Annotated in this window: 48 protein-coding genes (2 of these 48 cut by a window edge); 25 read left to right on the forward strand and 23 right to left on the reverse strand. The window is 48.9% G+C overall.

All coding sequences use genetic code 11. The features are described from left to right. From B2X65_RS03370 to sdhC, 5 genes are all read right to left on the reverse strand, one after another. Nucleotides 1-1,285, reverse strand: the beginning of a protein-coding gene (locus B2X65_RS03370) for a 2-oxoglutarate dehydrogenase E1 component (protein ID WP_290610671.1). Its footprint begins 1,526 nt before the window's first position; the window shows 1,285 of its 2,811 coding nt (coding positions 1-1,285); it begins with the start codon at nucleotides 1,283-1,285; its stop codon lies off the left edge, out of view. A gap of 104 nt (nucleotides 1,286-1,389) precedes the next feature. Beyond that, complete coding sequence (locus B2X65_RS03375) at nucleotides 1,390-2,112, reverse strand: succinate dehydrogenase iron-sulfur subunit (protein WP_290610672.1); 723 nt, start codon at nucleotides 2,110-2,112, stop codon at nucleotides 1,390-1,392. 14 nt (nucleotides 2,113-2,126) lie between these two features. Beyond that, nucleotides 2,127-3,899 (reverse strand): succinate dehydrogenase flavoprotein subunit, encoded by a 1,773-nt coding sequence (gene sdhA, locus B2X65_RS03380; protein WP_290610673.1) that lies wholly within the window; start codon nucleotides 3,897-3,899, stop codon nucleotides 2,127-2,129. After that, nucleotides 3,900-4,247, reverse strand: a complete 348-nt coding sequence (gene sdhD, locus B2X65_RS03385) for a succinate dehydrogenase, hydrophobic membrane anchor protein (protein ID WP_290610674.1) — start codon at nucleotides 4,245-4,247, stop codon at nucleotides 3,900-3,902. Then, nucleotides 4,238-4,615, reverse strand: a complete 378-nt coding sequence (gene sdhC, locus B2X65_RS03390; protein WP_290610675.1) for a succinate dehydrogenase, cytochrome b556 subunit — start codon at nucleotides 4,613-4,615, stop codon at nucleotides 4,238-4,240. Before sdhC ends, sdhD begins: the two co-directional genes overlap by 10 nt. A 368-nt stretch (nucleotides 4,616-4,983) precedes the next feature. Between sdhC and B2X65_RS03395 the strand changes: the two genes are divergently transcribed. The 3 genes from B2X65_RS03395 to B2X65_RS03405 all read left to right on the forward strand — a co-directional run bounded on the left by B2X65_RS03395 (nucleotide 4,984) and on the right by B2X65_RS03405 (nucleotide 8,062). Further along, entirely contained in the window at nucleotides 4,984-6,267 is a 1,284-nt protein-coding gene (locus B2X65_RS03395; RefSeq protein WP_290610676.1) for a citrate synthase, read from the forward strand. Nucleotides 6,268-6,404: 137 nt separating this feature from the next. Next, nucleotides 6,405-7,622: an aminotransferase class V-fold PLP-dependent enzyme gene (locus tag B2X65_RS03400; protein ID WP_290610677.1), complete on the forward strand. Its 1,218-nt coding sequence runs from the start codon at nucleotides 6,405-6,407 to the stop codon at nucleotides 7,620-7,622. After that, nucleotides 7,619-8,062 carry a SufE family protein gene (locus B2X65_RS03405; RefSeq protein ID WP_290610679.1) on the forward strand — a complete coding sequence of 148 codons (444 nt, stop codon included), beginning with the start codon at nucleotides 7,619-7,621 and terminating at the stop codon, nucleotides 8,060-8,062. Before B2X65_RS03400 ends, B2X65_RS03405 begins: the two co-directional genes overlap by 4 nt. On the opposite strand, the gene tcdA is transcribed toward B2X65_RS03405, so the two are convergent. The 7 genes from tcdA to B2X65_RS03440 are packed head-to-tail and all read right to left on the reverse strand — an operon-like array spanning nucleotide 8,059 to nucleotide 15,536. Beyond that, on the reverse strand, nucleotides 8,059-8,874 hold the full coding sequence (gene tcdA, locus B2X65_RS03410; RefSeq protein WP_290610680.1) for a tRNA cyclic N6-threonylcarbamoyladenosine(37) synthase TcdA: 816 nt from the start codon (nucleotides 8,872-8,874) through the stop codon (nucleotides 8,059-8,061). The two genes, B2X65_RS03405 and tcdA, sit on opposite strands and share 4 nt — an antisense overlap. Then, the gene (locus B2X65_RS03415; protein ID WP_290610681.1) at nucleotides 8,867-9,580 is read right to left on the reverse strand and encodes a pseudouridine synthase; all 714 of its coding nucleotides are present in this window, start codon (nucleotides 9,578-9,580) and stop codon (nucleotides 8,867-8,869) included. The genes tcdA and B2X65_RS03415 overlap by 8 nt, the downstream gene beginning before the upstream one ends. A 38-nt stretch (nucleotides 9,581-9,618) precedes the next feature. Beyond that, nucleotides 9,619-10,374, reverse strand: a complete 756-nt coding sequence (kdsB, locus tag B2X65_RS03420; protein WP_290610682.1) for a 3-deoxy-manno-octulosonate cytidylyltransferase — start codon at nucleotides 10,372-10,374, stop codon at nucleotides 9,619-9,621. Beyond that, nucleotides 10,362-10,553, reverse strand: coding sequence for a Trm112 family protein (locus tag B2X65_RS03425; RefSeq protein WP_290610753.1), 192 nt, complete (start codon nucleotides 10,551-10,553; stop codon nucleotides 10,362-10,364). The genes kdsB and B2X65_RS03425 overlap by 13 nt, the downstream gene beginning before the upstream one ends. Nucleotides 10,554-10,558: 5 nt before the next feature. Then, complete coding sequence (gene lpxK / locus B2X65_RS03430) at nucleotides 10,559-11,527, reverse strand: tetraacyldisaccharide 4'-kinase (protein WP_290610683.1); 969 nt, start codon at nucleotides 11,525-11,527, stop codon at nucleotides 10,559-10,561. Then, a complete protein-coding gene (msbA, locus tag B2X65_RS03435; protein ID WP_290610755.1) occupies nucleotides 11,524-13,269 on the reverse strand; it encodes a lipid A export permease/ATP-binding protein MsbA in 1,746 nt (581 codons plus the stop codon). The genes lpxK and msbA overlap by 4 nt, the downstream gene beginning before the upstream one ends. Nucleotides 13,270-13,307: 38 nt before the next feature. Then, nucleotides 13,308-15,536, reverse strand: a complete 2,229-nt coding sequence (locus B2X65_RS03440) for a DNA internalization-related competence protein ComEC/Rec2 (protein WP_290610684.1) — start codon at nucleotides 15,534-15,536, stop codon at nucleotides 13,308-13,310. A 23-nt stretch (nucleotides 15,537-15,559) separates the two neighbouring features. On the opposite strand from B2X65_RS03440, the gene B2X65_RS03445 reads away from it, so the two are divergent. Continuing rightward, nucleotides 15,560-16,081: a DUF2062 domain-containing protein gene (locus B2X65_RS03445; protein WP_290610685.1), complete on the forward strand. Its 522-nt coding sequence runs from the start codon at nucleotides 15,560-15,562 to the stop codon at nucleotides 16,079-16,081. A gap of 6 nt (nucleotides 16,082-16,087) precedes the next feature. Here B2X65_RS03445 and B2X65_RS03450 read toward each other — a convergent pair whose 3' ends face one another. Genes B2X65_RS03450 through B2X65_RS03460 form a run of 3 tightly spaced genes read right to left on the reverse strand, consistent with a single transcriptional unit; the run spans nucleotide 16,088 to nucleotide 19,194 of the window. Then, nucleotides 16,088-17,326 carry a lipoprotein-releasing ABC transporter permease subunit gene (locus B2X65_RS03450; protein ID WP_290610686.1) on the reverse strand — a complete coding sequence of 413 codons (1,239 nt, stop codon included), beginning with the start codon at nucleotides 17,324-17,326 and terminating at the stop codon, nucleotides 16,088-16,090. Continuing rightward, nucleotides 17,319-18,002, reverse strand: a complete 684-nt coding sequence (gene lolD / locus B2X65_RS03455) for a lipoprotein-releasing ABC transporter ATP-binding protein LolD (RefSeq protein ID WP_290610687.1) — start codon at nucleotides 18,000-18,002, stop codon at nucleotides 17,319-17,321. The genes B2X65_RS03450 and lolD overlap by 8 nt, the downstream gene beginning before the upstream one ends. Beyond that, complete coding sequence (locus B2X65_RS03460) at nucleotides 17,995-19,194, reverse strand: lipoprotein-releasing ABC transporter permease subunit (protein ID WP_290610688.1); 1,200 nt, start codon at nucleotides 19,192-19,194, stop codon at nucleotides 17,995-17,997. Before B2X65_RS03460 ends, lolD begins: the two co-directional genes overlap by 8 nt. 110 nt (nucleotides 19,195-19,304) lie before the next feature. On the opposite strand from B2X65_RS03460, the gene B2X65_RS03465 reads away from it, so the two are divergent. The 5 genes from B2X65_RS03465 (at nucleotide 19,305) to ylqF (ending at nucleotide 26,057) form a co-directional block, all read left to right on the forward strand. Next, nucleotides 19,305-19,895, forward strand: a complete 591-nt coding sequence (locus tag B2X65_RS03465; RefSeq protein WP_290610689.1) for a PilZ domain-containing protein — start codon at nucleotides 19,305-19,307, stop codon at nucleotides 19,893-19,895. Nucleotides 19,896-19,970: 75 nt separating this feature from the next. After that, nucleotides 19,971-23,450, forward strand: a complete 3,480-nt coding sequence (mfd, locus tag B2X65_RS03470) for a transcription-repair coupling factor (RefSeq protein ID WP_290610691.1) — start codon at nucleotides 19,971-19,973, stop codon at nucleotides 23,448-23,450. Then, nucleotides 23,447-24,613: a CsiV family protein gene (locus tag B2X65_RS03475; RefSeq protein ID WP_290610692.1), complete on the forward strand. Its 1,167-nt coding sequence runs from the start codon at nucleotides 23,447-23,449 to the stop codon at nucleotides 24,611-24,613. Before mfd ends, B2X65_RS03475 begins: the two co-directional genes overlap by 4 nt. A gap of 176 nt (nucleotides 24,614-24,789) precedes the next feature. After that, nucleotides 24,790-25,068, forward strand: a complete 279-nt coding sequence (locus B2X65_RS03480; protein WP_290610693.1) for a hypothetical protein — start codon at nucleotides 24,790-24,792, stop codon at nucleotides 25,066-25,068. A gap of 53 nt (nucleotides 25,069-25,121) precedes the next feature. Further along, nucleotides 25,122-26,057, forward strand: a complete 936-nt coding sequence (gene ylqF, locus B2X65_RS03485; RefSeq protein ID WP_290610694.1) for a ribosome biogenesis GTPase YlqF — start codon at nucleotides 25,122-25,124, stop codon at nucleotides 26,055-26,057. Nucleotides 26,058-26,063: 6 nt separating this feature from the next. On the opposite strand, the gene B2X65_RS03490 is transcribed toward ylqF, so the two are convergent. Beyond that, a complete protein-coding gene (locus B2X65_RS03490) occupies nucleotides 26,064-26,990 on the reverse strand; it encodes a cation diffusion facilitator family transporter (protein ID WP_290610695.1) in 927 nt (308 codons plus the stop codon). Nucleotides 26,991-27,160: 170 nt separating this feature from the next. Between B2X65_RS03490 and B2X65_RS03495 the strand changes: the two genes are divergently transcribed. From B2X65_RS03495 to B2X65_RS03510, 4 genes are read left to right on the forward strand one after another with little or no spacing between them, the layout of a single operon-like run. After that, complete coding sequence (locus B2X65_RS03495) at nucleotides 27,161-27,415, forward strand: hypothetical protein (RefSeq protein WP_290610697.1); 255 nt, start codon at nucleotides 27,161-27,163, stop codon at nucleotides 27,413-27,415. A 50-nt stretch (nucleotides 27,416-27,465) separates the two neighbouring features. Next, entirely contained in the window at nucleotides 27,466-28,752 is a 1,287-nt protein-coding gene (locus B2X65_RS03500; RefSeq protein ID WP_290610698.1) for a TolC family protein, read from the forward strand. Next, nucleotides 28,745-29,986, forward strand: a complete 1,242-nt coding sequence (locus B2X65_RS03505; RefSeq protein ID WP_290610699.1) for an efflux RND transporter periplasmic adaptor subunit — start codon at nucleotides 28,745-28,747, stop codon at nucleotides 29,984-29,986. Before B2X65_RS03500 ends, B2X65_RS03505 begins: the two co-directional genes overlap by 8 nt. A 9-nt stretch (nucleotides 29,987-29,995) precedes the next feature. After that, complete coding sequence (locus B2X65_RS03510) at nucleotides 29,996-33,124, forward strand: efflux RND transporter permease subunit (protein ID WP_290610700.1); 3,129 nt, start codon at nucleotides 29,996-29,998, stop codon at nucleotides 33,122-33,124. Between the two features lie 57 nt (nucleotides 33,125-33,181). Here the strand turns inward: B2X65_RS03510 and B2X65_RS03515 are convergent, their stop codons facing one another. Next, a complete protein-coding gene (locus B2X65_RS03515) occupies nucleotides 33,182-34,819 on the reverse strand; it encodes a response regulator (protein ID WP_290610701.1) in 1,638 nt (545 codons plus the stop codon). Between the two features lie 129 nt (nucleotides 34,820-34,948). Between B2X65_RS03515 and B2X65_RS03520 the strand changes: the two genes are divergently transcribed. Continuing rightward, nucleotides 34,949-35,524: a DUF1993 domain-containing protein gene (locus B2X65_RS03520; RefSeq protein ID WP_290610702.1), complete on the forward strand. Its 576-nt coding sequence runs from the start codon at nucleotides 34,949-34,951 to the stop codon at nucleotides 35,522-35,524. 58 nt (nucleotides 35,525-35,582) lie between these two features. Here the strand turns inward: B2X65_RS03520 and ahr are convergent, their stop codons facing one another. Then, the gene (gene ahr / locus B2X65_RS03525; protein WP_290610703.1) at nucleotides 35,583-36,584 is read right to left on the reverse strand and encodes an NADPH-dependent aldehyde reductase Ahr; all 1,002 of its coding nucleotides are present in this window, start codon (nucleotides 36,582-36,584) and stop codon (nucleotides 35,583-35,585) included. 189 nt (nucleotides 36,585-36,773) lie between these two features. Here ahr and rimO point away from each other — a divergent pair, with 189 nt between their 5' ends. Next, nucleotides 36,774-38,177 carry a 30S ribosomal protein S12 methylthiotransferase RimO gene (rimO, locus tag B2X65_RS03530; protein ID WP_290610705.1) on the forward strand — a complete coding sequence of 468 codons (1,404 nt, stop codon included), beginning with the start codon at nucleotides 36,774-36,776 and terminating at the stop codon, nucleotides 38,175-38,177. Between the two features lie 76 nt (nucleotides 38,178-38,253). On the opposite strand, the gene B2X65_RS03535 is transcribed toward rimO, so the two are convergent. Continuing rightward, nucleotides 38,254-40,287: a winged helix-turn-helix domain-containing protein gene (locus tag B2X65_RS03535; RefSeq protein WP_290610706.1), complete on the reverse strand. Its 2,034-nt coding sequence runs from the start codon at nucleotides 40,285-40,287 to the stop codon at nucleotides 38,254-38,256. Between the two features lie 132 nt (nucleotides 40,288-40,419). Here B2X65_RS03535 and B2X65_RS03540 point away from each other — a divergent pair, with 132 nt between their 5' ends. Further along, nucleotides 40,420-42,279 carry a serine hydrolase domain-containing protein gene (locus tag B2X65_RS03540; RefSeq protein WP_290610707.1) on the forward strand — a complete coding sequence of 620 codons (1,860 nt, stop codon included), beginning with the start codon at nucleotides 40,420-40,422 and terminating at the stop codon, nucleotides 42,277-42,279. A gap of 92 nt (nucleotides 42,280-42,371) precedes the next feature. On the opposite strand, the gene B2X65_RS03545 is transcribed toward B2X65_RS03540, so the two are convergent. Beyond that, on the reverse strand, nucleotides 42,372-42,773 hold the full coding sequence (locus B2X65_RS03545) for a hypothetical protein (RefSeq protein WP_290610708.1): 402 nt from the start codon (nucleotides 42,771-42,773) through the stop codon (nucleotides 42,372-42,374). Nucleotides 42,774-42,998: 225 nt separating this feature from the next. On the opposite strand from B2X65_RS03545, the gene B2X65_RS03550 reads away from it, so the two are divergent. The 4 genes from B2X65_RS03550 to B2X65_RS03565 all read left to right on the forward strand — a co-directional run bounded on the left by B2X65_RS03550 (nucleotide 42,999) and on the right by B2X65_RS03565 (nucleotide 47,546). Then, on the forward strand, nucleotides 42,999-43,460 hold the full coding sequence (locus B2X65_RS03550; RefSeq protein WP_290610709.1) for an MgtC/SapB family protein: 462 nt from the start codon (nucleotides 42,999-43,001) through the stop codon (nucleotides 43,458-43,460). 249 nt (nucleotides 43,461-43,709) lie between these two features. After that, on the forward strand, nucleotides 43,710-45,974 hold the full coding sequence (locus tag B2X65_RS03555) for a CHRD domain-containing protein (RefSeq protein WP_290610710.1): 2,265 nt from the start codon (nucleotides 43,710-43,712) through the stop codon (nucleotides 45,972-45,974). A 317-nt stretch (nucleotides 45,975-46,291) separates the two neighbouring features. Beyond that, nucleotides 46,292-46,822, forward strand: a complete 531-nt coding sequence (locus B2X65_RS03560) for a DUF305 domain-containing protein (RefSeq protein WP_290610711.1) — start codon at nucleotides 46,292-46,294, stop codon at nucleotides 46,820-46,822. Then, the gene (locus B2X65_RS03565; RefSeq protein ID WP_290610712.1) at nucleotides 46,815-47,546 is read left to right on the forward strand and encodes a MauE/DoxX family redox-associated membrane protein; all 732 of its coding nucleotides are present in this window, start codon (nucleotides 46,815-46,817) and stop codon (nucleotides 47,544-47,546) included. The genes B2X65_RS03560 and B2X65_RS03565 overlap by 8 nt, the downstream gene beginning before the upstream one ends. Before the next feature lie 67 nt (nucleotides 47,547-47,613). Here the strand turns inward: B2X65_RS03565 and B2X65_RS03570 are convergent, their stop codons facing one another. Continuing rightward, nucleotides 47,614-48,324: an SIMPL domain-containing protein gene (locus B2X65_RS03570; protein ID WP_290610713.1), complete on the reverse strand. Its 711-nt coding sequence runs from the start codon at nucleotides 48,322-48,324 to the stop codon at nucleotides 47,614-47,616. Nucleotides 48,325-48,502: 178 nt separating this feature from the next. Here B2X65_RS03570 and fusA point away from each other — a divergent pair, with 178 nt between their 5' ends. The 5 genes from fusA to B2X65_RS03595 all read left to right on the forward strand — a co-directional run bounded on the left by fusA (nucleotide 48,503) and on the right by B2X65_RS03595 (nucleotide 56,614). Beyond that, nucleotides 48,503-50,608, forward strand: coding sequence for an elongation factor G (gene fusA / locus B2X65_RS03575; RefSeq protein ID WP_414631408.1), 2,106 nt, complete (start codon nucleotides 48,503-48,505; stop codon nucleotides 50,606-50,608). A 174-nt stretch (nucleotides 50,609-50,782) separates the two neighbouring features. Continuing rightward, on the forward strand, nucleotides 50,783-52,240 hold the full coding sequence (locus B2X65_RS03580) for a circularly permuted type 2 ATP-grasp protein (RefSeq protein WP_290610715.1): 1,458 nt from the start codon (nucleotides 50,783-50,785) through the stop codon (nucleotides 52,238-52,240). Nucleotides 52,241-52,243: 3 nt separating this feature from the next. Then, complete coding sequence (locus B2X65_RS03585; protein ID WP_290610716.1) at nucleotides 52,244-53,212, forward strand: alpha-E domain-containing protein; 969 nt, start codon at nucleotides 52,244-52,246, stop codon at nucleotides 53,210-53,212. Nucleotides 53,213-53,274: 62 nt separating this feature from the next. Continuing rightward, the gene (locus tag B2X65_RS03590; RefSeq protein ID WP_290610718.1) at nucleotides 53,275-55,734 is read left to right on the forward strand and encodes a circularly permuted type 2 ATP-grasp protein; all 2,460 of its coding nucleotides are present in this window, start codon (nucleotides 53,275-53,277) and stop codon (nucleotides 55,732-55,734) included. Nucleotide 55,735: 1 nt separating this feature from the next. Further along, nucleotides 55,736-56,614 carry a transglutaminase family protein gene (locus B2X65_RS03595; protein WP_290610719.1) on the forward strand — a complete coding sequence of 293 codons (879 nt, stop codon included), beginning with the start codon at nucleotides 55,736-55,738 and terminating at the stop codon, nucleotides 56,612-56,614. 20 nt (nucleotides 56,615-56,634) lie between these two features. On the opposite strand, the gene B2X65_RS03600 is transcribed toward B2X65_RS03595, so the two are convergent. Together B2X65_RS03600 and B2X65_RS03605 are read right to left on the reverse strand one after the other, a co-directional pair. Further along, nucleotides 56,635-57,456, reverse strand: coding sequence for a cytochrome c oxidase assembly protein (locus tag B2X65_RS03600; RefSeq protein ID WP_290610720.1), 822 nt, complete (start codon nucleotides 57,454-57,456; stop codon nucleotides 56,635-56,637). Beyond that, nucleotides 57,447-57,671, reverse strand: partial view of a hypothetical protein gene (locus tag B2X65_RS03605; RefSeq protein WP_290610721.1) — the 3' portion only. 147 nt of this gene lie beyond the right edge of the window; only the last 225 of its 372 coding nucleotides appear in the window; its start codon lies off the right edge, out of view — the gene reads right to left on this strand; the stop codon is at nucleotides 57,447-57,449. Before B2X65_RS03605 ends, B2X65_RS03600 begins: the two co-directional genes overlap by 10 nt.

Consider the following 57,671-nt stretch of genomic DNA (forward strand, 5'->3'; position numbering starts at 1 on the left):
CATCACCGTTAACATGAAAAATAGGCGCCAGCACCATCTTGGCAATATCAGTACAATATGGTGTAGAGCGGGTATCTTCCGGGTTAGAGGTGGTAAAGCCCACCTGGTTATTAATGACCACCCGCACCGTGCCACCCACTTTGAAAGCTCGGGTTTGCGAAATATTAAAGGTTTCAGCCACTACACCCTGACCGGCAAAAGCAGAATCACCGTGAATGGTAATAGGTAATGCCAGAGAACCGTCAGTACAACCCCGACGATCCAGTCTGGCGCGCACTGAACCAATCACCACCGGATTAACGATTTCCAGATGTGAAGGATTAAACGCTAAGGCCAAATGGACATTGCCGCCTTTGGTCGCAAAATCGGATGAAAAACCCATATGGTATTTAACATCACCGGCGCCAACCACTTCATATTTACCGGCAAATTCGTCGAACAAGGTAGACGGGTTTTTACCCAGGACGTTAATTAAGGTATTCAGGCGGCCACGGTGGGCCATACCAATAACAGAATCTTTCGCTCCCTGCTCACCAGCACGATGTATCATGGCTTTTAGCATCGGGATCATGGCGTCGCCACCTTCCAGGCCAAAACGTTTGGCTCCCGGGAACTTAGAGCCTAAATATTTTTCCAGGCCATCTGCTGCCACCAGGCCTTTTAAAATGCCGAGTCGGGTTTCTTTATCAAATACCGAAGTAGATTGGGTGCCTTCAAGTCGTTGCTGGATCCAGCGTTTCTCGTCGGTCGAGACGATATGCATATACTCAGCGCCGATAGAACCGCAGTAGGTTTTTTCCAGTGCTTTATGCAAATCGCCTAATTTCATGGTTTCCTGACCACTGGCGAATGATCCAACATTGAACTCGGTATCGTAATCAGCTTCAGACAAATCATGAAACGACAGTTCAAGGTCACGAACTCTTGGTTGTTTCCATAAATTTAACGGGTCAAGGTTTGCATGCTGATGACCGCGGAAACGATAAGAATTGATAAGTTGCAGCACTTTGACCTGACGGGTGTCAGTAGCGCTACCACTGTTAACAACCACCACTTCACGGTGCTTGTTACGGGCTAAATCGGCAAACTGCTGACGTACGTCAGCGTGTCGAGTTTCAAGATCGACCCCATCGATTTTTGGCAAACCGGCGAAAAACTCACGCCATTCGTCACCAACACTGGTGGGCTCTGCTAGGTAGGATTCATAGAGTTCATCCACATAGGCCATGTTACCACCGCCAAGATGTGAAGACTCTAACCACGCCTTCATTACACCTTCGTGCATTTAGTTTCCCTTATTTCTGAGCACCTGGAAAAAAGTAGCAAAAAAACCGTCACTTCGCTGGCGAAATGGCCGGTTTTTCAAATATTAACTAAAATAAGGGCGCATTACAGCGCCCGGTTTAACAACATCGATTTTATCTGGCCAATGGCTTTAGTTGGGTTTAAGCCCTTCGGACAAACGTTTACACAATTCATAATGCCATGACAGCGGAATACACTAAAGGCATCGTCTAAGTCATTTAATCGCTGCTCAGTAGCCGTGTCACGACTGTCTGCCAAGAAACGATAAGCGTGTAACAAACCTGCCGGGCCAATGAATTTATCTGGATTCCACCAGAACGACGGGCAAGAACTGGAACAACACGCACACAAAATACATTCGTATAAGCCATCAAGCTTAGCGCGCTCTTCCGGACTTTGCAAAAACTCACCGGCGGGCGGTAACTTATCATCGTTGATCAAGTAAGGTTTTACTTTCTCGTACTGGGTGTAGAACTGACTCATGTCAACCACCAAATCCCGTACTACCGGTAAACCCGGCAAAGGGCGAACGACAATTTTGCCGCCCTTACCTTTACCTACCTCAGACAAGGGTGTAATACAGGCCAGACCGTTTTTGCCGTTCATATTCAAGCCGTCAGAACCACAAACCCCTTCCCGGCAACTGCGCCGGAAAGACAACGTCGGATCCTGTTCTTTCAGCTTAATCAGCGCATCCAGCACCATCATGTCACGGCCTTCCGGATTTTCCAGGGTGTAATCCTGCATCCGGGGCGCGGTATCAACGTCAGGGTTGTACCGATAAATTGAAAAGGTCAATGTAGTCATTTTTACTGCGCCTCTTAATACGTACGTGCTTTTGGCGGAAAGGATTCCCGGAACTTAGGTTCCAGATTAACCTTGCGCTTGAACATCGACTCAGTGTCAGGGGTATAAACACTGTGACACAACCAGTTTTCATCGTCGCGATCCGGGAAGTCGAAGCGGGCATGCGCGCCGCGGCTTTCGGTGCGGAAGTTGGCCGCAACGGCAGTTGAATATGCCGTTTCCATCAGGTTGTCCAGCTCTAAGCACTCAATACGCATGGTGTTAAAGTCAGAGCTTTTATCATCCAGACGGGCAAATTGTAAGCGTTCACGGATCTCTTTCAGCTCTGCAAGACCCTCTGCCATTGCTTCACCTTCACGAAACACAGAGAAGTTAAGCTGCATGCATTTTTGCAAATCTTTCTTAATTTGCACCGGGTCTTCACCCTGACCCGCTTTACTGCTTTCCCAGCGCTGGGTCCGGCTTAACGCGGCATCTAAGTCAGACTGTGATGCTGAGCGCGCTTCTGCGGTCGCCGCAAGTGCTTCGCCAAGGTGTAAACCGGTTGCACGGCCAAACACCACTAAGTCCAGCAACGAGTTACCACCTAAACGGTTGGCACCATGCACTGACACACACGCAATTTCACCACAGGCAAATAAGCCTGCTACTACGGATTCAGAACCATCGGCTTTAGGGCTGATGACCTGGCCATTCACATTAGTCGGGATACCGCCCATCATGTAGTGGCAGGTAGGAATAACCGGAATCGGTTCTTTTACCGGATCAACGTGCGCAAAAGTACGTGATAATTCGCAGATACCAGGTAAGCGACTTTCCAGTACTTCTTCACCCAGGTGGTCCAATTTTAATTTAAGGTGAACACCCCATGGACCGTCGCAGCCACGACCTTCCCGAATTTCAGTCATCATTGAGCGGGCAACGACATCGCGACCGGCCAAATCTTTGGCATTTGGCGCATAACGTTCCATAAAGCGCTCACCGTCTTTATTCAGCAGGTAACCACCTTCACCACGACAGCCTTCAGTAACCAAGGTGCCTGCGCCGGCAATACCCGTCGGGTGGAACTGCCACATTTCCATATCCTGTAATGGAACACCGGCCCGCAGCGCCATACCCACACCGTCACCGGTATTAATATGCGCATTGGTGGTAGAGGCATAGATGCGCCCTGCACCACCGGTTGCTAAAACTGTGGCCTTGGCTTTAAAGTAAACGACTTCGCCGCTCTCGATATCGATGGCGGTACAGCCGACAATGGCACCGTCCTGATTTTTTACTAAATCAAGTGCATACCATTCAGAAAACACCTGAGTTTTGTTTTTTACGTTTTGCTGATACAGCAAATGCAACAAGGCATGGCCTGTACGGTCTGCGGCTGCTGCCGTACGGGCAGCTTGCTCGCCGCCGAAGTTTTTAGACTGACCACCGAAAGGACGCTGATATACCCGGCCATTCTCAAAGCGTGAGAAGGGCAAGCCCATATTTTCAAGCTCGGTAATCGCTTCCGGGCCCGTTTTACACATGTATTCGATTGCGTCCTGGTCGCCGATATAATCAGAACCTTTAACGGTGTCAAACATATGCCATTCCCAGTTATCTTCATGGGAATTACCAAGCGCTACGGTAATACCGCCCTGGGCAGATACCGTATGCGAACGGGTTGGAAAAACCTTTGATAATAATGCGCAGGTTAACCCTGACTGGGTGATCTGCAGCGCCGCGCGCATACCTGCACCACCGGCACCAATTACTATGGCATCAAACTCTCTTACTGGAATATTCACTTAAGCACCCCACAACACAAATAAGCCGACCGCGACATAACCAAAGGCCAGTGCGTAAAGGAAGAATTGCAAAATTGCACGTAACCGGGCTGATTTTACATAATCAGTCAGTACCTGCCACAAGCCTATACGGGTATGCACGGCAATCGAGATCAGCGCCAGCAAGGTAAAGACTTTCATCGCCATATTGGCAAATAAGCCCTGCCACACTTCAAAAGTAATTTGTGGAGTCACTAAGAAGAAACCAAGAATAAAAAAGGTATACAACGCCAGCACGACGGCGGTAGCACGTAATGACACGTAATCCTGAATACCATTACGTTTTAAGCTTGCCTGATTCAGAACCATAACCATACTCCTGCCAGAACTGACAACACAATCCATAAACCCATAACGACATTAGCGCTTAAGGTGCCTGATTTAAGCTCTTCCCAATGCCCCATATCCATGACCAGGTGTCTTAACCCTGCCAACAGGTGGTAAATAAGCACTGAAATAGTACCCAGGGCGATAAACTTCGCCAGATGCGAGGTCATCAGAGACTGCACATAATCAAAGCCGGCCTGGCTTTGCAATGAATAAGCCCATGCCCAGATAACGAACACAAGTGCGAAGAACATTGCTACACCGGTAACACGATGCAAAATCGACGCTTTGGCTGCAGCAGGTAGAGAGATCGTTGATAAATCTAGATTTACTGGTCTTTGCTTTTTCACAGTTTCTTGCCTATCGATGCTCGTACAGAGCCTTAGTTGTTGTTTTAGGTGCTGTAGAAACAGCCACCCGCCCTTACCGATATACTTATTTTTGTTCAAGCTGGTTCAACAAAAACTATCTGACTGGTGAACTGTTTTTACGCCGGCAATAGTATATATTTCATAGCCGCTCATTACAATTTTTGTTTGATTTTAGTCGGAAAATTCCGCATACGAAACATTACACACTTGGGGGGTGGTTACAATACTACTAGAGTCGAATACTTATTAAGCAAATACGCATTAAAATTGACTTATAGGGGCAGTTTGCGAGTAGAATAGCGGCAATACCCTTAGAATCCGAAACTACAACAATTAGGAGAAATCCAATGGCAGATAAAAAGGCCGTCGTGCAGATTGATGGTAAGTCATTTGAATTACCGATTTATTCTGGCACGGCTGGTACTGACGTAATTGACGTTCGTACGCTCGGGCAGCAAGGTTATTTCACATTTGATCCGGGCTTTATGGCAACAGGCTCCTGCGAATCTAAAATCACCTATATTGACGGCGATAACGGCGTATTACTGCACCGTGGTTACCCTATAGAGCAACTTGCTGAACATTCAGACTATCTTGAATTATGTTATTTGTTACTTGAAGGCGAATTGCCGAAAAAAGAACAATATACAGATTTCGTCACCACTATTACCCGCCATACCATGGTACATGAGAAAATTGCGTCATTTTTTCAAGGTTTCCGGGTAGATGCGCATCCTATGGCCATGCTGTGTGGCGTCGTCGGCGCGCTGTCGTCTTTCTATCATTCAGATTTAGATATCAATGACCCAGAGCAGCGCAAACGCAGTGCGCACCGCTTAATTGCCAAGTTACCGACTATCTCAGCAATGGCTTACAAATATACCGTTGGCCAGCCGTTTGTGCATCCGCGCAACGACCTTAGCTACTCTGAAAACTTCCTGCACATGATGTTTTCTGTGCCTGCCGAAGAGTATAAGGTTAGCCCTATCCTGGCTAAAGCCATGGACCGGATTTTTATGCTGCATGCGGACCATGAACAAAACGCTTCAACATCAACAGTAAGGTTGGCGGGTTCTTCAGGTGCCAATCCTTATGCCTGTATTGCTGCTGGTGTTGCATCGCTGTGGGGCCCAGCGCATGGCGGCGCTAACGAAGCCTGCCTGAAGATGTTACAGCAAATCGGCTCAGTAGATCGCATTCCGGAATTTGTTGCCCGGGCGAAAGATAAAAACGACAGCTTCCGCCTGATGGGCTTTGGCCACCGGGTTTACAAGAACTTTGACCCACGGGCAAGAGTTATGCGCGATACCTGTCATGAAGTATTGAAAGAGCTTAATATTAAAGATCCATTATTAGATGTTGCCATGGAACTTGAACGTATTGCTCTGGAAGATTCTTACTTTATCGAGAAAAAACTGTACCCTAATGTCGACTTCTATAGCGGTATTATTTTAAAAGCTATTGGTATTCCTACCAGTATGTTTACGGTGATTTTTGCGATGTCACGAACCGTAGGCTGGATTTCTCACTGGGATGAGATGCTGGGTGAAAAAGGCCATAAAATCGGTCGTCCACGCCAGCTTTACACCGGTTATGCCAGCCGTGATTTTAAAAAGCTGGATAAGCGTTAAGCCTTTAAATAACGCTTAGCAATAAAAAAGCGGCGATTATCGCCGCTTTTTTTATCCGCAATAACAGCGCAGGACAGCTTGCTATCCAGTGCTTAACCATCGACAATCTTGCTATCGTCCAGGCTAACCGAGACACTATGCTCCCTTTTGATCCTGTAAACTTTCGCGGCCAGTTTGAGTTTTTTCAGCACAACCCTGATTGGGTATATCTGGATAACGCGGCCACCATGCATAAACCAAATGCTGTAATCGACGCGATAACCGCGTTCTATCAGCGCAATAACAGTAACGTGCACCGCGGAGCCCATAGCTTAAGCCAGAACGCGACCCGGGCATTTGAGCAAGCACGTGATGACATTGCTACGTTTGTGAATGCCCGCGAGAGACAACAAATTGTCTTTTGCAGTGGCGCTACCGCAGCGTTAAACCAGATTGCTTTTGGCCTGATGCATACCGTGCTTAAAGCAGGAGACCGCGTGCTGATCACGGCACTTGAGCACCATGCCAATATCGTTCCCTGGCAGATGCACTGTGCCCGCTTCGGGGTGACACTGGATGTGGTTCCCCTCGATAACCAGCATCAGGTCGATCAACAGGCGTTTAGCGAAATGTTGCAGCGTAAACCGAAAGTGGTGAGTTTAAGCCATATTTCCAATGTGCTGGGTCATATTCAGCCGGTAGTGCAAATGATCAACCAGGCAAAAGCTGCTGGGGCTCTTACGGTAGTTGATGGCGCTCAGGGTATCGTGCACGACAGTATTGATATGCAGGCACTGGATGCTGATTTTTATGTCTGGTCCGGGCATAAGCTGTTCGGTCCCACAGGCATAGGGGTGTTGTATGGAAAAACAGCAGCTCTGGAACTACTTACGCCAATTTTTGGCGGTGGTGAAATGATTAGTGAAGTTCAATTTAGTCACAGCTTATTCAACATTCTGCCATTCCGGCTGGAAGCCGGCACCCCAGATATCGCGGGGGCTATCGGCCTGGCAGCCGCCACCAACTGGTTACAAAAAGTTAACCGAAATGAAATTAAAAATTATAAGGCAATGTTATTAAACCAGTTTTTTGAAGGCCTTAAGAGGATTGACGGGCTGGATATTTTATCATCGCCTGTGCATAATGCAGGGATCGTAGCGCTAAATGTACAAGGTGAACATCCTGCCGATGTAGCAGAGTTACTGAACCAGCAAAAGGTAGCGGTCAGAGGCGGCCAGCACTGTGCCATGCCTTTTTTCAGCCAACTGGGATTAGCTGGTGCGGTCAGATTTTCATTTGCGCCCTATAATAACGAAGCAGATGTGACAACCAGCCTGCAAGCATTAACGCAGGCCGTGGAGATATTAACGGCATGACCTTAGACCAATTACTGACAGACACTAAACCTGCGCTGAGTCATATCTATAACGAAGACTTGCCTGAGCTGAGCCAGGCCAAAGACTGGCAAAGCAAATATCGGATTCTGATGCATCTGGGCCGTAAACTTCCTCCAATTCCGGAAAAAATGAAACAACCCTCGTTGCTAGTCAAGGGCTGTGAAAGTCGTGCCTGGTTAATGCATTATTATAATAAACATCAGGATCAGCACTTTTTTGTATTAGATAGTGAAGCGCGGATTGTCAAAGGACTGATGGCAATAATGTTATGTCTGGTCAATGGCATGAGTAACACCGAGCTGAAAAAATTTGATCTGGCCCATGCTTTTGACAAACTAAATTTAAAGCCCTATCTCAGTCAGTCGCGTGGCAGTGGTCTCAATGCCATGATGGTACGAATTAAAGATTGCTGTCATTAACTTTTGGCCGCGTCATTGGCTTTAGCTGCTATTTTCAGTAATACCCTCGACACTGCTGCTAAACCAAAACTGGCGGTCACTACGGTGGTCGCACCAAAACCTGCACTGCAATCTAAACGCATACTGCTGGTGCCACCGTCTGGCGCTAGCTGAGACGCCTTTTGCTGACAGACAGTACCATCTGGCTGCGGATATTTTAACTGTTCTGTTGAATACACACAGTCTATGCCAAAACGGCGTTGCGGATTGCGACTGTAATTGTAGTCACGGCGCAAGGTGTTGCGCACTTTTGCCAGCAGCGGGTCATTAATGGTCTGGGTTAAGTCGCTTATCTGAATTTGGGTCGGATCCGTCTGCCCTCCGGCACCACCTGTGCTGATCACCTTAATTTTGTTACGTTTACAATGCGCCAGTAAGGCGACTTTTGCTTTAATAGAATCAATCGCGTCAATGACATAATCCAGTTCTGACGTAATCAGCTGCTGCAGGTTATCAACGCTGATAAAGTCTTCAATCTGATGAACAATACACTCAGGATTAATCGCTTTAATACGCTGCGCCATCACAGCGACTTTATCCTGACCGATGGTGTCCGATATGGCATGAAGCTGGCGATTAATATTGCTGATACACACATCATCCAGATCGATCAGGGTAATTTCACTAATCCCCGAACGCGCCAGCGCTTCCGCTGCCCAGCTACCAACTCCTCCTATACCGATAACACAAACATGGGCCTTAGAAAACGCCTGCAGCGCGTCGGCACCATACAGCCGGCCGATACCGGCAAAACGAAGTAAATAATCAGACATCTTGGTTGGTGATCCGTTGCGGTTGTTTATAATCCGGCCAGTTTAGCTGCCAAGGCTCAGCCCAGTCTTGCCATAAGCGCTGCTCGTTGCCCTGCAAAAAAAACTGGCCCGTGGTCGGGGCCTGAACATACTGATAGCAGGTGCCTGCTAAACTGAACATCAGTGCGTAAGCGTGCAGATAAACCCGATCCGCAGCCGCGCCCTGGTACAGGGTATCGCCGGCAATGGCCGCACTGACGCTTTTTAACGCTACCCGAATTTGGTGGGTCTTACCACTAAATGGTTTAATCAGAAATGCCCGCCACGGCAGCCCGGCAAACCCCTGGCTGATAAAGTAACTTACCGCCGGATTGTGCTGGGTGTTCAGTAGTTTCCAGGCTCCCCGGCGTGCAGGAACCATATCTCCTTTAACCCAGCCCTGTTTTTTGGCCGGTTTAGCCAGGCTTATTGCCAGGTAGTACTTTTGTACCTGATGCCTGGTAAACTGTGAAGTCAGTTCGGCTGCGGTTTCACTGCTTCGGGCCAATAAAATTAGCCCAGAAGTGACTTTATCCAAACGATGAACCGGGTACAGCTTAACACCAAGCGCTTGCTCGGCCTGTACCACCAGACCTGGGCCCTGCTCAGAGTGAAAACTCACCCCGGGCGCTTTGTTCAGGACCACAAACTCTGCAGTTTGCGCCACCAGCTCAAACGGCCAATTCATTGACAATAACTCATCGACAATAGCTCATTGCTGCCAGCTCACTTGCGCAAACTAAGCGCATACTGGCGCGCATGTTCCAGATCGGATGGCGTATCAACCCCTACCGCCGGGGTTTCCAGCGCGGTGTCAACATGAATGGCCTCACCGTGCCATAACACCCGCAACTGCTCCAGGCTTTCAATCTGCTCCAGGGCAGACGCCGGCCAGTCAACATAACGTTGAATAAAACTGGCGCGATAGGCGTAAATACCAATATGCCGGCGGTAATGGCGAGCTAAATCGTCAGCGATAATGCCATCACGGTCATAGGGAATGGGGCTGCGGCTAAAATACAGGGCATAGCCTTGTTTATCACTGACCACCTTTACAATATTCGGGTTACGAATTTCTGCGCTATGGCTTAGCGGCACCGCTAAAGTTGCCATCCGTGCCTTTTGCTGGCCGGCCAGATTCTCAGCAACCTGACGGATAATCAGTGGCGGGATAAAGGGTTCATCGCCCTGTACATTGACGACAATGGTATCTGCTGGCAGTTGCAGTTTACTGATCACCTCCGCCAGCCGCTCGGTACCCGAATGGTGGTCGGCCCGGGTCATACAAACTTCCCCGCTAAAGGCATCGACAACATCCGCTACCCGCCGGTCATCCGTAGCGACCACAACCCGGCTGGCACCGCTTTGCAGCGCCTGCTGATACACCCATTCGATCATTGGCTTACCCGCAATATCGGCCAGTGGTTTACCGGGTAAACGACTGCTGGCGTAGCGCGCCGGGATAACCACTACGAACGCCATTGTTTAACCTCATCGCTGTCAAGCTGCCCTGCTTCGTCAGCAATCAGCACCGGAATATTGTTTCGTACCGGATACGCCAGCGCATCAGCCAGACAAATTAAGCGTTGGCCTGTTTTATCGTATTTTAATTTCCCTTTGCATAACGGGCAGGCAAGTATTTCGGTCAGAGCAACATTAATGGCCATTATTTTTCCAGTAATCGTGTAATGTGATTAATAATTTCATTGTTTTGATCGCCACAAAAACTGGCGTCTACCGGCAAAGAATACCAGTTGTCCCGTGCAAAGCGCTGACATTTGACCGCATCTTTCTCGGTCATCAGCACCGGGCCGGTAATACCGCTGAAATCTGCTGCGCAAAACTGATGATGATCGGCAAAAAATCGCTGGTCGACAATGGTAAAGCCCGCTTGCTGAGCGGTGATCAGAAACCGTTGTGGGTTACCAATCCCCGCCACCAACGTCACCTCACAGGGTGATAGCACTGTGTCAGCCAACAGGCTTTTCGCATTGCCACTGCTAAGCTGCATCTGGTAATTCGCCTCTGCAATGTTACCTGAATTAGCAATAATCAGGTCAACGCTGCTTAACCTCGAGCGCGGTTCACGCAGTGGCCCGGCAGGCAACAATAAGCCATTACCAAAACCGCGTCGTCCGTCTATCAGTACTATTTCAAACTGGCGTGCCAGTCGGTAATGCTGTAAACCATCATCACAAATTATTATATCAACAGGGTGCCGGGCTAACAGCGCCCTGCCAGCCGCTACCCGGTCAGGACATACCACCACCGGACAATGGCTACGTCTTGCCAGCAACAAAGGCTCATCACCCACCTCACTGGCGGTACTTGTTACCGTGACGGTTAATGGCTTGCTGACATTCGCGCCATAACCCCGGCTGATAATGCCAGGCTTAATGCCTTTGGCCAGTAACTGCTGACACAGCCATAGCGTAAAAGGTGTTTTGCCGGTACCACCAACACTGATATTGCCGACGATAACCACCGGTACGGCCAGTTGATGCTGAGATTTCATACCGAGCCGGAATAAGCCGCGTCTGGCGCTGCTAAGCAGCCAATAAAGGGCAGCCAGGGGCAACAGTAACAGCGATAACCAATGGCCTTTCTGATACCAGCTTTGTTCCAGCAGATTCATTGCTCTGCGCCAAACTGTAACTTATATAACTGCGCATAGGTTCCATTGGCCTGAAGTAGCTCAGAATGAGAGCCTTGCTCAATAATCCGGCCCTGCTCCATTACAATAATTTTATCCGCTTTTTCAATAGTCGACAGGCGATGCGCAATCACGATATTAGTACGCCCTATCAGTAATTCATCCAGTGCAGCCTGAATTTTCCGCTCGGATTCTGTATCCAGCGCCGAGGTAGCCTCATCCAGCACCAGGATCGGCGCTTGGCGCAATAACGCCCGGGCAATAGCAATTCGCTGGCGCTGACCACCCGATAAACTCACGCCGTTTTCACCTATAACCGTATCCAGGCCATCAGGTAATTGCTTGGCAAACTCCAGGACATGTGCTTTTTCAGCAACATCAAGTAACGTTGCCCGCGCTACCGGTTCACTGAGGCCGTAGCAAATATTGTTGGCAATAGTGTCATTAAATAGGGTGACATGTTGCGACACTATCGCCATTTTGCTGCGAAGCGAAGGGAGGGTGCATTGCCGGATATTCTGACCATCAATGCTAATTGCACCACTGCTCAGCTCATAAAACCGGGGCAATAGGCTGGAAATAGTGGTTTTACCGCTGCCTGAACGTCCCACCAGTGCGATAGTCTGCCCTGCTTTGGCGCTAAAACTAATATCGAATAACACCTGCTTGTCATGGCCGGGGTACGTGAAGTTTACCTGCTCAAATGTTATATCGCCTTTAACATCGTTTAGTTGCATTGTACCGGTGTCTTGCTCTACCGGCTGATCCAATACTTCAAATACACTTTTCGCCGCGGCCAGACCGCGCTGGAATTCACTGTTTACCGTAGTTAATTGCTTTAAGGGCCGCAGCATTATCATCATCGAAGCGACTATGGTGGTAAAGGTACCGGCGGACAGGCTTTCCAGCATTTCAGGAAAACTGGCCATATACACCACAAACGCCAGGGCAAAAGAAGCAATTACCTGAATGGTCGAGACACTGATCGCCCGGGTGGCTTCTAATTTGACGTCTTGCTGGCGAGTCAAATTATTAATTTTGAAAAAACGATGCTTCTCTACCTGCTGACCACCAAAAGATAATATCACTTTATGGCCATTCAGCATTTGCTCTGAGCAAGTAGTGACATTGCCCATGGCATTTTGAATATTGCGGCTGAGCAGCCGGAAACGTTTGGATACAAAACTGACTACAATGGCAATGATTGGTGCGATCAGTAAAAAGATGGCTGACAATTGCCAGCTCATCATAAACATCATCACCAGCAAACCAATGACAAAAACCCCTTCGCGCAACACTACTGATAACGAGCGTGAGGTGGTTTGCTTAATTTGTTCGGTGTTGTAAGTCACTTTCGAAATAAGCTCGCCGGTGGAATGTTGATCATGAAAGCTAACCGGCAAACGCATGTAATGTTCAAACAATTGCTGGCGCAGCGTTTTAACAACATGAGTGCCAACCCAGTTCAGGCAGTAACTGGCAACAAAATTGAATGCACCGCGTACAATAAATATTAATACAATAAATACCGGTGCATAGCGCAGGTAATCGGTATTTTTGTCGTTAATGCCTTTATCAATAAACTGTGGCAGCTTTGAGATAAAATAGACATCAATCAGAGCATAACCGAGCATACCGATCGCAGCTGCCAGGAAGCCGAACTTATAAGGAATCACATATCGCAGTAACCGCCGGGCGGTTCCAGCTTGTTTTATTTCAGACACTGACAATGGATAATCCTGCCATTTAAATTTTGCTTATTCTAGCGCGTTGTTGCCAAGGTTTCAGCAATTGCGGCTGGCTTTTCCAGCCAAAAAGGTAATCTTTGCTGCCGCCAGCTGGTTAATCGCAGTTTTTGGTCGCTAAATTCAACGGTAATGGCACCATACTCTGCGGTATTAAGCAAAGGGACTTGCAGTAACGCCAGTCGCTGTTGCACCGCTGCAGCAGGATGCTGATAACCATTCATAAAGGCAGCGGCATTCAACGCAACGGCCGGGCGCACCTGTTGCAACATTGCCAGGCTGTTAACTGCACCACTACCATTATTGGCAAGAATAATGATATCAGCAGCCAAATTCTCATTGTTATCAACCAACGCCTGCTCTGTAATCTGGTCTAGTTTACCGGGAATAAGTATCCGCCACGCACCTATCGTGATACGAACAATACAGCTGTCGCCTGCTTCGGCGCTCAGTATTTCAAGCCGGATATCCTGATATGTAGCAGGTAATTCAGCACAGGAACCTGCGCCAGGCTGCTGACTCAAACCAGTGAGGTTATGCTGGTCTACCTGGTAGTTGTGCTGCAACGCCCAGAACCGGCTACGTTCGGTGCGCAGCTGTCGAAAAAGGACATAATCGAGCTGTTGCACCCCAAGCTGCCGCAACACAGGTGCTAACTGACTGGCAGCAATGTCCTGAGTGGCCAGCGCGGGTGCCATGTCATACAACAAAGCTTGACGCCCCTTTTGCAGCAATACTGATTGTCGCTGACCGCTATCGAGTAAATGTAATTGCCAGGGCGGCGACTGCAGCGTGCTGCCGGTAAGCAACAACAGGCTAAGGGGCAATAGCAGCACGGCGGCTTTTCTGGCAAAAATCAGCGAAATAAGCAAAATTATCGCCGAGAGTGCCACAGCCGTGCCCGAAACCTCTGTCACCGACCACCATACGGGCAACTGAGCGCTGTACTCTAACCACCACAATAACGGCAATAAAGCACTGTCGGCTAGCAGCCATAAGCCACTGGCATTGATACCCACAGCAGTGAGCACTAAACTGAGCAGCAATAATGGAATTGCAACCAGGCTGCACCAGGGCACAAATAGCAGATTGGAGAGCAGCATTAAAGGGCTGAAGCCTCCAAACAGGATGACGCCAAGCAGGGTCATTGCCAGGGTTAATATCAGGTGGAAGGTCAGAAACCAGCGCAACCGGCACCGCCAGTGATAGTGGGTTAGCGGATAACGCCACATCACAAGAAATATGATAGCGACCGCCAGCACCGACAGCCAGAAACTGACACTAAGCCCCCAGAACGGCCAGATCAGCAGTAATAAGGCGACTAAGAGCAACCAGAAGCGACTTAAGGATACTTTTAGCAACTGACTTCGGCACATAACCAGAATGGCAAGACCAATGCTCGCCCGCAAGGTGGGAATAGCAAAACTGGCAAGCCAGGCATAAAGTAGCGCTACGGCCAACGCCAGTATTAAGGCCAGTTGCTGCTGTCGCGTCACCGCAAGCAAGCCTTTGCTCCAGCTGCCAAGCCACAGCATCCAGCCAAATACCAGCCCGATATGTAAACCAGAAATAGCCAGTAAGTGGCCTAAGCCTGCCTGCTGAGCGCCCTGCCATAGCCAGGGTGGAAAATCACGCTCACCCACTGCCAGTGCTCTGAGTAAGGGTGCGGTACGATACGGCGCAATAGCCTGCTCTACCCGGGCAACAATACGCTGGCGTAAAGAGTATTGTTGCTTAAGCAGAATGTGCCGGCCAGCGACAACGTGGCCGCTTGCGACCACGCTTTCTACCAGCGCATAGGTTTCGGTGTTAAAGCCACCCGGGTTAGCATAGCCCTGGACCGGTTTAAGTTGCAGCCTCAAGCGCCATTGCTGGCCAACGCTGAGCGTTGGTGGCTGTTGCCAGCGTAATGATAGTTTAAATCCCGATGCTGGCCCACTTAGCACAGTTGCGCTAAGCTGGGTGTAGTCTGGATATACTTTAGGTGGCGTATCGATAATCACTAACACCGCATCGTCTGTGGTACTTAGCACGGCATCGCGGGCCATCTGATGCTGCTGATACTGCCAGCTCAGGCTGGCCAAAAAGCAGCCAGCGCCTAACATAAACGTTATTAACAGTGGCCGGCGCCAGACAAAAACCAGCAAAAGCAGTATTCCAAAAAAAATACTGAAAAAAGGTGGCACTATCGGCAAAAATAATGACAATAGGCTGGCTGTAATAACTCCGATGCAAAATCCTAACATGGCCTCTTTCTATACAGGTTGGAATGCCCAAAAAACTATTTAAGAAATATCTACCATCAGCTGAAAAAATCAAGCAACAAAAACTTATAAATTTATTTGGAAGTTTGCTACACGATGGTAACCTTTGGCATTTAAACCGACGCTCGGCGCGCGGTGCTTTTGCTGTGGGGCTGTTTTGGGCTTGGATCCCCATGCCATTTCAGATGCTGGCAGCCGCCGCTACGGCAATTCCATTGCGAGTAAATATGCCGTTAACGATGGCATTAGTATGGACATCAAACCCGCTTACCATGCCGATTATGTTTTATTTAAGTTATCTGATTGGCGCTGTGGTGCTGGCGCAACCGCTGGAGCCATTTGCATTTGAGGCGAGTCTGGAATGGCTTAGTCATAGCTTACATACTATTGGTAAGCCGTTTTTACTGGGATCGGTATTAATGGCGATAACCGCCAGTATCAGCGGTTATTTTATGATTGACTGGCTATGGCGATTGTCTGTTAAGAAAGCCCAGCTTGCTAAATTGCTGAAAAACCGTAAGCGTTAACCGGGCTTAGTGCTGGCCAAGAATGGTCGCAGGTTCAACTTTACTGGCGCGCCAGGCGGGGTATAGCGTCGCCAGCAAACTGAGTAACAACGCTATGCTCAGGGTCAGTAGCACATCCTGCCAGCGCAGCACTGAAGGCACAAAGTCGATAAAATAAATGCTTGGATCCAGTAAGGTGCTGCCCACCACCCGGGTTATGGTGGCAAAAACTGATTCAATTGTACTGGCGAGCAGCACACCAAACGCTACCCCCAGCAGCGAACCAATAAGTCCGTTTAGCCAACCAAGCAATACAAAGGTTTTAATCAGCTGGCCGGGCGCCATCCCCATGGTCAGCAAGATCGCAATGTCCGCTTCTTTCTCACGTACCGCCATAACCAGGGTTGCCACAATATTAAAACAGGCCACAGTAATAACCAGGGTTAGTACCAGATACAAAATAGCCCTTACCATCTGAATATCGTTGTAAACATGCCCCTGACTACGATACCAATCCAGCGTGTAGACGTACTCGTCAGATAGCCGGCCGAGCACCCGCGCCAACTGCGGCGCCGCGAATACGTCATCTACCCTAAACGCCAACCCATGTACCTCACCCTCTGACATTCCTAACCAGAGTGCTAATGCCGGCATATCAACCCATACCTGGCTGTAGTCAAGCTGGCCACCGAGCGCCACAATGCCGCTGACCGTTAAACTGACGGTGCGATGACTGGCCAGACTGCCATCGGCAGCAAACCGGGGCAGCATCAGTTGCAAACTTTGCCCCACCGTAATGTCTAAGGCATCAGCAATACCCTGGCCCAGGATAATTTGCGTGTCATCCAGCATAGCCATACTACCTTGGGTAACAAACTCAGTAACCGCACTGATCTGCTGCTCGTGTTGCAGGCTTACGCCCCGCACCTGAGCCGCTTTTACCGCACTGCCATGGCGCAGCATGCCGTTGGCTTTAATAAAAGGCGCGCCGGCACTCACACCATCCACCCCAGACATGGTTGCAAGCTGGCGTGGCCAGTCGGTCAGCGAATAATCTACCGCTTCAAGCTCAATATGGGGGATCACTGCCAGCAAGCGATCTTTTAACGCTTGCTCAAAGCCGTTCATTACCGACAGCGCCAGAATAAGAATAGCGACGCCAAGGGCAATACCCGAGGTAGAGGACGCCGAGATAAAACGGATAAAGCCACTGGTGTGACGGGTGGATCGGTAGCGCTTTGCCAGTTGCCAGGCCAGACTAGCCATGCATCACCTCAAGCTTTCCTTCACGCATCAGATACTGGGTATCCAGCCTTCCTGCCAGTTCTGTATCGTGGGTTACAACTACAAAACTGGTCGCCATACTGGTATTTAACTCGCGCAATAACTGGTAGATAGACTCGGCAGTATGCTGATCCAGATTACCGGTCGGCTCATCAGCGAGCACCAGAGCAGGTTGGGTAACCAGGGCTCTGGCAATGGCTACCCGTTGCCGCTCGCCGCCACTCAGTTCTGAGGGCTTGTGATGGCCCCGGTGGCTCAGGCCTACCCGGGTAAGCAGCGCCGCTGCTTTTTCCAGAGCATTCTGCTTATTGTCGCCCCGGATTAACAGCGGCATTGCCACATTTTCCAGCGCAGTAAAATCCATTAACAAATGATGAAACTGGTAAATAAAACCCAGCTGCTGATTACGTAACCTGGCCTTTTTAGCTGAACTTAACCCTGCAAGAGATTCGCCGGCAATGTCGACCGAGCCGCTGTCAGCCAGATCCAGCGCACCTAAAATATGCAGCAAGGTACTTTTACCCGAACCGGAACTTCCGACTATTGCCACCATTTCCCCGGCGGCGACACTCAGGCTCACGTTATCTAATACCTGAGTAACCGCGCTGCCATCGCGGTAGCTTTTACTGATCTGGTGAGCTTCTAATACTTTATTCATCGCGCAAAATTTCCGCCGGATTAACTTTAACAGCCCGCCAGGCTGGATACAGCACTGCCAGCAGGGTTAACCCTACTGCACAGGCGAAGATAGTGATAATTTGTAATGGGTTAATGTCGATGGGTAAGGCAATGCCGCTGGCCAGCTGCAAGCCGAATACATTCAGTACTTCGTTAAGCTGCAAGCTTAATACTACCCCGCCGAACACCCCGAGCAGCGCGCCAACCATGCCGTTGACGACGCCCTGAAACGCAAACACCATAAACAATTGACTATCCGTCATGCCCAGTGTCTTTAAAATTGCCACTTCCGCTTGTTTTTCCGTCACCATCATCACCAACGCCGAGACAATGTTAAAGGCGGCCACGGCGACAATCAGGAGTAACATCAACCACATCATGGCCTTTTCCATCGCCACCGCAGCAAACAATTTACCCTGACTCTGGCGCCAGTCTGTGACACTGCGTAATTGGGCATTTTTGCTTAAGCGCTCTGCCAGCAATGGGGCACTGAACGGTTCTGCCAGGCTTAAGCGCCACGCGGGTTCGCGACTGGAAACAGGCAGCAACCGGGCCAGATCATCCAGCCGGGTGACCGCAAGTAAACCATCAACTTCAGAGCCGGTGTCGACAATGCCCACAACTTCAAACAGCCGCTGTCGGGGTAGCCAGCCTACCGGAGTATAACTGCCCCCCTGCGCCAGCATAAAACGTAATTGCTGGCCACGGCTAACCTCCAACTGCTCTGCCAGGCCTCGACCTAACACTACACCATAACGGGTATCGGCGAAGTTTTGCCAGCTACCGACCACCAGCGCCTGCTCTAGAAATTGCGGTAACTGCTGCGGATTAATGCCCTGCAACATCACCGCATTCAGTTGCCTGGGTGCCTGAACCAGGGCTTCGGTTTGTAAAAATGGGCTGATATCCTGCACACCATCGTGCTCGGTTAACGCCGCTTGCCAGGCATTGTCAGCAGTTAAGGGCTGCACCACAACGTGGGGAATTACTCCCAGGATGCGTTTTTTAAGTTCAGCTTCAAAGCCATTCATTACCGAGCTAACCAGTGTTAAGGCCATTACACCCAGCAAAATACCTGCTACTGAAAAAAAAGTAATAAATGAGATAAAGGCATTGCCCTTGCGGCTTTGGCTATAACGTAAACCAAGCAAAATGCTGACAGGTAATTGCATGTTAATATTCAGGACTTCGCCTCGGTTAGATGGTAAATTAGCTGCAAAAATCGCTGCTGATAATAGTGATTATTAGCCATAATGACAAGCAACCTTACTCGAGGCCTGCTATGGACCCAATATTACAGTCGTTAACCGACGCGTATAACGACTACTTTAATGTCGAGCACGACATTACTGTCAATTGCAAAGAGATTAACGGCAGTTTGCCTTCTGAGCAGGAATTTTTAGCCAGTATTCCGGAACCGTTTTTACTGGCTGGTGAAATGGGTGGCTTAAACATGTCGGCCTTGCGCTCACTTAACCGGATTGGCGAACTGGCTGATGAGTTAGCTAATTATCTGCAGCAGCAAGCACGCAAGATCGACTTGTTGCTGCATTACGTACTTCGACAGCAAGACAGCTCAGAGCATCGTCAGTATACGTTAAGTTATGGTGGTGCAGGATTATGCTTGCAAAGCAGCCAACCGGTTGCGCTGCTGGCACTGGTTGAATTAAAAGTTTTTCTGGCTGAAAACGAAGGGGCGGTATATTGCCTGGGCCAGGTAATCAGTTCTGAGCAGACAAGCGATGGCTGGCAAATAAAAGTTGTGTTCAGGCGGATTAGAGATCAAGATCGCGAACTTATTGTTCGGGCCAGTTTGCATCAGCAATCGCGCCAGTTAAAACAAAAAGCCGCGCAGCGCCAGTTACCAGATTAACCATCTGCAGTAAAAGTTGGCGCTGCTGCCAGCATTAATAACAGTGACATTATTTGTATAGGGCTTCAGGTTTTAATGAGTTTTATTAAGTTTTTACCACGGATTAAACGTCAGCAGGATCAGATTAGCTGGGGCCAGCTGCATGGCGCCGCCTTACCTTATGCTATTGCGCAACTGGTACAGGCCGAACCCGGGGTATATTTACTGATCGTGCCCGACACCCCCAGTGCGCTCAGGCTGGAACAGGAACTGGCAGTTTTTTTTAATGACAGCAGCTGCCCCGTGCTCACCCTGCCCGATTGGGAAACGCTGCCTTATGACGTATTTTCGCCGCATCAGGATATTATTTCCCAACGTCTGAAGACGCTTTATCAGTTGCCAAGGCTAACGCAGGGACTGGTTATTGTGCCGGTCAGTACCTTGCTGCTTAAAATCAGCCAGCGTAATTATCTGGAACAGTCCAGTTTTCTGATTGAGCAGGGCCAGCAGGTTGATTTAACCGAGCTGAAGTTGCAACTGACTGCGGTCGGTTACCGGGCAGTGGACCAGGTAATGGAGCATGGCGAGTTTTCAGCCCGTGGCTCGTTACTCGATCTATTTCCAATGGGTTGCAGCTCGCCTTTTCGCATCGACTTTTTTGATAATGAAGTGGATGGCATTCGTACTTTTGATCCCGATAATCAGCGCAGTTTAAGCCAGGTCAAGGCCATTGAGTTATTGCCTGCCCATGAGTTTCCGACTGATAAAGCCGCGATCGAGCGGTTCCGGCTGCGCTATCGTGAGCGTTTTGCGGCCCGTAATGAAAAAGAGTCATTATATCAGCAAGTCACACAAGGCATTTTCCCGGCGGGTATTGAATACTACTTGCCCTTGTTTGCTGAGCACACAGCCAGCTTGTTCAGTTTTTTACCGCCAGGCTGTATTGCCTTAAGTTATGGTGACATTGAACACAATGCCAATCAGTTCTGGCTTGAGCTAAAGCGCCGCTATCATGATCGCGCTATCGACACCATGCGGCCGATTTTGCCACCGCAGGAACTCTACCTGCAAACCGATGAGCTGTTCAGTGAACTTAATAATTTCAGCCGGTTAAAACTAAGCCGTGCCACCTTACCAGCCAAAGCTGGCCAGGAAAATGCACCGGTTACCGAGTTACCAGATCTGAATATCCAGCATCAGTTAAAGCAGCCACTTAGCTTGCTTAGCCAGTTTTTAGTAAGCTTAAAGCAGCAAAATGGCCGGGCAATTTTCTTTGTGGAAAGTGAAGGCCGGCGGGAAAGCCTGCATCAGCTGTTTAACAAAGCCGGGATCCGGGCACCTGAAATTACCCGGCTGGCTGATTTTGCCAACAGCGACGCTGATTTAGTCATACTGGTAGGCGCCCTGGAGCAAGGTGCCTTTATTACCAGCAGCCCGCCACTGGCCCTTATCAGTGAAAACGAGCTGTTTGGTCAGAAAATAAGCCAGCGCCGGCGCCGAAAAAAAAGTCAGCAGGTTTCCTCCGATACGATTATCCGCAATCTGGCCGAGCTGACCGAAGGTCAGCCCGTGGTTCATTTACAGCATGGCGTTGGCCGCTACCAGGGGCTACAGGTGCTGGATGCGGCAGGGATCAGCGCAGAATTTGTTACCATTGAATATGCCGGTAGCAGTAAGTTATACGTGCCGGTTTCTTCGTTACACCTGCTAAGCCGCTATTCCGGTAGCGATCAGGAACATGCACCGTTACATAAATTGGGCAACGACACCTGGGAAAAAGCCCGGCGTAAAGCCGCTGAAAAAATTCGTGATGTTGCCGCAGAGCTACTGGATGTCTATGCCCAGCGTGCCGCCCACCAGGGTTATGCCTTTAAAGTCGATCTGGAGCAATATGCGGCGTTTGCCGATAGCTTCCCGTTTGAGGAAACTGCCGATCAACAAGACGCTATTACTGCTGTTTTAAATGATATGCAAACCCCGCAACCCATGGATCGGCTGGTCTGCGGTGATGTTGGCTTTGGTAAAACCGAAGTGGCAATGCGTGCAGCCTTTATTGCGGTTAATGATGGCAAACAAGTGGCGATTCTGGTGCCCACCACCCTGTTGGCACAACAACACTTTGAGAACTTTAAAGACCGTTTCGCTAACTGGCCGGTACGGGTTGAAGTGTTATCCCGCTTTGTCAGCCAGAAGCAGCAAAAAGCGGTATTAGAAGATGTTGCCAACGGCAAAGTCGATATTTTAATTGGTACCCATAAATTATTGCAGGACGATATTAAACTGCACGATTTGGGTCTGCTGATTGTTGACGAGGAACACCGCTTCGGGGTGCGCCAGAAAGAAAAAATTAAAGCACTGCGGGCCAATATTGATATTTTAACCATGACCGCCACGCCGATTCCGCGTACTTTAAATATGTCTATGTCCGGCATGCGGGATCTCTCCATTATCGCTACGCCGCCGGCTCGCAGGCTGGCAGTGAAAACCTTTGTCAGGGAATTTGAGGCCGGCTTATTGCGTGAAGCCGTCATGCGGGAAATCCTGCGCGGTGGCCAGGTCTATTTTTTACATAACGACGTGGCGACCATTGAAAAAATGGCGAGTGATCTGACCGAGCTGGTACCAGAAGCCAATATTGCTATTGCCCATGGTCAGCTGCGTGAGCGTGACTTAGAACGGATCATGGCAGATTTCTATCATCAGCGTTTTAACCTGCTATTGTGCTCTACCATTATCGAAACGGGTATTGATGTACCCACCGCCAACACCATTATCATTAACCGGGCTGATAACTTTGGTCTCGCACAGCTGCATCAGCTGCGGGGTCGGGTTGGCCGTTCTCATCATCAGGCTTACGCTTATTTGCTGACACCGCCACCCAAACGGCTTAGCAAAGATGCTGAAAAACGGTTGGAAGCCATTTCGTCACTGGAAGACTTAGGTGCCGGTTTTGCGCTGGCAACGCATGATTTAGAAATCCGCGGAGCCGGTGAACTGTTAGGCGATGAGCAAAGCGGCCAGATTGAAACTATCGGTTTCACCCTGTACATGGACATGCTGGATGAAGCCGTTACCGCACTGAAAGAAGGCCGTCAGCCCAGCCTGGATATGATGCTAAGCCAGCAAAGCGAAATTGATTTAAAACTGCCAGCGCTGCTACCCGACAGCTATATCCCTGATGTAAACTTACGGCTATCTTTCTATAAAAAGCTGGCCAGTGCCAAAGATGACAGCGAGTTGGATGATGTGCAAGTGGAGTTGATTGACCGGTTCGGCCTGCTACCTGATGCGGCAAAAAATCTGGTTAAGCTTACTGAATTTAAGCAGCAAGCCCAGCAGCTTGGCATTAAACGAATTGAAGCTAATGCCAAAGGCGGATTAATTGAGTTTGCAGAAAAAACTCGGGTTGCCCCTGCCTATATTATTGGGCTTATCCAGCAACAAAGCCGGATATTTAAACTGGAAAGCGGTCAGAAACTACGGTTTACTATCGCCAGCCCTGATGCCAAAGACCGGTTAAACCTGGTAGCCAATATGCTGGCTGATTTCAGTCAGCATCAGCTGGAGAAAGCATGAAAGTATCTGTTGTAAAAACTATCGCTGTTGCTGCTACTGCCCTTATCGGTGGCGTGCTGCTTTTTATCAGTCACGATGCCAGCGCGTCAGGCCTCCCGGCAGAGCGCTGGTTTGAAATTGAGCTTATTGTGTTCAGCCCTGGCCAGAGCACTGAGCTGAAAGAGCAATTTGACCGCGAGGTTAAACCCATTCGCCTGGGCACAAGTGTTGACCTGGTGTCAGCCAAATATCAGCCTGAAATCAGGTCTTTGCTGCTGGCACTATCACACTGCGATGCGAACGCTGACGCCGGGCGTGGTTTTTTACCCGCCACGTTGCGTAACTGGCAACAATGGCAGCCGCCTTATGCTGCTCTATTTTGTATCAGTGAGACTGAGCCAGCAGCCTGGCAGCGTACAACGCTTTTTCCGGAAAAATTAGTAAATACAGCGCTGCCTATGCCAGATAGTCTGCCGGTTGTATTGGCTGGCGAGTCTGAACAACATCAACCCGTGCCTTATCTGGCACCTAAAAACGCTTTTGCATTAACAGAGCTTGCCAGCAAAATAAACCGTCAGTCAAATCAGAGTCTGTTATTACATACGGTGTGGCGCCAGGCACCGGTTACTGAGAAATTAGCCGTGCCAAGCCGCTGGTTTGCCGGTACAAATTACTCAGAAAAGATCGATTACTGGGGCCAGATCCGGCAACAGAGCGTGACAGAGTACGACGCTGCTCTACCGGGGATACCAGTTAACAGCGAGCCACAGGATAATTTGTTCAATGCCATCGATACCGTGCTGGGCCAGCTTCAGGCTGCCGGCAAACTGGAGGACATGGCCAGCCCCGACCAACAGCTGCCAAAGATTAGCGACAGTCTGTCTAATCTGCCGGATCACGTCTGGCAACTTGATGGTTTATTTAAACTGCATTTAGATCACTATCTGTTTATTAATACTGAGTTTAACCTGCGCCGCCCTTTGCCTGAAGGCGCTATGCAAAGTATTAATGTTACGCAAAGCCGGCGGGTAATAAGCGGCGAGCTGCATTATCTTGATCACCCCTATCTTGGCATAATTGTTCAGATCAGGCGGTTTGAACCACCCCAGCCGGAGCCGGTTAATGAAGCAACCAGTCCTGACATCGCTTCACCTGAGCCAGTCCCCCGCACACCCAACAGATGATCTAAATTTGTTGCTTATATAACAGCTTAAATAGTAAAGGCTGCTGATTGAGGCTTGCTTTATTTAAAAAAGGTACTAAACTAGCGCCCTCGTTACATATTTATACAAATAACAACGGGTAAGTAACATGGTTTTTTCTTACAGTAGTCTTACCCATTAACCACAGCCAGAGATCAATGGACGATTTTAATTTAAATCCCGAATTTACTCCCGCGCATTATGTGCTGTTGCTGTTGTTGCTGGTTTTTGCCAGTGCAGGCAGTAGCCTGTTAGCCTGGCTGATGCCACATGCCGCTCACAGCCTTTGGTTGGATGTATTGCCGCCGCTGTTGGGATTGTATAGCTTGCTGTTACTGTTTAAAGGTCTGGGTATTATCCGTTTGCCCTCTGCCGCCGTTTACTCCGCCATACTTACCCCGATCACCCTGATTAGCTTTTATCAATTTTTGCTGTAGCCCTTTATCACAATAGAGTATGATGCGGCCCTGATCGCTATTGAGGATAACTGATGTCAATTAACTGGTTTCCGGGCCATATGCACAAGGCCCGTAAAGAAATTGCTGAGGTAATGCCCCAGGTTGATATCATTATCGAAATGCTTGATGCCCGTATCCCCTTTTCCAGCGAAAATCCCTTAGTGCCGCAGCTTCGTGGTAATACACCCTGCATTAAGGTACTCAATAAAGCCGATTTAGCCGATCCTGCGCTTACTGCAGTGTGGGTAGCCCATTTTGAGCAGCAAACTGGCGTGCGGGCGATTCCGATCAGTCAGCAACACCCGGAGCAAATAAAAGCCCTGTTAAAACTGTGTAATGACATGCTGCCAGAGCGCAACCTGGAAATTCGTCCCGCCCGCGCCATGATCATGGGCATTCCTAACGTAGGCAAGTCGACCTTAATTAACACCCTGGCCGGCCGTACCATTGCTAAAACCGGTAACGAAGCCGGGGTGACCAAGGCGCAGCAACGAATTAAGCTGGAAAATAACGTTATATTGACCGACACCCCGGGGTTTTTATGGCCCAAGCTAAGTCCGCCAACCTGTGGTTATCGCCTTGCGGTAACGGGTGCCATTAAAGATACCGTATTTGAATATGCCGACATCGCGATGTTTGCCGCAGATTACTTACTGCAAGTGTATCCACAGGAAGTGATGCAGCGCTTTGATTTAACCGAGCAACCAGAAAACGATCTGGCGCTGCTTGATGCCATTGGCGTGCGCCGCGGTTGTATGCGCAAAGGTGGTATTGTTGATTTGGAAAAGGCAGGCACAATTCTGATAACAGAACTACGTGCCGGCAACCTGGGCCCGATTACCCTGGAAACCCCGGACATGGTCAGTCAGGAGCAAATTGATGCCAAGGCCGAAGAAGCGGCCAAATCAAAAGATAAAGCCGAGCGCGAGGCAGAGCGTAAGCGCCGTGCCCAGCGTAAATATCGCTAATAATAATTACTCCTCTTGGTTTTCATATAACTGGCGTTCGTCACGACAATTTTCTTGGGTTAATTCCAGTTCTATTGTGGTGTGCGCTAAATCAAATGGCGCCAAAGCATTGGCAATGCGTTGTTTAATCCCTGCATAAACAGTGGCATTAAAATCACTGCCAACGTCTGTTACCAGATGCGCTGTCAGCACATGATGTTCGCCATCCAGTGACCACAAATGCAGATGATGGATGCTTTGCAGTGCATCGATATCCAGTAAGGTGCGTTCGATTTTTTGCTGTAGTGCCTTATCCGGGACAGCCTGCAGAAACAAACGCGCAGTTGCCGTTAAGTTTCGCAGTACATTAATCAGAATAAATAAAGTAAAGCCAATTGACAGTAGCGGGTCGAGAATAGGCCAGTCGACAAACTGTAAGATTATGGCGACGATAAGCACCGCTACCCAGCCCAGCACATCTTCCAGTAAATGCCAGTTCAATACTTTCTCGTTAAGGCTTTTACCTTTACTGAGTCGATAAGCAGCAAAACCATTCACTGCCACACCTAAGACTGCCAGCACCAGCATTCCTTCAGTAAGCGGCATCACAGGGTTTGCCAACCTCGGGATCGCTTCAGATAATACCCATAGCGAGCCACCTACCAGCACCAGACTGTTAATTAAAGCACCAAATAACGATAAGCGGCGATAGCCATAAGTGAATTCATGGTTAGCTGACTTACGGCCTAGTCTGTTTAATAACCAGGCACTGCCAATTGACAGGCTATCACCCAAATCATGCACCGCATCAGCCATAATAGCCGTACTATTGGTTAACCAGCCGCCGATAAATTCAATGATTGTAAAACTGACATTCAGAAAAAACGCCAAAGCAAGGCGATTGTCGCTGTCATCCTGATGGAGAGACGGATGATGGTGCTGATGATGATGCATTTAATGCTCCTGCAGATGCACTGCTAGTGATGATGACTTCAGCAATGCGACTTGTCGTATAGCTGCAATAACGCTAACATGGCACAGTGTTAACGAGGGCTTTATGACAGGTCGAACTACAGGCTTATTACTATTATTACTGATAATGCTCAATCATGCTGTGATGGCATGTGATGGCATGTGATGCATTAGTGGTACATATGCCTGAACATGACCATTCCTTAACCAGCCTGATCGATAGCCACAGTGAAAGCAGTGTCACAGATAACGCTGAGTACCACAATGAGCATGCACATGTTACCTGCCATATCGCATTTTTTTACGGCATTGAACTGCTGAACTTTGGCGAGACCGCCATAGCCAACAGCCCCTGCCAATTTAACGTTATCAGCTACAGCCCGCCCGTACCGCCTCCCAACACCTGATCCTGCTTGTTTATCACTTTTACTACTGATTAACTAACAGGAGCATACCTATGCGTATGACATTTGTGCTGCCGGCTTTGCTGGCGGCAACAAGCTATTCGGTTGCGCTTGCAGCAGAACAACCGCAAACACTAGCGCTGCCTCAGGCCTTACAACGCACTTTGCAGCATGACGCCACGCTGCAAGCGTTTCCGTATCAATTACGAATGGCTGAAGCTCAGCAATTGCAAGCCACCATTAAACCTAACCCTGAGTTGGATATCTCGCTTGAAAATGTGCTGGGCACCGGTGATAACCGGGGCCTGAACGCTGCAGAGCTTACCCTGAGCCTGAGTCAGCATATTGAGCTGGGAGAAAAACGCGAGCGCCGGGTAGAACTGGCACAACGGCAAAGCCAGCTGCAACGTGATAATTATGAACTGGCCAGACTGGATGCGCTGGCAGCGACAACGTTGCAATATGTAGAGTTATTACGTCTGCAACATTTGCAGCAATGGGCCGTTGAAAAACTTAGCCGTGAACAAGCGCTGCTGGCCACGGCAGAATTGCGCAGTCAAGCTGGTAACCTGCTGGATGCCGATATCAGTCGGATTAAACTGCGGCTGCTGCGCAGCCAGATTAACCTTGCAGATATCCAGCAAACCATGGAGAGCCGTCGATATCGCCTGGCAGCAAGATGGAATGCCGAACCTGATTTTTCTGTGGTAACTGGCGATCTGGCCATATTGCCGCAACTGCCCGCGTTATCATCATTGCAGCAACAACTGCAGCAAAGCGCTGCCTTGCAGCGTTATATTACTCTGCACCAAGTTGCAGATAGTCAGCTGCGTTTAACCGAGGCCAACAGTCAGGCCGATATCCGTATTTCTGCCGGGTTAAGACGTAACCAGGCTAATAACGACAATGCCCTGGTGTTTGGCTTTAGTATACCGCTAACGCTTACTGATCCAAACGAAGGGCGTCGCCTCGCCCAAGCCGAAGATCAAGTACTGCTGGCCAGGCAGCAGCAACTCGCCGCCAGCGAACTCGCCCTGCTGGTGAAGCAGCAGTGGTTAAATTTGCAGCACCTGCGTGACACAATCCAAGCGATCAATACTCTGCTTTTGCCAGAAGCAAAAAAACTGCGGCAAACCAGTTTGAACAGTTATCAGCAAGGTCAGCTTGACTTGTTAAGCCTGTTATCAGCAGAAGAAGAGTTGGCACAGGCAGAACATGACCTAATCCAAAGCCAAAGCCGCTTTCATTTGACTCTGCTGGAGTTGGAGCGCCTTACCGGCCTACCTATGACATTGACTACCACAGTGCCTGGCGCTGCATTGGAGCAAAGCTATGAATAAGACACCGACCATACTGACCAGCTTGCTGGCAGCGCTATTACTGTTTTTTATCGCCACGGCACAAGCCGCAGGCGGACATGACGATCATAGCGACGCACATGCAAGCGAACAGGCTGAGGGCCCGCATGGCGGCAGATTGTTAACTGATGCTGATTTTGCGGTGGAAGTAACCATTTTCGAAACAGGCATACCGCCGGAAATGCGTTTGTATGCCTATGCCAATGGTGAGCCGGTTTCAGCCACTGCGCTGGAAGCTAAAGTGACACTGCACCGGCTGGATGGCCAGCAGGATGACATCCGGTTTAGCCCGGAGCAGCAGTACCTGGTCGGCGATATCAGCATCAGTGAGCCTCACTCGTATCGCGTTGATATTAGCGTCAGCTATCAGGGCCAGCAATACCACTGGCATTACGATAGCTTTGAAGGAAGGGTTGAACTGAATGACAGAATTTTTGCCTTAGCGGGTATTGGCACTGATATCGCCCAAGCGCAGGTACTGACCCAGAAAACCCATTTATTTGGCGTGATCAGTAGCCCGCCTACCGCCCGTTATAGCGTAAAAGCGCCCTATTCCGGCACGCTGACAGAGGTATTGGTACAACAAGGCGATACGGTCACTAAGGGCCAGCGAATAGCCCGTATTAGTAACGCCGCAACCTTAAATATCTACGATATTGTATCGCCGGCAAACGGCATCATTACCGACCGTTTCTTTAACAACAATGAGCTGATCCGCGACGAGGTGCTGTTTAACATCGTTGATTTCAGCAGCGTCTATGTCGAGCTATCTGCTTTTCCTAACGATATCGACCAATTGCGTGTCGGTATGCCGGTGTCCGTATTCAGCTTGCATCACGGTGAAAGCGCTGACAGCAACATAAGTTACATTGCCCCGCAGATGACTGAAGGCCATATAGCGCGGGCACGCGCCGTGATGGACAACAGTAATGGTTACTGGCGGCCAGGTATGCATATCAAAGCTGAGGTACTGACGGCAACCATACCGGTTGCGTTGGCCGTGCAGAAACGCGCTATTCAGCGCTTTCGGGATATGCCGGTGGTATTTGCCCGCTACGGCAATACCTTTGAAGTGCGGATGCTGCAGTTTGGCCGTGAAGACGATAACTATATAGAAGTCACCTCAGGCCTTAAACCCGGTACTGAATACGCCACTGACAACAGCTTTGTGCTTAAAGCCGACATATTGAAATCAGGCGCTAGCCATGATCATTAGGAGTGCGCCATGATTGACATGCTATTAAAGTTTGCCCTTAGCCGCCGTTATCTGGTGCTGGGGCTAACCCTGCTGCTTATTGTCGCTGGCATATACAATGCTCAGCGCCTGCCCATGGATGCTGTGCCTGATATTACCAACGTCCAAGTACAAATTAACACGGAGGCGTCTGGCTATTCGCCACTTGAAGCAGAACAAAGGCTTACGGTGATCATTGAAAATGCCATGGCCGGTTTGCCAAAGCTGCAATACAGCCGATCACTGTCGCGCTATGGTATGTCACAGGTAACCGTTGTTTTTAATGACGGTACCGATATTTACTGGGCACGACAGCAGGTCGCTGAACGCTTACAGGCCGTTCGGGCCAAATTGCCTGCAGAGACAAATCCAACACTGGGACCTGTTGCCACCGGGCTGGGTGAGATTTTTATGTATACCGTCAGCGCTGCCCCTGACGCACTAAAAGACGATGGTACAGCTTATAGCGCAGAAGATTTACGCACCCTGCAGGACTGGGTGATAAAACCGCAGCTGGTTAACGTCAAAGGGGTGACAGAGGTAAACACCATTGGTGGCTATCAACGTCAGTACCAGGTGGCGCCCGATCCGGCAAGGCTGTTAGCGTTTAAACTGACCCTGGATGATATCGCCAACGCGCTTGAGCGCAACAACAGCAATGTTGGCGCCGGTTATATAGAGCAACGAGGCGAGCAATGGCTGGTGCGCTCACCGGGTCAACTGCGTAACCTTGATGACATCAGCTCGCTGATTATCGCAAAACGTGATGATGAGCCGGTGCGGCTGCGCGATGTGGCCGACGTCTATTTCGGTAAGGAGCTGCGCACCGGTGCGGCCAGCCTTAATGGCGAAGAAACGGTATTGGGCACCGTGTTTATGCTGATGGGTGAAAACAGTCGCACCGTTTCTCAGGCAGTGGCAGAAAAACTTATAGGAGTTAACCGCTCATTGCCCGACGGCGTCAGCGCCAATGCGGTTTACAACCGCACGACCCTGGTAGACAAAACCATTGCTACGGTACAGAAAAACCTGTTTGAAGGGGCGGTACTGGTTATCGTGGTGCTGTTTGTCTTTCTGGGCAATATTCGCGCCGCGCTGATTACCGCCCTGGTTATTCCGCTAAGCATGCTATTTGCCATTAGCGGTATGGCCATCAATAAGGTCAGTGGCAATCTGATGAGTTTAGGCGCTATCGACTTTGGTTTAATGGTCGATGGTGCAGTGATCGTGGTGGAAAATTGTCTGCGAAGACTGGGGCTGGCCCAACACAGAACAGGACGGCTGTTAACGCTTGAAGAGCGCTTAAGCGAAGTGTATCAGGCTACCCGTGAGGTGTTTACCCCGGCCGTATTTGGTGTACTGATTATTATGTTGGTATTCCTGCCTATTTTTGCGCTAAGCGGGGTCGAGGGCAAAATGTTTCATCCGATGGCCTTTACCGTTATTGCCGCATTGGCCGGTGCTGTGCTACTGGCGATTACCTTTGTTCCGGCAGCGGTGGCCATTTTTGTCCGTGGCAAAGTGAAAGAGCAGGACTCGGCGCTAATGCACACCTTAAAACGTGGTTACTCGGTATTACTCAGGCAGAGCTTGCGCCATTCAGTACTGTTTATCGGCGGCGCCGTACTTGTTATGGTGGCAATATTCTGGCAAGGCAGCAAACTCGGTAGCGAGTTTATGCCACAGCTGGATGAAGGCGATATTGCCTTGCATGCGCTGCGTATACCTGGAACCGGCTTAAACCAGTCGCTTCAAATGCAACTGTTACTGGAGCGTGAAATAGCCGCCCTGCCTCAGGTAGAGCGGGTATTTAGTAAACTGGGTACCGCAGAAATTGCCACTGACCCCATGCCGCCGAATGTGGCTGATACCTTTGTCATACTGAAGCCAAAAACACAGTGGCCAGATCCCAGCATGAGCAAAGCTGATTTCGTGGCGTTACTACGCCAAATCGTTGAAGCCGTGCCGGGTAATAACTACGAGTTTACCCAGCCTATTGAAATGCGCTTTAATGAGCTGATTGCCGGGGTTCGCAGCGATGTTGCACTGCGCATTTACGGTGATGACTTAACCGAGCTCGCCAGACTGGCTGAACAGGCGTCTGCGTTACTAGCCACAATACCGGGTGCTGTTGATGTCAGAATGGAGCAGACAACCGGCTTACCAATGTTATCAATTGAGGCTGATCGGGAACATCTGGCATTACTGGGTATTGATGTGGCAACTGTGCAACAGACAATAAAGACTATGATTGGCGGTACGCAGGCCGGCCTGATTTACCAGGGTGATAAAACTTTTGAGCTTATCATCAGAGCAGATGAAAGCTTAAGAGTTGATCCACAGCAATTAATGCGTCTGCCGGTAGCATTGTCTGGCATGTCGGATAACCACACTGAGTTAACCTATGTACCACTTGGCGAAGTCGCCCATTTTAATGAGATTAGTGCCCCTAATCAGATAAATCGGGAAAGCGCTAAGCGCAATATCGTGGTCAGCGCCAATGTGTCCGGGCGTGATCTTGGCAGTTTTATTAGTAAAACTAAGCAGTTAATGGTTGATCAGCTTGCCCTGCCACCCGGTTACTGGCTGGGTTATGGCGGTACCTTTGAGCAACTGCAGTCGGCGTCTAATCGTTTAATGTGGGTGGTACCGCTAACGTTGCTAATGATTTTTGGACTGCTGTTTAGCGCGCTTAATTCAGCAAAGGATGCCTTAGTGGTATTTAGTGGTGTGCCGCTGGCATTAACCGGTGGTTTTGCCGCCTTGATGCTACGCGATATGCCACTGTCAATTTCTGCTGCGGTAGGCTTTATTGCCTTGTCAGGTATTGCGGTACTTAACGGCGTGGTGATGTTGGCAATGATAAAACAACTTCGACAGCAGGGCCTTAATTTGCGCGAAGCGATTGAGCAAGGCGCGGTACAACGGTTAAGGCCGGTATTAATGACCGCACTGGTCGCCAGTCTGGGGTTTGTGCCGATGGCGTTTAACAGTGGTACCGGCGCCGAAGTACAACGTCCACTGGCAACCGTGGTCATTGGCGGTATTATTTCCGCTACACTGCTGACCCTGTTATTGCTGCCCGCGCTTTATAAGTGGGTACATAAGCAAGAAAAGTAGTACCGGTTTTTCCCGGACATGTTTGTGCGTATTGCTGCCAGCATAAATGCTGGCAGCTTAGGTTAAAACAGATTGCAGTTGCTGTTGATAGTGCTCAAATAGGGTGTGTTGCTCACTCTGCAGCTCAGCATACGACAACTGTTGCCTGATGTTTTTTGCCAAAGCAGTGCAGCCTTCATCTAAAGGCGCCTGACTTTGCATCGCCACCAGCACTTTGAGGATATTCAACGCCACGTTCATATTATTCGGGGTAAGTGAGTAGGCTTGCTCTAATGAATTTAATGCGGCCTTAAATTTATTACGCTTAAAAAATTCTACTGCCATCCTGTTTAACTGCTGCGGGGTAAAATGCACTGCGGTGCGCTCGGCGGCTTCCTGCTCAATATATTTGCCGACTACCTGATTGGTCAGGCCGGTACCAGCGATTTGCCGCTTAATGGCATCAATCAGGGTGACCGCTTCTTCCCGCCGGCCCAGCTCGTGCAGCGCTTTAACCTTATCCAGATTATCTTCCACCGAGGTAGTCGGTCGCAAACTCAAATGATTATCAACGATGCCCTCGGCTTTAGGCCGCTCTTCTCTGGCAGTATGTAACCGCGCCCTTACCACCAGCAACTGCTCTTTCAGCTGAGCTGCCAGCGGTAACTGTTTTTCCAGCTCAGTTAACAATAATTCTGCCTGATTCAGTACTTTTAACGAATCGGCTTTATCCAGAGTAGTGGCATAATCGATGGCTGAGCGCACCACATTCAGGCGCAGTAATGGCGAATCATGGATAGAATTTTTGGCAAACTTCGCCATAGCAATAGTGGCATGATACTGACCGGCATGATCATGATTCAGCCTGGCTAAATCGAGTACGCGTTTGTTGCGTTCGATATTGCGCGGCGCCAGCCGGCTGGCTTTTTTTATCTCAGTGTACGCTTGCTGATAGTCTTCTTTACCAATGTAGTAATGCGCCAGCATGTCATAAGTGGCAAAACGGGTGTCGGTTTTATCAGTAAGTTGCTGTAACAGTTCCTGAATATCAGCAAGCTTATCTTGTTGCAGCAAGGCTTTAATGTAACCCAGATACACCCAAGAGACCTTGTGCTGCGCTTTTAGCAAATTGTCGTAGTACCTAGCAGCCTCGGCAAACTCACGTAAATTAAGTAAACACTCGCCTTTTAACCGCTTCATTTGCAGATGATATTTTGTTAAACCCGTGTTCAGTAAATGACGCTCGGCAAAGTAAATGGCTTTACTGTAATCCTGGCGGTCTATCGCCTGGTACACATTAAACAAGGTGCGTTTAACTTCCAGGGTTACTGGCAGGCGGTTTTGGACATGTTTACTGCTTAGCGGTTTTACCCAGAAATCGTCGGGCTGAAGTTCAACAATGCTGTTGACTAAGTCTTCACTGGTTTCGGCACTTAAAAAAATTAACACCGTACATTTGGTGACATGGCGTTTAAATTTCAGCTCTTCGAGTAAATGAAAACCATCTTTATCGCTTTGCACGTTAAAGGCACAAATTACCACGTGAAAGGTGGTTTGTTCACATAACCGCAGCGCATAATAAGCATTTTCGGCACATTTAACCTGCTCTATACCCAGCTCAAATAAAGCGGATTTAATAACATTTTGCACCAGTATCTGATCATCGATAATCAGAACATTAAGCTTATTTAAGGCAGTAAGTTCTTCCTGTTCCATGGATTGACGTCTTATCCCCAAAGTTGATATTCATCATACTAACCGCTCACTCGCTATATTAGCAAAAAATAAAAATATAAAATCTCCGCTAACGTTGCTGAAAATATAATCACCTTTGGCCATTGTTCTATGAGCGGAACACCCCAAACTCCACCTCAGTACTTTCTATTAACCAAGCCAGAGGGCCTGACCATGTTTTACGATTTGAGCGTAGTGCAAAATAGCAAAATGTTGAAAAATTTAAGCGCGATTCTGGATAAAGGAGCCGCGTATGCTGAACAGAAAAAATTTGATGTCACGGTATTGTTAAACGCACGGCTGGCACCCGATCAGTTTAACCTTATTCGTCAGGTACAAATTGCCTGCGACAGCGCTAAACTTGGGGCAGCGCGCTTAACCGGCCAGGTAGACAGTGCGCCAAAGCATGCAGATGATGAGATTAATTTAGCGCAATTGCAGCAACGCATTAATGATACGATTGATTATCTTGCCAGCTTTAAAAAGGCAGACTTTGATAATGCCGCCACGCAGCATGTTAGCCAGCCGCGCTGGGAAGGAAAATATTTAGACGGATACGAGTTTTTAATTCAGCATATTATGCCAAATGTATACTTTCATATCACCACCAGCTACGCCATATTGCGCCACAATGGCGTCGATGTTGGTAAAAAAGATTACTTAGGTGCTATGCCTTACAAATCTTAATTTTCTGAAATTTACCTATGAAACGCCGGGTAATTTACCCGGCGTTTTTATTATAAGCCTAACGCTCCAGCACAATACGGTAGCGGGCTTTACCACTTCCCAGGTGCGCCAGCGCTTCATTAATCTGACTGAACTTAAAGGTTTCCACAACCGGCTTAATGTCATGCTGCACCGCAAACTCCAGCATTTTCGCTATGGTGGCCGGGCTGCCCACCGGCGAGCCTGATACGCTGCGCTGCGCCATAATTAAATTAAACACACCAATATCTAATGGCTCCAACGTGGCACCAACAAAATGCAGCCGTCCTTTGGCTTTAAGCGTCGACAAATATAAATTCCAGTCCAGTTTCACATTAACGGTGGAGATAATAAAATCAAACCGGCCCGCCGCTTGTTCAATATCATCTTCACTGCGGGAATTAATACAATGATGAGCCCCCAACTCTTTCGCTTCTGCCATTTTACTATCACTGGAGGTAAAGGCGGTTACTTCACAGCCCCAGGCCCGCAGAAACTGCAGACCAAGGTGCCCCAAGCCACCAATGCCTATTACCGCCACTTTATCAGTGGGTTTTACGTCAAACTGCACCATCGGGTTAAACACGGTAATACCACCGCAAAACAGCGGGCCGGCAGTTTTTGCGTCCATTCCTTCGGGTAGCGGGATGACCGCGCTGGCATTAGCCCGTACTTTGTCGGCAAAACCGCCATGACGGCCAACAATGGTACTCTCGGCACTGCTGCACAGATTATGATCACCGCTGCCACAGGTGCTACACACATTACAGTAATCCGATTGCCAGCCAAGCCCAACCACCTGCCCTTCTTTTAAATGGGTGACATCAGAGCCGACAGCAGCAATTCTGCCCACCACTTCATGTCCTGCCACCAGCGGATACGAAGACATTCCCCATTCGTTATGCAACATTGAAATATCTGAGTGACAGATCCCGCAGTAATCGACCGCAATTTCCACCTCTTGCCGGCCGAGTTTGCCCGGATCATACTGCCAGGGTTCAAGTTTGCCTTTCGCTGCCATTGCCGCATATGCATTAATCATAATATCTCCGTGTGGTTTATTTTTTCTGTCACTAATGGCTATACAGTTAACAGTATTAACCAGATCTGCTGAAGTGCACGGAAATAAGCCGGCAATGGCTATAATTTGACCAGTAGCACCTGTTTCTTAGCGTACTTTCAGGTATAATCCGCCGACTTTTTTCAGGCTGCGCCTTAATACAGAGACACTATGACAGTTCAAACCTTCGACCCAAGCCAAACCACCACCCTGGATACTTCTGCCAAAGCGCTGGCACAGCAGGCAAAAACCGCTGCCAGCAATGGCAATACCATCGGATTTGTGTCCCTGGGCTGTCCTAAAAACCTGGTCGACTCTGAGCGTATTCTGACCCAGCTAAAAAGCGAAGGTTACAATATCGTCCCCAGCTACGATGATGCACAGCTGGTTATCGTTAACACCTGTGGTTTTATTGACAGCGCAGTGCAGGAGTCATTGGATACCATTGGCGAAGCACTGGCTGAAAACGGTAAGGTTATTGTGACTGGCTGTCTGGGCGCACGCGAAGATGAAATTCGTCAGGTGCACCCGAATGTGCTCGGTATTACCGGCCCGCACAGCTATGAAAACGTGTTAAAGCAGGTACATGAGTTTGTGCCTAAGCCAAAGTACGACCCTTTCACCATGCTGGTGCCAGACCATGGCGTCAAATTAACGCCCAAGCATTATGCGTACTTAAAAATATCGGAAGGCTGCAACCATCGCTGTACTTTTTGTATTATCCCGTCAATGCGTGGCGATTTAGTTAGCCGGCCAGTGGGTGAAGTTTTAGATGAGGCGCAGCGTTTAAAAAATGCTGGCGTTAAAGAGCTATTGGTGATTTCGCAGGACACCAGTGCCTATGGCGTTGATGTGAAACACCGCACTGGTTTCTGGAATGGTGCGCCGGTGAAAACCTCTATGCAGTCCTTATGTGAAGCCTTAGGCGAGATGGGTATCTGGGTAAGGCTGCACTACGTTTATCCTTACCCGCACGTCGATGACATTATTCCGTTAATGGCCGCTGGCAAAGTACTGCCCTATTTAGATATTCCGTTTCAACATGCCAGCCCACGCATTTTAAAACTGATGAAGCGCCCCGGTCAGGCCGAGCGGGTATTAGAGCGAATTAAAAAATGGCGCGAAATCTGCCCTGAGCTGACCATCCGCTCTACCTTTATTGTTGGCTTTCCGGGCGAGACCGAAGAAGATTTCCAGATGTTGCTCGACTGGTTAGATGAAGCGCAGCTCGATCGCGTTGGCTGTTTTAAATACAGCCCGGTGGTGGGTGCTAAAGCCAACGAGCTGGCCGATCCGGTGCCGGACGATGTGATGGAAGAGCGCTACCACCGCTTTATGCAAAAACAGCAGGCAATAAGTGCGGCTCGGTTACAAAACAAAATTGGTAAAACCATTAAAGTGTTAATTGACGAAGTCGATGAAGAAGGTGCCATTGGCCGAAGCTTTGCTGACGCCCCGGAAATTGACGGCGCGGTGTACTTAAACGGCTTAACCACTGTTAAACCGGGCGACATCATCGATGCCGTTGTCGAAGAAGCCGACGAATATGACTTATGGGCGTCAATCGCTGAATAAGCGTTTATCAAAAAAAACGTGAAACAGGCAGCTTCGGCTGCCTGTTTATTTAGCGTGAGATGAATCTGATTCAGGATTAATATTCCACCTTTATCATGTCACTTTGCGCCAGCACAGATCGTACTGCAAGCATGGTTGTGCCATCAGACGACAGTTCAAAGTTCAGACGAAACCGATTTTTGGCAATTAACTGCTTATCAGTATTTGCTGTCGTCATGTCAGTGCGATACAAATAAGCCAGATTCTCTTCATGTCCGGTGTAATAAAGTGCGCCTTGATAAACCTGCCAACGGTTTGGGCTGATACTAGGCAGTCGGGTAAGTAACACCGGCTCACTGTTGGCCTGTTCAAGCCAGGCATTGGCCTCGCTATCGATTACCAACGTTTGATTATCTGTCAGCTGCTGCTTCGCAAATACCTGGTGCTGCGCTCTAACCTTAATGTCAGCATCAAGCTCATAACGGTACAGTGCCGGCTGACCATGTTCAATTCTGGCGAAGTGCAGCTGCTCTGCTGCTGTCCATTGCACAGATGCTACCTTTTCCAGCTCAGTCGTCAGATAACGAAATTGCTGATCTTGTAACGCCAATATAAAGACTCTGCCGTTGGCAATACCGGCCAGATGCGTTTCCTCCTGATTCACCTGTAAAGCAGTAAATTCGATGTCTACCGGCAAAGACGCCAGTACGTATTTTACGTTATCGCGAATAACGGCAATCTGGCTTTGTTTATGAAGTTTATTAATAAGATAAATATGGCCGCTGCGCTTGCCGGTAACGGGAAAGTCTTCAGCACCGGAAAACTCTAAGTAGTTGTGGTTCAGGCCACTATACGATAGAGGAGTCTGCGCCAGAAAAGGGTTAGGTTGGCTTACCAGATCGAGATAATTGCCATTGTGCTGACGAGCGAACAAACAACGATCACCGCAGCTGTAAAAAACATTATTAATATTATTAATATCAACTGGCAGCAGAGCAAACTGACGGCTGGTCAAATCATACTGAGCAAACTCGCCATAAAAGCTGGAAAGCGTTATCACCTGATCATCTGCGCTCCATATCAGGTGCTGGTAACTTCCGGGAAGTTTGCTTACATGAACCAGCTCGCCACTTGGTAAATGCTGAATAAGCAGCTCGTTGTCGTCAGCGCCTGTATTGCGAAGTATCGCCAGAAATCTGCCATCAAAGGATTCTCGGGCAAAATAATCACCACTGCCATGCCCCGCCGACGATGTCACGCTGGATAATTTTTGGCTGGCCAGTTCGTAATACCAAATGCCCTGGGTCCGAGTTGGTTGCTTAAAATCACTAAGGTACAGCCCGGAACCGTCAGAACTCCATGCTTGAAAATAACGTTGCCCTGCAACAACATCGGGTAAAGCAAAGATGTTACTTAAACCCTGCTGAGCAGAGAAATCGGCGATAAAAGTGTTGGTTTGCCCCGGTGTACTTCGGGTATACGCTAGCTTATCACCATTAGCAGATAACTGGCCGTTGGCGTAGTTTGCATCGTCATAAGTAAGCCGGGTTATCCGCCCGCTATCCAACGCTTTGGCGTAAAGTTGCAGGTAATCATCTTTATTGGCACGGTGCGAGAAAATCAATTGGTTTTGCGGAGCATTATAAAAAGGGCTGACTTCTGAACCATCCATACTGGTAAGCGACGTTAGCGTAACTGCCGCTGGTTGCGACAGCACACTATACCCAGCCCAGCTAATGACACCGAACAACAATCCACAGGCAACCAGCCAGCGAGCAGCGGTTCGCATAACTAATTTTGGCTTATCGTCAGTTACTGCACCAGCAACAGCGGTAACCTCAGCAATCAGTATATAGCCTTTTAACGGTATGGTTCGAACATAACGTGAGTCACGGGCGCTGTCGTGCAGACTTTTACGTAGTTTTTTTATCACGGCCCGAAAGGCATCGTCGGTAATCACCCGATCTGACCACAAGGTTTTTTTTATGGTGTCTTTCGTTACCAGTTCGCTGACATTATCGACTAGAAGTTTCAATAATTCATTGATCTGAGGCTCTATTTTCACTACCTGGTTGTTCTTGATTAGCTCAGCACGGCTATAATTAAAAACAAAATCACCTACTTTGAACACGTTATTTCACCTGTTTATTGATGTGACCTTTTGTGACTATTTACCCTTGCCGTAAAATCACAATAAGTCCTTTGCCACTGCCGGCCTTCCATTTCATATTGACAACGACCGTCACTAATTGGAAGAAAAAAAATGATAAAAATTATTATCTTGTGGTTGGGGGTGTTTATAATCGCCGCCAGTGGCCACACCCACGCTAACGCTCCGGCAGAGGCTTCAGCAACATTCAAACAGCTGCTAGATTCCGTCAGACAGAAAAGCGGCGTGCAAGGTATTGCCGTCAGTATTATTGAAGGCGGTAAAGAACCAACGTTCATTACCTCCGGCTTTGCCGATATCGAGCAGAGAACACCCATTACCGAACGCACCCAGTTTCGTTTTGGCTCGGTATCCAAAATTCTGGTTGCGATGTCAGTAATGAAGCTTATAGAACAACACCAGTTGACATTAAATACCCCGTTGCAGCAACTGATACCCGAAATTCACTTCGATAACCCATATGAAGCAGATTTTCCGCTAACTGTGCACCATCTGTTAAATCACACTACTGGTTGGGACGCCATGCGTTTTGCCGAAAATGTACCGACCTCTGCCTCTCCGGTTACTATTAAGCAGGCACTGGATATTCACCCTGATAGCCGGCAATCACGCTGGCCACCCGGCTCACGTTTCGCCTACAATAATACCGGGCCACTGGTTGCGGCTTATATTGTCGAAAAACTCAGTGGTGTCAGTTTTGAATCTTTTGTTAAAAGCCACTTTTTAACGCCGCTAGGTATGACTCACACCGATTATTTTTATACCGACCACTATCGCCAGCACGCTGCTACCCTGTATCTGGGAAACACGCCGTTAGCTTTTGAGCATCTGAATAATCGCCCGGCTGGTGGCTTAAACAGCGATATGGCCGATATGATTGCCTTAGTCAGGTTTTTATTAGCTCAGGGAAAAGAGCCATCGCAGCAGGTGTTATCAGCAACATCGTTTCAGACGCTGCAAACGCCGGCTGGCTCGCTCTCTGCTAACGCTGGTATTGAGCTGACCTATGCTCAGGGCGTAAATCTTTTTCATGCCAATGGCCAGCTATTGTTTGGCCATGAAGGCAGTGTTCGGGGTGGCTCTTCGCTCGTGATCTACCAACCTGACATACAGAAAGGCTACGTTATTGCCGTGAATGGAGAAGGGCCGGCAGTGCCGCAAATCCATCAGTTTTTGGCTAATTTAATTACCCGGCCTGGCGCAACACAACATGTCAGCGAGCAACATCACTTTTCTGAAAAACAGCAGGCTCTGTCAGGTTTTTATCGCAGCATAAATCCGGGTGCCAGCCTTATTGCTCCATTCTCTGTGCTAAGTCCGTGGCAACTTAAAGTAACTGAGCAATCTGCTACTATCGGCCCGATAGTTGGCGCTAAACTGCGCTCGCTCGGAGCTGGCGGTGATAATTACTTTACCCAGTGGCAGACCGGCAAAACAATACTGGTGCCAGCCGAAGACCCGATAGCAGGCGCAGTGATTCATTATGGTCCGCAGACTTTCAAACGTATTTCGGCATTTACTGCCTATGCGCCGCTCTCTATTGTGGTGGTTTGGGTAATACTGACAATAATCGCTTTTCTCTTTGCTTTAATTTGGCTGCCACGCAAATTGCACGGCAAAACTGCCGTACATGCCAGCATACGTTTGCGCAGCTGGCCGCTAATGACCATTGTGCCTTTACTGCTATCAGTTAGTTTAGTGTTGTATGCCAAAGCCAGCCCGGCTTTAACTGAATTAGCAGGCCAAGTCAGCTGGCTGTCGGTCGGCTTGCTGGTATGCAGCCTTCTGTTCTTTATCAGTAGCCTTTGGAGTATGGTTATATGGTGGCAAACACCACGGCATCAGGTTCATCCATTAACATACTGGCACTCATCAATGCTGATAGCGCTGAACAGCCTGATAGCCATTTTTCTGCTGTTTAATGGTTTAATCGGCGTTCGTTTGTGGGCATAACAGCAGTGTAAGCCGCACAAACATTCAACTGACACAGGCAGCTTCGGCTGCCTGTTTTTTTAGCAATAGGCACCTGCTCGCAACACCAACCGCTACTTTTCTTTACTGGCCGGATAATTTACCCCGGGGAAGCTGCCGGCCAGCTCTTCTTCCAGTAAATTCAGCTTTTTGCTGGCTTCACTATCGGCCAGGCCCTGGTCACGAACTTCCCGCAGTATCGCAATTAACCGGCGCCGGTAGTCCCAGTGCCATTCACCACGCTGCTCCCACTTAAAAGTGCGCTGAAATAGCAATATAAAAGCCGGAATAGCGGCTATCCCTGCCGATAGTTTTGTCTGGCCATCGCCGAATATCTGAGCAAATGCCGGGTAACTACTGGCCATAACCACCATAAATAACAATAAATGATTCAGTACAAAATCAAATTTGGAATAACGATAGCGGGCCGTTATTTCACGCTCTATTTCAGCCACAATGGCACTTTTTTCTTCCATAATGCAGTTCTCGCTACACAGCGATGATGAGTTAATTAAAAATAGCACAACCTCAGACACAGAATGCTATGTAAACGGGCTGAATTAACAGCATAAAAGCATCCAACGAATAAGGCTGTCTGGTCCAGATGGAGTAATGGAAGGCCTTTACCCTCGCTTTACCACCACCCCCACGGCGCTATGCTATGTTTAAGTGATGGCAAACCAACCGGTTGGGGATAACTGATGAACCTGATACCACAGTTTGACTGGAATATTGTGGCATTGCACATTCGTGATTTATTAATTGCTTTTATCCTTGCGGTGCCTATTGGCTGGGACCGGGAAAAGCAAGAGCGTACTGCTGGCTTACGGACCTTTCCGCTGGTTGCGGTTGCGGCGTGTGGCTATATGCTGGTAGGCCTGGAAGTGTTAAGCAGTACTGATGCTGAATCGCGGGTGATGCAGGGCATTATTACCGGTATCGGTTTTATCGGTGGTGGGGCCATCCTAAAGAATGTTGTTGAAGGTGAAAACTCCGTTCGCGGTACTGCGACCGCAGCCAGCTTATGGTTAACCGGGGCAATGGGGATGTCTGTCGCTGCCGGGCGCCTTGAAATTGCACTGGTGTTAAGCTTACTTACGTTCGTTACCCTGCGACTGATGACTCAAGCCAAATCAATGGTAGACACCAAAGAAGAAAAATAGCATGGCTTCACGTTACCTTTAAAACAGCAAAATAACGGCCCGGATGGTGGCAATCTCCGCTGATCGATTTGGCAAACGCTTATCGATTGTAGTTCGGTCATTCTGTACTACCCTTAGTTACGTTGTAGCTATTTTATTATCACAACAAGGGAATAAATTTAATTTTCTGGGTCCAGGTTATTGATACCGCCCTGGTTCCACTAGCATTGACACTCTCGCATTTTCTACAAAATTACAGGAGTTTTTTAAATGAAAAAAATGTTTTATCTGATATTGCCATTGTTTGCTCTGGCAGGATGTTTTGAAGGCGCAGACGACGAGCTACCTGAACCACCACCAGTGTTTACCGCGACCCAGACCTTTAATGTCAGCCTGACCGGCCATCAGCAGGTACCCAATGTTGTCACCGATGACATCGCGACTGCCACGGTGGAACTTGATGAAGATTTAAAGCAAATCCGGGCGTCAGTCGATTTGTCCGACATCGACAATGTTGAAGCCGCCCATATTCATGATGGCGATTTAGGATTTAACGGTGATGTTGCCTTTGCATTTACTGCTGACACCAGCGGTGTTTACCGCATTGCTCCGATCGATATTTCCGATGCCCTGATAGCCGACTTACAAAACGGCGAGTGGTATATTAATGTTCATACCACTTCATACCCGAACGGTAAAATTCGAGGCCAGATTGTCAACGATGAGACGGTAATCGTAACCTTTCCCTTGGCAGGCCAGCAAGAAGTACCGGCAGTTGATACCATTGCCAGTGGTTATGCTTATGCCGCAATAGATCAAACCGATTACCAACTTACGCTGACGGCAAGAACCATGGGAGTAGCTGATGCAACGATGGCACATATTCATACCGGCCGGGTTGGCACCAATGGTGATGTACTAGTCGGTCTGGAGGCCGCAGAGGAAGATGGAGTTTGGGTATTACCTGCTGAGACCATGATTGATGAAGCGACCTTTCAGGTGCTGGCTGGCGGAGGGCACTACGTTAATGTGCATACACCTGCCAACCCGGGAGGTGAGCTCAGAGGGCAAATAATTACTGATAACTTCGTGCTTACGACGTTTGCGTTATCTGGCAAACAGGAAGTACCCATGGTAGATACCCCGGCATCGGGTGACGGCTATGCGCTGATCAATACGGATGACTACATGGTCGAGGTTGTCGCGGTCACCACCGGCGTTGATGATGCGACCATGGCCCATATTCATACCGGGCGCATCGGTAATAACGGCGATGTGTTGGTAGGCCTGGTGCAATCTGGTGACGATTTGGGCACCTGGATGACGCCTGAAGACACGCAGATTGACGAAGCCACCTTTGCGATACTGGCTTCTGGTGGCCATTACGTTAATGTTCATACCCCCGAGAACCCAAGTGGCGAGCTACGCGGCCAGATTTTAACCGATAACTTTGTACTGAGTACTTATGATTTAAGTGGCGCCCAAGAAGTACCCGCTGTTGCAACAATGGCATCAGGCGATGGCTATGCTCTGATTAATACCACTAACTTTGCGGTTGAATTAGTGGCACTGACAGAGGGGGTTGATGATGCGACCATGGCACATATTCATACTGGCAGAGTGGGAATAAATGGCGATGTGCTCATTGCGCTTGAGCAGGATGTGACGACCCCTGGCAAATGGGTAACCCCAGACGGAACCCTGATTGACGCCGATATTTTTGCCGTGCTTGCCTCTGGTGGCCACTATGTCAATGTTCATACTCCTGCTTATCCCGGTGGTGAACTGCGTGGTCAGATCCTGACCGATAACTATATGCTGGCAACCTTTGCCCTTAGCGGAGCGCAGGAAGTACCGGCTGTCAACACTTCGGCATCCGGTACAGGCTATGCATTGGTTAACAAGTCACAGCTGACATTGGAGCTCATGGTGCATACGCAGGGAGTGGACGATGCCACCATGGCACATATTCATACTGGTCGGGTGGGAGTAAACGGTGATGTGTTGGTTCCCCTTGTGCAAGTTGCAGGTGAAGCTGGCTCGTGGTTGCTGCCAACGGCAACCCCTATCACTGCAGACATTTTAAACGTGCTTATGTCAGGTGGACATTACGTCAATGTTCATACACCGGCCAACCCAAGCGGTGAGTTGCGGGGCCAGATTATCTCCAACGATAACTTTGCGCTGATTACCTTCCCGTTATCCGGGGCGCAGGAAGTCCCGGCTGTTACCACAGCGGCCAGAGGAGACGGCTATGCCATGGTGAATTTGAGTGACTACAGCCTGGAACTGCAGGTACTGACGTCAGGTGTGGAAGATGCCACTGCAGCACATATTCATACCGGCGTCGCAGGAGTAAACGGCCCGGTATTACTTGGCCTTGAACAAGATGCCGGCAACGTTAACCGCTGGATGACGCCGGCTGATGCCGCATTAACCCAAAGCATTTTTGATGTGCTGGCCGCAGGTGGTCACTATGTTAACGTCCATACCCCAGAATTCCCCAATGGCGAAATACGAGGGCAAATTGAATAATTGAGTAACGTCTCATAACCAATGACTTAATACTGAGCGATACCCAATATAATAATACATTTGATGCGGCATCATCTGGTGCCGCATATTTATTTAAAGAGTAACCGCTTTCAAGTTTACTTCCCCCCTCACTGTCAAAGCTTTCCCAGAGCAGCTTTGATTAAACCAGCAATACGTCGATGGGCGCGCCACCCGCCATGGAACGATTATTGCAGCTACTCCTTACTAATAACCTGACATTGCAGTGATGCATGAATAATATTCACAGGGAACAGCTTTAACACGTAAGGATTACTTACATTATGAAAGGATGAACTATGAAATACGCTAAATTCGGGGCGATGATAATAACCTCGACTATCGCAATGTTTATCATGATGTACCTTAACACTTATGCCATGTCTCATATCTGGTTTAGTGAAACACGCACTTATATGGCCGTTTATATGGGCGCAGTAATGGCAATAATCATGCTCGCTTTTATGCTAGGCATGTACAACAATAAAAAACTTAATGCTGCTATTTTTATTGGTGCAATAATCCTGTTTGCTACATGTCTGTACCTGGTTCGTTCACAAAACACCGTATCCGATGTCTCCTATATGAAAGCCATGATACCGCATCATTCTATCGCGATTCTAACCAGTGAGCATTCCAACATTGAGGATGCACGAGTTCGTGAATTAGCAGATGGCATTATTAAAGCTCAGCGCAAAGAAATTAAAGAAATGGAGTGGTTGATTCAGGATATTGAACAACAGGGTAAGCTCACCACAGAGGCTGCTGCAAAAGCGCGCGCTGTTCCAGAATTTAAAGGAAATTTAAATAAAGGAGATCAGAATGAGTAAAACAGCCACATTATACCGGATGGTAACCGATGAGCATATTTGTCCCTTTGGCTTGCGTTCAAAAGACCTGTTAGAAAGAAAAGGTTTTAAGGTAGACGATCATAAACTGACTTCACGTGCTGAAACTGAGCAATTTAAACAGCAGCATGGAGTGAAAACCACTCCGCAGACATTTATTAATGATAAACGGATCGGCGGTTATGACGACTTACGTGATTACTTTGGTAAAGACGAAGCAGGACAAACCGGTACCACTTATACCCCGGTAATTGCGATATTCGCTGTCGCCGCTTTGCTGACAATAGCGTTCCAGTATTTTGTATCCGGTGACTACGCTTCAGTCCGCACCTTTATGCTGTTTATTGCGTTTTCAATGACCCTGCTGGCGGTACAAAAACTGAAAGACCTGTACAGTTTTACTAACTCGTTTATCACCTATGATTTACTGGCCATGAAATGGCTTCGTTACGGCTACATTTACCCTTTTGTAGAGGCTTACGCCGGTATTGGCATGATTGCTCAGCTTCCGGCATTAGCAGTGGCCCCATTTTCGCTATTTATAGGAACAGTAGGTGCCATTTCTGTGGTAAAGGCAGTTTATGTCGACAAACGTGAGCTTAAATGTGCCTGTGTAGGCGGTGACAGTAATGTTCCTTTGGGGTTTGTATCGTTATCTGAAAATCTCTTTATGATTGCAGGCGGCCTGATTATGCTCCTGTGGTGAGTCTTTAACCACGATGGCAGGCAGCATGCTGTCCCAGCACTTTGCCTGCCACCTCCCCAGGCAGGCGTTACTCAACCGTTAAATCAAATACTGCGTCTACCGTACTAGTAAACTTTACCGTGGCTTGTAAGTAACGGCCCGGCGCTACATCGGCGGCACCCAGCCTGGAGCCGGTTACTTCAATGCGTTCATAGCCACCCTGCTGACGATGAGTATTAGAATTAATACTGTAAATACGACCCAGTCTGGCATCAAACGCACTGGCCAGCGCCTGCGCTTTTGCTTTGGCATTTGCTACCGCCATGGCCGTAACTTTGGTTTGCATTTCGTCGCTGTCAGAAGCCTGCAACTGGATATTGGTCACTTGATTAATTTGTACTTTTAAACCGAAGTTAATTAGCTCATTCAGCTGGTCGATATTTGTCAGCTCTACTTTTATCGACCGCTCTGCACGATAACCGGCTAATTGCTGCTCATTACCGTCAGTATAAATATAATGAGGTTCGGTTAATAAATTGGAAGCCGTCACCCCTTCGGTTTTTACCGCATAATCTTTTAACCCCTCTAAAAACAGATTTACCCGGCTATCAACATCAGCTTTTGCTTCAAGTGCAGTCGCTTGCATGCTCGATACGTCAAAAGAAATCAGCGCTTTGTCGGGTCTGGTGGTCAGTTCGGCGCTGCCCTGCACCGTCACATGGCGGTTTGCCGGCAAACCGTTACTCGCCAATGCGGTAAAAGCGCTAACGCACAATAAAATACTGATGAGTGTTTTCATTCATTCTCCTTAATTATTAATCCTGAGGCTGGTGCTGGCCTCACAGCTGTTTAAAATCGTATGTCAGGCAGCGTTGACAGCATGGATAAAAAATTAGCAAGCGACAACATTTTTTCTCTGCAAATCTTTTTAAAATCCTGTATATTGTCGCACTATTTTCAAACCCTAGCTTATTGAGATTACTATGTCAGCAGATTTATCCTTATACAGAAACATTGGTATCTTCGCCCACGTTGATGCCGGCAAAACCACGACTACCGAACGTATCCTTAAACTGACCGGTAAAATTCATAAGTTAGGCGAAGTTCACGAAGGTGAATCAACCACCGACTTCATGGAGCAGGAAGCTGAGCGCGGTATAACTATCCAGTCTGCAGCCGTAAGCTGTTTCTGGAAAGGTTACCGTTTCAACGTTATCGATACCCCGGGACACGTTGACTTTACCGTAGAAGTTTACCGTTCATTAAAAGTACTGGATGGCGGTATCGGCGTATTCTGTGGCTCTGGCGGTGTTGAACCACAATCAGAAACCAACTGGCGTTATGCTAACGATGCTGAAGTATCACGTCTGATTTTCGTTAACAAACTTGACCGTATCGGTGCTGACTTTATCCGTGTTACCGAGCAGGTTAAAAAAGTGCTGGGCGCTAACCCGCTTATCATGACCTTGCCTATCGGCCGTGAAGATACTTTTTCAGGCGTTGTTGACCTGTTAACTCAGAAAGCCTACGTCTGGGATGAAACCGGCCAGCCAGAAAACTACGAAGTGACTGACGTACCAGCAGATATGGCTGATGACGTTGAAATGTACCGTACGCAGTTAATCGAAACCGCATTAGAGCAAGATGACGACCTGTTAATGGCCTATATGGATGGCGAAGAGCCGTCTATCGAAGACATTCAGCGTTGTATCCGTAAAGGTTGTCGTGACCTGGCATTCTTCCCAACATACTGTGGTTCTGCCTTTAAAAACAAAGGTATGCAATTATTGCTGGATGCTGTTGTTGATTATCTGCCAAGCCCAACTGAAGTTATTCCGCAGCCACTGACTGACGAAGAAGGTAACGAGAACGGCCAGCACGCTATCGTATCTGCTGATGAGCCATTCCGCGCCTTAGCGTTTAAAATCATGGATGACCGTTTCGGCGCCCTGACCTTTATCCGTATTTACTCTGGTGTACTGAACAAGGGTGATACCATCCTTAACTCATTTACCGGTAAAACGGAGCGTATCGGCCGTATGGTTGAGATGTACGCTAACGACCGTATCGACCTTACTTCTGCTCAGGCGGGTGACATCATTGCCCTGGTAGGTATGAAGAACAACACTCAGACCGGCCACACCCTGTGTGATCCTAAGCACCCTTGTACTCTTGAGCCAATGGTATTCCCAGAGCCAGTAATCTCTATCTCTGTAACGCCAAAAGATAAAGGTTCAGTTGAGAAGATGGGTATCGCTATCGGTAAGATGGTTGCTGAAGATCCAACCTTCCGCGTTGAAACTGATGTTGATTCAGGTGAAACCATCCTTAAAGGTATGGGTGAATTACACTTAGATATCAAAGTCGACATTCTGAAGCGTACATACGGCGTAGAGTTAGTAGTAGGCCAGCCACAGGTTGCTTACCGTGAAACCATTACCCGTGAAGTTGAAGACAGCTACACCCACAAAAAACAATCTGGTGGTTCAGGTCAGTTCGGTAAAATTGATTACCGTATCCGTCCAGGCGAGCAGAACTCTGGCTTTAGCTTTAAGTCAACAGTAGTTGGCGGTAGCGTACCAAAAGAGTTTATGCCTGCTATCGAGAAAGGCTTTGCGTCAATGATGTCAACCGGTACCCTGGCTGGCTTCCCGGTATTAGACGTAGAAGTTGAAGTATTTGACGGTGGTTTCCACGCCGTTGACTCATCAGCAATCGCGTTCGAAATTGCTGCTAAAGGCGCTTTCCGTCAGTCAATTCCTAAAGCTGGCGCCCAGTTGCTTGAGCCAATCATGAAAGTTGACGTATTTACCCCGGAAGATCATGTTGGTGATGTTATCGGTGACTTAAACCGTCGTCGCGGCATGATTTCTGGCCAGGAAGCCGGTGTTACTGGTGTAAGGATCAAAGCTGACGTACCATTGTCAGAAATGTTCGGTTACATTAGCTCACTGCGCACCATGACTTCTGGTCGCGGCCAGTTCTCTATGGAGTTCTCGCACTACTCACCGTGCCCGAGCAACGTAGCTGAAACCGTTATTGCCAAAGAAAAAGAAAAGAAAGCCGCTGCTGCTAAAAACTAAGTAGGAAGCGTGCTTTAAAAAGCCCCGCCGGTGAACCGGCGGGGCTTTTTTATTTGTATTAGCAAAAAGACTTCAGTCTCAGATTGGCCCTATGGCATAAGCCTTGCTACAGTTAACCTCTTAACTAATTGAATAATGCGCAATATTATCACTGTGCCTGACAAGGAGTTGCCTATGAGCTCGACCAGTTTTACCCAGGGGGGCTATCCGCTAACAGACGGCTGTTTTGATGAACTTGTTAGTGCCAATGGCAGTATTCGACGCCCCGCCGTTGCTATTGCCCGTTTTATTGATAAACATGGCCCCAGCGAATTAATCAGACGACAATCATTAATAAATCAGACTATTAGCGACATGGGTGTGTGTTTTACTCTGTATGCCGATGGTGACAATATAGACCGGGCCTGGCCACTGGATGTGATGCCACGCACTATTCCCAGCAGCGAATGGCAGCTGACCAGCGATGGCCTGAAACAGCGTTTGCATGCCCTTAATCTGTTTATCGATGACTTATATAATGACCAGAAAATTCTGAAAGACGGCATTGTACCCAGCGAACTGGTGCTACAGTCCCGCAATTACCTGAGGGCATGCCAGGGTGTGTCGCCCCGTTATAAGGCATGGGCCAATATATGTGGCACCGATTTAGTGCGCGATGGCAGCGGTAAGTTTCTGGTATTGGAGGATAATTTACGGGTGCCTTCTGGCGTATCCTATATGCTGGAAAACCGTACCGTAATGAAACGAGTATTTCCGGAGCTATTTGCTGACTCAACTATTTTTCCGGTAGATGATTATCCGCATCAGTTATGGAAAATGCTGGCATCTTTATCGCCGCGTGAGGGTGATGTGCCCTGCATCGTGTTGCTCACGCCGGGAATTTACAACTCTGCTTATTTTGAACATACCTTTCTGGCCCAGCAAATGGGGATTGAACTTGCAGAAAACCACGATATGTATGTCGAGGATGACGTGGTATGGTTAAAAACCCTGCGCGGTAAACGACGGGTAGATGTGATATATCGGCGGGTCGACGATGTATTTATTGATCCACAAGCCTTCCGGCCTGACTCGGTACTCGGTATTCCAGGTCTTATCAAAGCCTGGGCTAAAGGCAATGTTTCTATTGCCAATGCCCCGGGCTCCGGTGTCGCAGACGACAAAGTGGTGTACGCCTATGTGCCGGCAATTATTGATTATTACCTGGGAGAACAGCCCCTTATCGATAACGTTGAAACTTTCCTGTGTCTCGATCCAAAACAAAAAAGTTATGTGCTGGCGAACCTTGACAAACTGGTGGTAAAACCGGCTAACGAGTCTGGCGGCTACGGCATATTAATCGGTCCCCGCTCTACCCTGGCCGAGCAACAAGAAATGGCTGCCGCTATTGAAGCGAACCCCCGCAATTTTATTGCTCAGCCCACGTTAAATCTGTCAACCGCGCCCACTTTGTGTGGTGAGGTGTTAGAGCCACGCCATCTTGACTTGCGCCCCTTTATTTTACAGGGGGAAGAACTGTACTGCACCACCGGCGGTTTAAGCCGGGTTGCACTAACCAAAGGCTCCCTTGTAGTCAATTCCTCCCAGGGTGGCGGCAGTAAAGACACCTGGATCATCAATGATGAGGTATAACCCATGCTATTAAAATCAGTTGAACATATTTTCTGGCTTGGCCGGTATCTGGAGCGGTTAGATAACACGGCCCGCCTGGTCAACGCTACCAGCCATTTGCTGATCGACAGCCATAAAGATACGAAATTCAGCTGGCCGGTATTACTGGATGTCATGGGACTGAACAGCACCAAAGCACTGGATAGTTACCAACTACCCGCCGACGCAGAGCCAGAGCAATCGAGTATTGAAAATGCAGTGATGTCGCATTTAATCACTAACAAAGACAGTACGGTGTCTATTCGGTATACCTGCAGCCAGTTGAAATTTAACGCCCGCACCATCCGCCAGCTTATTCCACGGGATATGTGGGAAGAGCTGAATAAACTGGACTTATTTTTAAAGCAACACTGTCAGCAGCTGCAGGGCAGACAGCACCGTTACAACCTGATGACTGAAGTCAGCCGGCGCTGCCAGATGGTGGTTGGCGTATTAGATGGAGTGATGTTACGCGGTGATGCATTTGACCTGTTTAACAGTGGCCGGCTACTAGAACGCGCAGATATGACCACCCGTATTATGGATGTGCTGGTGTTACAACAACTGCAGCCTACCCAGATAAAACGACCAAAATTTCGCTGGACTTCTATTCTCAATGCCCTGGGTGGCATAGAGTCTTATCATTACTATGTTGCAGAGCAAAGTGGCGATGTCGATGCCATCGATTACCTGTTAACCTATGCTGATTTCCCGCGCTCTATTGCGTATTGCTTAAACCGGGTGGCGGCCTCTGCCAGAACCCTGCCACACAGCAACAGTATTTTGGAGCAGGTACATGCGTTACAGGCACTGCTAAAAGCGCAGCCGCTAACTGATTTATCAACAGAACAACTGCATCAGCTGATTGATAACATCCAAACCGGTATTATCAATTTGCACCAGGTGATAGTAGAGCCAAAGAGCAGCCAGCAAAGCCAGCAGCTGTCAGCCTGACAGGGTTACTCAGGCCAACAAGCTTTATCCCGATGGCAACAGACGTTTATTACAGGAGTCTTATGACCTTAAACCCAGCGCAGCCGGCATGCAACGAACAGCAACACTGGCAGGCGCTACCCCAGTGGCAAACAATGCAACATTGGTGGCAGCAACAAAACGATTTCGCGCTTAACCAGTTGCATAACGAATTGCAGCACCAGCTACGGGAAAATGGTGCTGCGGTCGATCCCTGGCATACCTCAGCACGGCAGCTGGATTTGCAACCCTGGCTGATTGCCAGTGAAGAGTGGCAAACCCTGGAAAATGGCATTAGCCAGCGTCATAAGTTGCTTAACGCCGTACTTGCTGATTTGTATGGACCGCAAAAATTACTACAACACGACATTATTCCTGCCGATGTCATTTACCTTAATGACCATTTTCTGCTGCCCTGTGTCGATCTGGTCGTGGATCAGCCCTGGTTATCTCTGTTTGCCTGTGATGTCGGCCGTAACAGCGATGGCAGCTTTTGTGTTTACAATGACGTCAGCCGGGCACCGGCAGGCCTAGGCCATGTGCTGGAACACCGGCTGGCCTTTAACCACACTACCACTGAGTTGAACACTCAGATTAAAAAAACCCAGTTGGCCGGTTTTTTTCGTCAGTTGCAGCAATTGTTGCAACAACCGGCCCAGAGTAGCGATCAGCAACAGCTGGCCGCCCTGCTTACCCACCAGCGGCGGGATACCGCTTACTTTGAACATGCTTTCTTAGCTAATTATCTGGATATTGCCCTGGTGCACGGTGCAGACTTAATGTTTAAAAGTGGCAAACTGTGGCTGAAAACATTAAGTGGCCTGCAGCCTATCCACGGCGTGCTGCGCTATCTGGACGACAACAGCTGCGATCCGCTGGAACTGGCGCCGGCCAGCAGTGGTTGTGCCGGCATGCTGCAAGGTATCCGGCAAGGTCAGCTTTTTTGCGCCAACCCGCCAGGCAGTGCAGTGCTTGAATCCGGAGCGTTATTGCCTTTTATGGCACAAGCTTGTCAGTTTCTGCTGGATGAACCATTGCAACTGGCCAGTGTGAATGCCCTATGGTGTGGCGATAGCGAAGCGTTAAACCGATTACAACAACAACCCGAGCACTTTTGTATTTCGCATATTGGCAGTGACCGGCAATTTGTGTTGCACCAGTTAAATGATCAAGAGCTGGCGGCATGCTGGCAGCAGGTTAAACAACAGCCTCAGGCTTATATTGCCAGGCAGATACTACCGTTAAGCCAGCTACCCTGCCGCACGGTCAGTGGCAGCTCAGAGCTGCAAGCCGGCGCCTTACGCCTGTTTAGTCTGCTGGACCACCAGCATAACATTTCGGTGTTGCCGGGCGCACTGGGCCGGACGGCTCATGATCCGTTAATCTTGCAAACCGAGCTGTTACAAGGGTTTAATCAACAATTTAATGCCAAAGATGTCTGGGTGCTGGCAGAAAAAGCCCATAGCAGCAGCTTATTGCACAGTGCCAGTAATACCATTACGTTATCGCGCCAGGCGGGCTTATTATCCAGCAGAGTGGCTGATCATTTATTCTGGCTTGGTCGCTATAACGAGCGACTGAATCTGATTTGCCGGGCGTTACGTGCGGCATTACCGCTGCTAAGTGGTGATGATCCGGCGCAGGGCCAACACGATGCCAAAGCCTTACTGCAGTTTTGTCTGCAGGCTAATGGGGCGGATCCCAACCCACAAGCCAGCGTTGAGTCATTACTGGAACCGTTATTTTCTGGCAGCAATCCGCAAGGGCTGGTCGCGGTGCTGAAAAACCTGTTATTTAATGCCCAGTCTGTCCGGGAATACTTCGGTGAGGATACCTGGTATGTGCTAGACCGACTGCAAAGTGCCGTTTACAGCTGGCCAGTTCAGCCTGACTGGCAACAACCGGCATTGTTACTGCGCACCCTCGATGAAATTATTCTTTTGCAAACAGCAATTTATGGCATTAACAGCGAAACCATGACCCGCACCGACAGTTTACGCTTTATGGATTTAGGCCAGCACCTGGAACGGGCACTGCAGACCTGCGGTTTACTGCATTCGGTGTTCTGTCAAACCACTGCCTCGGCAAGTTTACTTGAAGCGCTGCTGCGCATGGCAGATACCCTGTTAACGTACCGCCGGCGTTATCATAGTGCGCTGCACCCCGTACCAATTATCGATTTATTGTTGCTCGATGACAGCACACCGCGTTCCGTGGGCTATCAATGCTCGGTGTTATTACATCAGATTAAAAAGTTACCGCCGCAGCAATTGTCTGCCGGTAACGGTCTGCTACAGGGCAATGAAAGTCAGTTAGCCAGTGAGCTGTTAGCCTTGCTGCAACAAACCGATCCGCAACAGCTGTTTGATCAAATGCAGCGACCTGCCCTGGAGCTGAGTCACCTGCTGTTACAATTGCAACTTCGGCTTCGTCAGTTATCAGACTCGATTACCTTATCGTATTTCAGCCATATCGATACTCACAACCAATGGCAGCGTTTCTGATATGAAATATAACCTGCGTCATCTGACTCAATACAGCTATCCACAGCCGGTAGCCAACAGTTATAACGTGGCATGCCTGACACCCCGTCAGTTAGCCTATCAACACGTTGAACAAACTCAGGTTGATGTTGAACCTTACCCCTCTGAAGTGCAGCAGAGAACCGATTATTTTGGTAACACTCAGCATTTCATTCACTTGCAAAGCCCCCATTTGCAGCTTGCGGTAACCGCAAACAGTATTGTCAGGGTGCTGCCACGGGACAATATATTGAAAATTCAGGATGGTGCCAGCCAGGAGCAGTTACAGCAGCATCTGGCCAGCACTCGCGATAGTATGACACTGCAGGCAAAACTATGCAGCAATGCCAGCCAGCTTATCCCGCTATTGCCAGAAGCCAGGGCAATAATAACCCCCATGCTTAGCGACAGTCAGAATGTGTTGCAGCTGGCCCAGAGCATCAATCAGTTAATTTTCAAAGAATTTCAGTATGATCCCGAGTTCAGTACCGTAGTTACGCCGCTGAGCGAAGTGATAAAGCACAAGCGCGGGGTATGCCAGGACTTTGCGCAGCTGGCAATAGCGTGCATGCGCAGTGTCGGTATTCCAGCGCGTTATGTTAGTGGCTATCTGGAAACCCGTCCCCCGGAGGGACAACCCCGCTTAGTCGGCGCTGATGCTTCCCATGCCTGGTTTGCGGTATTTGATCCGGTGCTTGGCTGGGTAGATTTTGATCCGACCAATAATATACTGGCCGACGAGCAACACCTTACCGTCGCCTTTGGCCGGGATTATGCCGATGTGGTGCCATTAAAGGGCTTGCTGCAAGGCAGTGGTGAGCACAGCCTGACCGTTGCGGTTGACGTTGCTCCGATGGAGTAAAAGAATAACAACAACTGTGTTTAACGTTCTTGATGATTTGCAGCGACACTGTTTAGCCAGCGGTAGCCCAACCAGGCAGCGGCTAACAGATAAGGCAAGCCACCCGGTACCCACATCAATAGTCCCGCCAGTTGCTGATCTGCCAATTGATGCGTCGGATAGTACAGCAGGCTGTCGGCAAAGGTCAGTATGGCACCGAGAAAACCGGTCTGCATCAACGTAAACAGCAACGCCAGCAGCGCCCAGCTACGATTACGCTCGTTACAATTGAGGATTGCCCACCACAGCATCGCAGCACTAACGATAAAGCACATATGCTCCACCAGATGCCACCAGGGATGCTCCAGTGCTAATACATAAAAACGAGGGGTATGCCAGAACCAGACCATAGCAGCATGCAGGTATGCCAAACTTAACGGATAGCCGGCTATTTTCAGCAAGAGCTGCCACAGCGCTCTGCCCAAGCTGCCGGTAGCGGCAGCAAACTGCGCTAACGGCCGGCTAAGCGCCCACATTGGCGGAATAACCACCATAAACAACATATGCTGCACCATATGCGCACTGGCACTGGTTTCTGCCCAATCGTCCAGCGGACCAATAACAGCAAAAGCGCACAGCAACACACTGCTGTGAAACAATAGCGCCTGCGACAACAATGGCGAGCGCATTAGCGAGCCGACACTATACAACAGCCAGAACACGCTCAGCAAAACCACAGCCAGCAGCGCAGCCCAAAAGGTGGCCCCTGCACTTTGAAGCGGATTATGCGCCTGCAGCGGCCAGCTGACAAAGCAGAGCAACAGCGCCGCTATTGTCGAACACCGTAAGACATTCAGGCGCATGGCGCCAATACCAGCACCGGCAAACCGCCGGCGACGGTCGCCACGGCTGCGGCCAGATACAATACGGTACTCACGTAACCAATAAAGCGCTGCGTACTGCTGCTGTCATGAGCCTGATGCTGCGCGGTGCAATATCGTCCACTGCGCCAGGCAAGCACTAACAGCAGCAATATTACCATTATACTAAACGCCGCTAAGCCAATATTAAGCCAGCT

The sequence above is a fragment of the Arsukibacterium sp. UBA3155 genome (assembly GCA_002364615.1).
In the GTDB taxonomy this organism is placed as follows: domain Bacteria; phylum Pseudomonadota; class Gammaproteobacteria; order Enterobacterales; family Alteromonadaceae; genus Alishewanella.

Bases quoted from the DNA above. Each gene is read 5' to 3' on its own strand.
- B2X65_RS03395 (WP_290610676.1), top strand. From the start codon at position 4,984: ATGGCAGATAAAAAGGCCGTCGTGCAGATTGATGGTAAGTCATTTGAA.
- B2X65_RS03400 (WP_290610677.1), top strand. From the start codon at position 6,405: ATGCTCCCTTTTGATCCTGTAAACTTTCGCGGCCAGTTTGAGTTTTTT.
- B2X65_RS03445 (WP_290610685.1), top strand. From the start codon at position 15,560: ATGCCCAAAAAACTATTTAAGAAATATCTACCATCAGCTGAAAAAATC.
- B2X65_RS03595 (WP_290610719.1), top strand. From the start codon at position 55,736: ATGAAATATAACCTGCGTCATCTGACTCAATACAGCTATCCACAGCCG.
- B2X65_RS03505 (WP_290610699.1), top strand. From the start codon at position 28,745: ATGAATAAGACACCGACCATACTGACCAGCTTGCTGGCAGCGCTATTA.
- B2X65_RS03375 (WP_290610672.1), bottom strand. From the start codon at position 2,112: ATGACTACATTGACCTTTTCAATTTATCGGTACAACCCTGACGTTGAT.
- B2X65_RS03545 (WP_290610708.1), bottom strand. From the start codon at position 42,773: ATGGAAGAAAAAAGTGCCATTGTGGCTGAAATAGAGCGTGAAATAACG.
- B2X65_RS03500 (WP_290610698.1), top strand. From the start codon at position 27,466: ATGCGTATGACATTTGTGCTGCCGGCTTTGCTGGCGGCAACAAGCTAT.
- B2X65_RS03520 (WP_290610702.1), top strand. From the start codon at position 34,949: ATGAGCGGAACACCCCAAACTCCACCTCAGTACTTTCTATTAACCAAG.
- mfd (WP_290610691.1), top strand. From the start codon at position 19,971: ATGAGTTTTATTAAGTTTTTACCACGGATTAAACGTCAGCAGGATCAG.
- B2X65_RS03405 (WP_290610679.1), top strand. From the start codon at position 7,619: ATGACCTTAGACCAATTACTGACAGACACTAAACCTGCGCTGAGTCAT.
- B2X65_RS03555 (WP_290610710.1), top strand. From the start codon at position 43,710: ATGAAAAAAATGTTTTATCTGATATTGCCATTGTTTGCTCTGGCAGGA.
- lpxK (WP_290610683.1), bottom strand. From the start codon at position 11,527: ATGAATCTGCTGGAACAAAGCTGGTATCAGAAAGGCCATTGGTTATCG.
- B2X65_RS03515 (WP_290610701.1), bottom strand. From the start codon at position 34,819: ATGGAACAGGAAGAACTTACTGCCTTAAATAAGCTTAATGTTCTGATT.
- B2X65_RS03600 (WP_290610720.1), bottom strand. From the start codon at position 57,456: ATGCGCCTGAATGTCTTACGGTGTTCGACAATAGCGGCGCTGTTGCTC.
- B2X65_RS03480 (WP_290610693.1), top strand. From the start codon at position 24,790: ATGGACGATTTTAATTTAAATCCCGAATTTACTCCCGCGCATTATGTG.
- B2X65_RS03510 (WP_290610700.1), top strand. From the start codon at position 29,996: ATGATTGACATGCTATTAAAGTTTGCCCTTAGCCGCCGTTATCTGGTG.
- lolD (WP_290610687.1), bottom strand. From the start codon at position 18,002: ATGAATAAAGTATTAGAAGCTCACCAGATCAGTAAAAGCTACCGCGAT.
- B2X65_RS03490 (WP_290610695.1), bottom strand. From the start codon at position 26,990: ATGCATCATCATCAGCACCATCATCCGTCTCTCCATCAGGATGACAGC.
- tcdA (WP_290610680.1), bottom strand. From the start codon at position 8,874: ATGTCTGATTATTTACTTCGTTTTGCCGGTATCGGCCGGCTGTATGGT.
- B2X65_RS03450 (WP_290610686.1), bottom strand. From the start codon at position 17,326: ATGGCTAGTCTGGCCTGGCAACTGGCAAAGCGCTACCGATCCACCCGT.
- sdhD (WP_290610674.1), bottom strand. From the start codon at position 4,247: ATGGTTCTGAATCAGGCAAGCTTAAAACGTAATGGTATTCAGGATTAC.
- ylqF (WP_290610694.1), top strand. From the start codon at position 25,122: ATGTCAATTAACTGGTTTCCGGGCCATATGCACAAGGCCCGTAAAGAA.
- B2X65_RS03540 (WP_290610707.1), top strand. From the start codon at position 40,420: ATGATAAAAATTATTATCTTGTGGTTGGGGGTGTTTATAATCGCCGCC.
- B2X65_RS03565 (WP_290610712.1), top strand. From the start codon at position 46,815: ATGAGTAAAACAGCCACATTATACCGGATGGTAACCGATGAGCATATT.
- B2X65_RS03460 (WP_290610688.1), bottom strand. From the start codon at position 19,194: ATGCAATTACCTGTCAGCATTTTGCTTGGTTTACGTTATAGCCAAAGC.
- B2X65_RS03590 (WP_290610718.1), top strand. From the start codon at position 53,275: ATGACCTTAAACCCAGCGCAGCCGGCATGCAACGAACAGCAACACTGG.
- B2X65_RS03580 (WP_290610715.1), top strand. From the start codon at position 50,783: ATGAGCTCGACCAGTTTTACCCAGGGGGGCTATCCGCTAACAGACGGC.
- B2X65_RS03440 (WP_290610684.1), bottom strand. From the start codon at position 15,536: ATGTTAGGATTTTGCATCGGAGTTATTACAGCCAGCCTATTGTCATTA.
- rimO (WP_290610705.1), top strand. From the start codon at position 36,774: ATGACAGTTCAAACCTTCGACCCAAGCCAAACCACCACCCTGGATACT.
- kdsB (WP_290610682.1), bottom strand. From the start codon at position 10,374: ATGGCGTTCGTAGTGGTTATCCCGGCGCGCTACGCCAGCAGTCGTTTA.
- B2X65_RS03415 (WP_290610681.1), bottom strand. From the start codon at position 9,580: ATGAATTGGCCGTTTGAGCTGGTGGCGCAAACTGCAGAGTTTGTGGTC.
- B2X65_RS03570 (WP_290610713.1), bottom strand. From the start codon at position 48,324: ATGAAAACACTCATCAGTATTTTATTGTGCGTTAGCGCTTTTACCGCA.
- ahr (WP_290610703.1), bottom strand. From the start codon at position 36,584: ATGATTAATGCATATGCGGCAATGGCAGCGAAAGGCAAACTTGAACCC.
- B2X65_RS03585 (WP_290610716.1), top strand. From the start codon at position 52,244: ATGCTATTAAAATCAGTTGAACATATTTTCTGGCTTGGCCGGTATCTG.
- B2X65_RS03560 (WP_290610711.1), top strand. From the start codon at position 46,292: ATGAAATACGCTAAATTCGGGGCGATGATAATAACCTCGACTATCGCA.
- B2X65_RS03465 (WP_290610689.1), top strand. From the start codon at position 19,305: ATGGACCCAATATTACAGTCGTTAACCGACGCGTATAACGACTACTTT.
- B2X65_RS03475 (WP_290610692.1), top strand. From the start codon at position 23,447: ATGAAAGTATCTGTTGTAAAAACTATCGCTGTTGCTGCTACTGCCCTT.
- B2X65_RS03550 (WP_290610709.1), top strand. From the start codon at position 42,999: ATGAACCTGATACCACAGTTTGACTGGAATATTGTGGCATTGCACATT.